General features: G+C 71.2%; 49 protein-coding genes, 1 tRNA gene and 1 pseudogene (1 of these 51 only partly in view). 25 read left to right on the forward strand and 26 right to left on the reverse strand.

All coding sequences use genetic code 11. The features are described 5' to 3' along the window. Positions 1-148 precede the first annotated feature (148 nt). Together AB0D59_RS20945 and AB0D59_RS20950 are read right to left on the reverse strand one after the other, a co-directional pair. Positions 149-383: pseudogene (locus AB0D59_RS20945) on the reverse strand (SAM-dependent methyltransferase); the annotation flags it as partial. Between the two features lie 45 nt (positions 384-428). After that, positions 429-1370, reverse strand: coding sequence for an acyltransferase domain-containing protein (locus AB0D59_RS20950; protein WP_362567234.1), 942 nt, complete (start codon positions 1368-1370; stop codon positions 429-431). A 66-nt stretch (positions 1371-1436) separates the two neighbouring features. On the opposite strand from AB0D59_RS20950, the gene AB0D59_RS20955 reads away from it, so the two are divergent. Then, positions 1437-1736, forward strand: coding sequence for a DUF6343 family protein (locus AB0D59_RS20955; RefSeq protein WP_362567236.1), 300 nt, complete (start codon positions 1437-1439; stop codon positions 1734-1736). 203 nt (positions 1737-1939) lie between these two features. Here the strand turns inward: AB0D59_RS20955 and AB0D59_RS20960 are convergent, their stop codons facing one another. The 5 genes from AB0D59_RS20960 to rpsA form a co-directional block, all read right to left on the reverse strand. After that, positions 1940-2326 (reverse strand): tetratricopeptide repeat protein, encoded by a 387-nt coding sequence (locus AB0D59_RS20960; protein WP_351695052.1) that lies wholly within the window; start codon positions 2324-2326, stop codon positions 1940-1942. Positions 2327-2398: 72 nt separating this feature from the next. Next, positions 2399-3010: a dephospho-CoA kinase gene (gene coaE, locus AB0D59_RS20965; protein WP_362567240.1), complete on the reverse strand. Its 612-nt coding sequence runs from the start codon at positions 3008-3010 to the stop codon at positions 2399-2401. Positions 3011-3133: 123 nt separating this feature from the next. Continuing rightward, positions 3134-4072 carry a PAC2 family protein gene (locus AB0D59_RS20970; protein ID WP_362567243.1) on the reverse strand — a complete coding sequence of 313 codons (939 nt, stop codon included), beginning with the start codon at positions 4070-4072 and terminating at the stop codon, positions 3134-3136. A gap of 178 nt (positions 4073-4250) precedes the next feature. Beyond that, entirely contained in the window at positions 4251-5858 is a 1608-nt protein-coding gene (locus AB0D59_RS20975) for a flavin monoamine oxidase family protein (RefSeq protein ID WP_362567246.1), read from the reverse strand. A gap of 283 nt (positions 5859-6141) precedes the next feature. Continuing rightward, positions 6142-7635, reverse strand: coding sequence for a 30S ribosomal protein S1 (rpsA, locus tag AB0D59_RS20980; RefSeq protein WP_189947373.1), 1494 nt, complete (start codon positions 7633-7635; stop codon positions 6142-6144). A 367-nt stretch (positions 7636-8002) separates the two neighbouring features. On the opposite strand from rpsA, the gene AB0D59_RS20985 reads away from it, so the two are divergent. Continuing rightward, a complete protein-coding gene (locus AB0D59_RS20985; protein ID WP_362567866.1) occupies positions 8003-8851 on the forward strand; it encodes a class I SAM-dependent methyltransferase in 849 nt (282 codons plus the stop codon). 79 nt (positions 8852-8930) lie between these two features. Beyond that, positions 8931-11411: an ATP-dependent helicase HrpB gene (gene hrpB, locus AB0D59_RS20990; protein WP_362567249.1), complete on the forward strand. Its 2481-nt coding sequence runs from the start codon at positions 8931-8933 to the stop codon at positions 11409-11411. Here hrpB and AB0D59_RS20995 read toward each other — a convergent pair. The 3 genes from AB0D59_RS20995 to AB0D59_RS21005 all read right to left on the reverse strand — a co-directional run bounded on the left by AB0D59_RS20995 (position 11401) and on the right by AB0D59_RS21005 (position 14483). Further along, positions 11401-12393 (reverse strand): DUF3068 domain-containing protein, encoded by a 993-nt coding sequence (locus AB0D59_RS20995; protein WP_362567252.1) that lies wholly within the window; start codon positions 12391-12393, stop codon positions 11401-11403. The genes hrpB and AB0D59_RS20995 overlap by 11 nt on opposite strands. Positions 12394-12414: 21 nt before the next feature. Continuing rightward, positions 12415-12549: an SPW_0924 family protein gene (locus tag AB0D59_RS21000; protein WP_351732728.1), complete on the reverse strand. Its 135-nt coding sequence runs from the start codon at positions 12547-12549 to the stop codon at positions 12415-12417. 164 nt (positions 12550-12713) lie between these two features. Continuing rightward, on the reverse strand, positions 12714-14483 hold the full coding sequence (locus AB0D59_RS21005; protein ID WP_362567255.1) for a lytic transglycosylase domain-containing protein: 1770 nt from the start codon (positions 14481-14483) through the stop codon (positions 12714-12716). Between the two features lie 312 nt (positions 14484-14795). Here AB0D59_RS21005 and AB0D59_RS21010 point away from each other — a divergent pair, with 312 nt between their 5' ends. Continuing rightward, positions 14796-15686 carry a DUF4184 family protein gene (locus tag AB0D59_RS21010; RefSeq protein ID WP_362567258.1) on the forward strand — a complete coding sequence of 297 codons (891 nt, stop codon included), beginning with the start codon at positions 14796-14798 and terminating at the stop codon, positions 15684-15686. Here AB0D59_RS21010 and AB0D59_RS21015 read toward each other — a convergent pair. Both AB0D59_RS21015 and polA read right to left on the reverse strand, forming a co-directional pair. Beyond that, a complete protein-coding gene (locus AB0D59_RS21015; protein WP_362567261.1) occupies positions 15622-15993 on the reverse strand; it encodes a hypothetical protein in 372 nt (123 codons plus the stop codon). The two genes, AB0D59_RS21010 and AB0D59_RS21015, sit on opposite strands and share 65 nt — an antisense overlap. 154 nt (positions 15994-16147) lie before the next feature. After that, positions 16148-18874: a DNA polymerase I gene (gene polA / locus AB0D59_RS21020; protein WP_362567264.1), complete on the reverse strand. Its 2727-nt coding sequence runs from the start codon at positions 18872-18874 to the stop codon at positions 16148-16150. A 259-nt stretch (positions 18875-19133) separates the two neighbouring features. Between polA and AB0D59_RS21025 the strand changes: the two genes are divergently transcribed. From AB0D59_RS21025 to AB0D59_RS21065, 9 genes are all read left to right on the forward strand, one after another. Then, positions 19134-21428, forward strand: a complete 2295-nt coding sequence (locus tag AB0D59_RS21025) for an FdhF/YdeP family oxidoreductase (RefSeq protein WP_362567267.1) — start codon at positions 19134-19136, stop codon at positions 21426-21428. Between the two features lie 88 nt (positions 21429-21516). After that, complete coding sequence (locus AB0D59_RS21030) at positions 21517-22002, forward strand: hotdog fold thioesterase (protein ID WP_362567270.1); 486 nt, start codon at positions 21517-21519, stop codon at positions 22000-22002. A gap of 197 nt (positions 22003-22199) precedes the next feature. After that, entirely contained in the window at positions 22200-22589 is a 390-nt protein-coding gene (locus AB0D59_RS21035) for a hypothetical protein (RefSeq protein ID WP_362567273.1), read from the forward strand. Beyond that, on the forward strand, positions 22586-23179 hold the full coding sequence (locus tag AB0D59_RS21040; RefSeq protein ID WP_362567276.1) for a Tat pathway signal sequence domain protein: 594 nt from the start codon (positions 22586-22588) through the stop codon (positions 23177-23179). Before AB0D59_RS21035 ends, AB0D59_RS21040 begins: the two co-directional genes overlap by 4 nt. Before the next feature lie 303 nt (positions 23180-23482). Next, complete coding sequence (locus AB0D59_RS21045; RefSeq protein ID WP_362567278.1) at positions 23483-24721, forward strand: branched-chain amino acid ABC transporter substrate-binding protein; 1239 nt, start codon at positions 23483-23485, stop codon at positions 24719-24721. Between the two features lie 113 nt (positions 24722-24834). Beyond that, positions 24835-25767 carry a branched-chain amino acid ABC transporter permease gene (locus AB0D59_RS21050; protein ID WP_362567280.1) on the forward strand — a complete coding sequence of 311 codons (933 nt, stop codon included), beginning with the start codon at positions 24835-24837 and terminating at the stop codon, positions 25765-25767. 5 nt (positions 25768-25772) lie between these two features. Next, positions 25773-27623 (forward strand): branched-chain amino acid ABC transporter permease, encoded by a 1851-nt coding sequence (locus AB0D59_RS21055; protein ID WP_362567283.1) that lies wholly within the window; start codon positions 25773-25775, stop codon positions 27621-27623. 5 nt (positions 27624-27628) lie between these two features. Next, on the forward strand, positions 27629-28540 hold the full coding sequence (locus tag AB0D59_RS21060; protein WP_362567286.1) for an ABC transporter ATP-binding protein: 912 nt from the start codon (positions 27629-27631) through the stop codon (positions 28538-28540). Beyond that, positions 28537-29253 (forward strand): ABC transporter ATP-binding protein, encoded by a 717-nt coding sequence (locus AB0D59_RS21065; RefSeq protein ID WP_362567289.1) that lies wholly within the window; start codon positions 28537-28539, stop codon positions 29251-29253. Before AB0D59_RS21060 ends, AB0D59_RS21065 begins: the two co-directional genes overlap by 4 nt. A gap of 76 nt (positions 29254-29329) precedes the next feature. On the opposite strand, the gene AB0D59_RS21070 is transcribed toward AB0D59_RS21065, so the two are convergent. Continuing rightward, the gene (locus tag AB0D59_RS21070) at positions 29330-29986 is read right to left on the reverse strand and encodes a response regulator (RefSeq protein ID WP_362567292.1); all 657 of its coding nucleotides are present in this window, start codon (positions 29984-29986) and stop codon (positions 29330-29332) included. Positions 29987-30085: 99 nt separating this feature from the next. Here AB0D59_RS21070 and AB0D59_RS21075 point away from each other — a divergent pair. Next, positions 30086-30161, forward strand: a tRNA-Leu gene (locus AB0D59_RS21075). A gap of 107 nt (positions 30162-30268) precedes the next feature. Beyond that, positions 30269-31027 carry a helix-turn-helix domain-containing protein gene (locus AB0D59_RS21080; RefSeq protein WP_362567295.1) on the forward strand — a complete coding sequence of 253 codons (759 nt, stop codon included), beginning with the start codon at positions 30269-30271 and terminating at the stop codon, positions 31025-31027. Between the two features lie 42 nt (positions 31028-31069). Here AB0D59_RS21080 and pyk read toward each other — a convergent pair whose 3' ends face one another. Continuing rightward, positions 31070-32506, reverse strand: coding sequence for a pyruvate kinase (pyk, locus tag AB0D59_RS21085; protein WP_362567298.1), 1437 nt, complete (start codon positions 32504-32506; stop codon positions 31070-31072). A gap of 187 nt (positions 32507-32693) precedes the next feature. Next, positions 32694-33395, reverse strand: coding sequence for an SIMPL domain-containing protein (locus AB0D59_RS21090; protein WP_362567301.1), 702 nt, complete (start codon positions 33393-33395; stop codon positions 32694-32696). Positions 33396-33545: 150 nt separating this feature from the next. Here AB0D59_RS21090 and AB0D59_RS21095 point away from each other — a divergent pair, with 150 nt between their 5' ends. Continuing rightward, on the forward strand, positions 33546-35351 hold the full coding sequence (locus AB0D59_RS21095) for a 5'-nucleotidase C-terminal domain-containing protein (protein WP_362567304.1): 1806 nt from the start codon (positions 33546-33548) through the stop codon (positions 35349-35351). Between the two features lie 45 nt (positions 35352-35396). On the opposite strand, the gene AB0D59_RS21100 is transcribed toward AB0D59_RS21095, so the two are convergent. Together AB0D59_RS21100 and AB0D59_RS21105 are read right to left on the reverse strand one after the other, a co-directional pair. Beyond that, entirely contained in the window at positions 35397-36818 is a 1422-nt protein-coding gene (locus tag AB0D59_RS21100) for a SidA/IucD/PvdA family monooxygenase (protein WP_362567307.1), read from the reverse strand. Beyond that, a complete protein-coding gene (locus AB0D59_RS21105) occupies positions 36815-38173 on the reverse strand; it encodes an aminotransferase class V-fold PLP-dependent enzyme (protein ID WP_362567310.1) in 1359 nt (452 codons plus the stop codon). Before AB0D59_RS21105 ends, AB0D59_RS21100 begins: the two co-directional genes overlap by 4 nt. A gap of 215 nt (positions 38174-38388) precedes the next feature. Here AB0D59_RS21105 and AB0D59_RS21110 point away from each other — a divergent pair, with 215 nt between their 5' ends. Then, positions 38389-38937: a GNAT family N-acetyltransferase gene (locus AB0D59_RS21110; protein WP_362567313.1), complete on the forward strand. Its 549-nt coding sequence runs from the start codon at positions 38389-38391 to the stop codon at positions 38935-38937. A 199-nt stretch (positions 38938-39136) separates the two neighbouring features. On the opposite strand, the gene AB0D59_RS21115 is transcribed toward AB0D59_RS21110, so the two are convergent. From AB0D59_RS21115 to AB0D59_RS21130, 4 genes are all read right to left on the reverse strand, one after another. Next, positions 39137-39970 (reverse strand): NAD(P)H-binding protein, encoded by an 834-nt coding sequence (locus tag AB0D59_RS21115; RefSeq protein WP_362567316.1) that lies wholly within the window; start codon positions 39968-39970, stop codon positions 39137-39139. A gap of 113 nt (positions 39971-40083) precedes the next feature. Further along, positions 40084-42567 (reverse strand): aminopeptidase N, encoded by a 2484-nt coding sequence (gene pepN, locus AB0D59_RS21120; protein ID WP_362567319.1) that lies wholly within the window; start codon positions 42565-42567, stop codon positions 40084-40086. Between the two features lie 210 nt (positions 42568-42777). Continuing rightward, entirely contained in the window at positions 42778-43128 is a 351-nt protein-coding gene (locus tag AB0D59_RS21125; protein ID WP_351732669.1) for a chorismate mutase, read from the reverse strand. A 95-nt stretch (positions 43129-43223) separates the two neighbouring features. Then, a complete protein-coding gene (locus AB0D59_RS21130; RefSeq protein WP_362567868.1) occupies positions 43224-44156 on the reverse strand; it encodes an AraC family transcriptional regulator in 933 nt (310 codons plus the stop codon). A gap of 107 nt (positions 44157-44263) precedes the next feature. Here AB0D59_RS21130 and AB0D59_RS21135 point away from each other — a divergent pair, with 107 nt between their 5' ends. Continuing rightward, positions 44264-46015 carry a beta-galactosidase family protein gene (locus tag AB0D59_RS21135; RefSeq protein ID WP_362567322.1) on the forward strand — a complete coding sequence of 584 codons (1752 nt, stop codon included), beginning with the start codon at positions 44264-44266 and terminating at the stop codon, positions 46013-46015. A gap of 154 nt (positions 46016-46169) precedes the next feature. Next, positions 46170-47060: a hypothetical protein gene (locus AB0D59_RS21140; RefSeq protein WP_362567325.1), complete on the forward strand. Its 891-nt coding sequence runs from the start codon at positions 46170-46172 to the stop codon at positions 47058-47060. A 13-nt stretch (positions 47061-47073) separates the two neighbouring features. On the opposite strand, the gene AB0D59_RS21145 is transcribed toward AB0D59_RS21140, so the two are convergent. After that, positions 47074-47979, reverse strand: a complete 906-nt coding sequence (locus AB0D59_RS21145; protein ID WP_362567328.1) for an SDR family oxidoreductase — start codon at positions 47977-47979, stop codon at positions 47074-47076. A gap of 1 nt (position 47980) precedes the next feature. Further along, positions 47981-48739, reverse strand: coding sequence for an SDR family oxidoreductase (locus AB0D59_RS21150; RefSeq protein WP_362567329.1), 759 nt, complete (start codon positions 48737-48739; stop codon positions 47981-47983). A 125-nt stretch (positions 48740-48864) separates the two neighbouring features. On the opposite strand from AB0D59_RS21150, the gene AB0D59_RS21155 reads away from it, so the two are divergent. Genes AB0D59_RS21155 through AB0D59_RS21170 form a run of 4 tightly spaced genes read left to right on the forward strand, consistent with a single transcriptional unit; the run spans position 48865 to position 52244 of the window. Next, positions 48865-49617: an enoyl-CoA hydratase family protein gene (locus AB0D59_RS21155; RefSeq protein ID WP_362567332.1), complete on the forward strand. Its 753-nt coding sequence runs from the start codon at positions 48865-48867 to the stop codon at positions 49615-49617. Further along, positions 49610-50458: a CoA-transferase gene (locus AB0D59_RS21160; RefSeq protein WP_362567334.1), complete on the forward strand. Its 849-nt coding sequence runs from the start codon at positions 49610-49612 to the stop codon at positions 50456-50458. Before AB0D59_RS21155 ends, AB0D59_RS21160 begins: the two co-directional genes overlap by 8 nt. Next, positions 50458-51186 (forward strand): CoA-transferase, encoded by a 729-nt coding sequence (locus tag AB0D59_RS21165; RefSeq protein ID WP_362567335.1) that lies wholly within the window; start codon positions 50458-50460, stop codon positions 51184-51186. The genes AB0D59_RS21160 and AB0D59_RS21165 overlap by 1 nt, the downstream gene beginning before the upstream one ends. Next, positions 51186-52244, forward strand: a complete 1059-nt coding sequence (locus tag AB0D59_RS21170) for a nitronate monooxygenase (protein WP_362567338.1) — start codon at positions 51186-51188, stop codon at positions 52242-52244. The genes AB0D59_RS21165 and AB0D59_RS21170 overlap by 1 nt, the downstream gene beginning before the upstream one ends. Here the strand turns inward: AB0D59_RS21170 and AB0D59_RS21175 are convergent. Genes AB0D59_RS21175 through AB0D59_RS21185 form a run of 3 tightly spaced genes read right to left on the reverse strand, consistent with a single transcriptional unit; the run spans position 52228 to position 54881 of the window. After that, entirely contained in the window at positions 52228-53385 is a 1158-nt protein-coding gene (locus AB0D59_RS21175) for an acetyl-CoA C-acetyltransferase (RefSeq protein WP_362567340.1), read from the reverse strand. The two genes, AB0D59_RS21170 and AB0D59_RS21175, sit on opposite strands and share 17 nt — an antisense overlap. 46 nt (positions 53386-53431) lie before the next feature. Beyond that, the gene (locus AB0D59_RS21180; protein ID WP_362567343.1) at positions 53432-54067 is read right to left on the reverse strand and encodes a TetR/AcrR family transcriptional regulator; all 636 of its coding nucleotides are present in this window, start codon (positions 54065-54067) and stop codon (positions 53432-53434) included. Between the two features lie 25 nt (positions 54068-54092). Beyond that, positions 54093-54881 (reverse strand): SDR family oxidoreductase, encoded by a 789-nt coding sequence (locus AB0D59_RS21185; RefSeq protein WP_362567345.1) that lies wholly within the window; start codon positions 54879-54881, stop codon positions 54093-54095. A gap of 53 nt (positions 54882-54934) precedes the next feature. On the opposite strand from AB0D59_RS21185, the gene AB0D59_RS21190 reads away from it, so the two are divergent. Then, positions 54935-56074: an acyl-CoA dehydrogenase family protein gene (locus AB0D59_RS21190; RefSeq protein WP_362567870.1), complete on the forward strand. Its 1140-nt coding sequence runs from the start codon at positions 54935-54937 to the stop codon at positions 56072-56074. Position 56075: 1 nt separating this feature from the next. Further along, on the forward strand, positions 56076-56895 hold the 5' portion of the coding sequence (locus AB0D59_RS21195; RefSeq protein ID WP_362567347.1) for an acyl-CoA dehydrogenase family protein. 143 nt of this gene lie beyond the right edge of the window; only the first 820 of its 963 coding nucleotides appear in the window; it begins with the start codon at positions 56076-56078; its stop codon lies beyond the right edge, outside the window.

Below are 56895 nucleotides of genomic sequence, written 5' to 3' on the forward strand. Positions count from 1 at the left end.
GCCAGCGTGCTGTGGGCGCTGCTGCGTGACGGACGGGTCTTCACCTCCGCCCCACCGGTCACGCAGGCGGCTTGACTTCGTCATTGAGACTCCTGGGGGAAGCGGTCCCTGTTGCTGTCACAGAGGTAGACCCGCCGCCGACGGGGAACTCATCGACTGCCGCCAGGATTTCCGGGCTGTTCCCGCGCTCCAGGAGCGGGTGGGTCATCCGCCCCCACGCCACTGCCCAGCTCCAGGATGTGGGCGCCGGCCGGGACCGCCGCCTCGAGGATGTCCGGCGCGTCCCCCACGGCCAGCCGCGAGCAGAGCTCCACCGCGCAGCCGTCCGGGGTGATCGCACCGGGCCCCGTCCCCTTGTGTCCCTCACGCATGGCAACCGCCATACCCGGACAACGGCCCACCTGCGCACGGTCGTTCCCGCGGTGACGTCACCCTCCCCACGGGAACCACCCGTGTCCGAGATACCAGTGGCCGCCCGCCCGCAGATGGTCGCCGACCGCCCGCTCCACCGACGTACGCCGGGGCAGGTCCCGTACCGACAGGTCCGGGGCGCCGAAGACGAACTGGACCGCGGTCGTGTCGGCCGGTTCCGTGTCCTGGTGGCCGGGCCGGAACCGGTCCTGGAAGCGGACGATGTTCGACTCCGCCCTCAGGTACCGCCTCAGCTGCGGGTCGAGCAGCCAGGAGTGGCAGGTGGCGACCGGGTAGTCCTCCTCGGGAAAGTGCCGGGGGAAGAACTCCCGTGCCAGGGCCAGCGAGCGGTCGCAGGCGGTGGGGGCCAGCGGCCCGCGGTAGTCGGGTATGTGCAGGTTCAGGCAGGGCTGCCCGGGAGCCACGGACTCGGCCGGGCCCGTTCCCGTCGCCGTGACCGCCCGCGCCGTGCGCTCGCCGAGCCGGGCCCGTTCGTACTGCAGCCGGCCCAGCTGGTACAGCTCGCCGCGGAAGTGGTGGACGAGCCAGGACGCCTGGAAGACCGACAGTCCTCCCCTGCCGTAGCGCCTGCGGTGCAGCGTCATGCCACGGCCCAGGTCGGCGAGCGTGTGCCGGGACACGTCGGCGGGGACGCCCCGCGCATGGTGGTACGCGCGCGCGTGGGGCAGCGCGGCGAGGAAGACGTAGACCAGGAAGTAGCCGTCCAGCGCGGCCGGAGCGGCGGCGGCCCGCTCACCCAGCCCGGAGGGGCCTGCGGCCCCCGCGGCGGCCGGGGCGGCTGCGGCGCCGGTGACCTCGTCGGCGCATTCGGCGAGCAGTCGCCGGATACCGGGATCGGCGGTCACCGTCCGGTGCAGGGCCACCACCTCGTTGATGTCCTCGTGCGGCACGGCGAGGTCGAGGAGCAGGTCGGGCAGGTCGTCGGCGTCCGGCAGCACGGCGGGGTCCCCCTTGGTGAACGTCCTGGTCGAAGAGTACGTTGCAAGGAGGAGTGGTGATCTGTGATGCGTACGGGCAGTGAACCGACGACCGCGCGCAGTGCGCTGCGGGCGCGGCTGTGGCTGAGTGTGTGGGGCGTGGCCTGGGCGATCTTCGGGACGGCGGCCTTCGTACTCGTCGGCCGTCCCGGCTGGGCGGCCGCCTGCGGGGTGCTGTGGCTGGTGGCCACCGCCGACATGACCATGATCCTCAGGCACATCAGGCAGGGCCCGCACTATCAGCCGGGCCGCGATGTGCCACCGTACCGGCCGGTGGACGGCGACCCACGGCGGCTGCGGCGCCCACCGCAGCACCGTCACCCGTGAACGGGTTTCCCCGCACGCGTCGGCGAACCGAGCGGCCCTGTCAACGCGCCGTCCGGACCGAGCGGCCCTGCTGAACTCCGCTCACGCGCCGGGAACCGGGCCGCCCCGGGGAGCGGGCCCCGGGCACGCGCCACCGATCCTGGCAGCCCAGCGGAACGCCCGGGCACGCGCCACCGATCCCGGCCGCCCAGCGGAGCGGCCGGTCACGCTCCGTTGTCGAAGCGGGCCGCCTTCAGGTACTCCGGGTTCGGGTCCAGGGCGGCCGCCAGCCGGAAGTGGCGTATCGCGAGGTCGGCGCGGCCCTGGCGTTGGTAGGTACGGGCGAGGGCGAAGTGCGCGAACGCGTTGTCCGGCTCGCGCTCCAGCACGATGGTGAACTCCAGCTCGGCAGGGCGCAGTTGCGCGGCCGCGAAGAAGGCACGGGCGCGCAGCAGCCGGGCGGCGGTGTTCTCGGGGTGCGCGGCGATCACTCCGTCGAGCAGTTTCACCGCGCCCCGCGGGTCCCGTGCGTTGAGCAGTTGCTCGGCGGCACGGAAGTCGATGACATGCGTCTCCGGAGTACGTCCGGTCGAACCGCTGGTCTCGGGCACGGCAAAGTCCTTCCCTCACTGAAGCGGTTCAACGCCCGGACGGGTGCCCGCTATTTCGAAGACGCACGGCCGCTATCTCTGACCGGACACCCGCGCCCGGCGCACGAGGTCGGTCCACACCTCCGCGACCCGCTGTTCGAGCACGTCCAGGGGCACGTCGTTGTCGATCACGATGTCGGCGATCTCCAGGCGCTTCTCGCGCGTCGCCTGCGCGGCCATGCGCGCGCGTGCGTCCGGCTCGGCCATCCCCCGCAGCCGTGTCAGCCGGTCGAGCTGGGTCTCGGGTGCCACGTCCACGACGACCACGACGTCGTAGAGCCCTGCGAGGCCGTTCTCCGCGAGCAGCGGTACGTCGTTGATCACCACCGCGTCGGCGGCGGCAGCGTTCTCCAGCTCGCGGGAGCGGGCCCCGACCAGGGGGTGCACGATCGAGTTCAGTACGGCGAGCTTCTCGGGGTCTGCGAAGACGACCGAGCCGAGCTTCGGCCGGTCCAGCGTGCCGTCGGCGGCGAGCACGTCCGCCCCGAAGGCCTCGACCACGGCCGCCAGGCCGGGGCTTCCCCGCTCGACGACCTCCCGCGCGATACGGTCCGCGTCGACCAGCACCGCGCCGTGCCCGACGAGCAGCCGCGACACCTCGCTCTTGCCGGCGCCGATCCCGCCGGTGAGGCCAACTTTCAGCATGCCCCGAAGCTTAGGCCCTGCCACCGACACCGGTCCGGACAGGCCCTGGTTCCAGCCGGGCCCGACCGGACAGCCCCTGTTTCGAGGCCCGGACCGGTCTGGTTCCGGGCCCCGCAGGGGGACTCAGCCGTCGCCCTCTCGCTCCGCGAGGAAACGCTCGAACTCCAGGCCGATCTCGTCCGCCGAGGGGATCTCCACCGGCTCGGCGAGCATGTTGCCCCGGGTCTCGGCGCCGGCGGCGGCGTCGTACTGGTGCTCAAGGCCCTGCACCAGGGCGGTGAGTTCCTCGTCGCCCTCCTGGATCTGGCGGTCGATCTCCGTCTGCGTACGGTGGGCGTCCGTGCGCAGGGCGTGGGCGATACCCGGGAGCACCAGGCCGGTGGCGCCCGTGATGGCCTCCAGAACGGTCAGGGCGGCGTCGGGGTAGGCGGAGCGCGCGATGTAGTGCGGGACGTGCGCGGCGACGCCCAGGACGTCGTGGCCGGACTCCATAAGACGGTATTCGAGCAGCGACGCGGCGCTGCCGGGCACCTGGGCCTCGTCGAAGGGGCTGCTGTGGCCCGGGACGAGGTCGGTGCGGTTGCCGTGCGGCGTGAGGCCGACGGGACGGGTGTGCGGAACGCCCATGGGAATGCCGTGGAAGTCCACGGACAGTCGGACACCGAGCCGCTCCACGATCTGCCGTACGGCCGCGGCGAAGCGCTCCCACTCGACGTCCGGCTCGGGGCCGGACAGCAGCAGGAACGGCGCGCCCGTGGCGTCCTGGACCAGCCGGACCTCGATGGTCGGCTCCTCGTACTCGGTCCAGCGGTCCCGCTTGAAGGTCAGCAGCGGGCGGCGGGCCCGGTAGTCCACGAGCCGGTCGTGGTCGAAGCGGGCGACGACCTGGTGGGGCAGCGAGTCGAGGAGCCGGTCGACGATCTGGTCGCCGGTCTCGCCCGCGTCGATGTATCCGTCGAAGTGGTAGAGCATGACAAGACCGGCCGACTCCTGGGCCAGCGCCATGTCCACCACGGCGAGGCCCTTCGGCTCCCATGCGTACAAACCCTGCGGATCAAGCACTGTGACCGCTCCTCCTCGTGTTCGTACGGGACAACATGGCCGGGGCGGCGAGCATTCCCGCCGCCGCTCCCCTCAACCGACCACTCACCGACTTCTCATGCCGCAGATGCGGGCACACGCGCGTGCCCGCACCCCGCCTGCCGTGCCCGCGCCCCGCCCTGTCGCGCCCGGTCGGGCCCTACGCGGACAGCACGCGCGCGTGCAGTGCGGTGACCGCCTTCCGCGCGGAGCTGAACGCGCCGTGCTGCCAGGCGTCCGTGTAGCTGAGCCAGTCGCCGGCGAAGTAGACCCGGCCGGTGGGCTCGTTGAGCGGCTTGTAGCGCACGTCGTCGGGGCCGCCGGGGGTGTCGTGCCAGGCGGCCTCCAGATGGGGGGTCTGGCGCCAGTGGTGGGAGAAGGAGGAGACCAGCTCGGTGCGGTACTTGTCGCCGTAGATCTTCATGCCGGCGGCCACCGCGCGCTTCTCGCGCTGGGCCGGGGTGAGCGCGGCGTAGGAGTCGGCGTCGGTATCGTAGTTGTAGTAGCCGATGAGGACGCCCCGTTCGCCGTGGAAGCCGTACGAGGGGTGCCAGATATGGGTGACGTCCTGGTCGGTCTCGGTGATGCCGCCGTAGATGCGGTGGTCCAGTTCCCACCAGCGGGAGCGGTATTCGAGGCCGATCTTGGCGGCGGACGACGGGGTGACGGCCGCGAGGGCGCTCTGGACGCCGGAACCCAGGTTGTGCGGCACCTTGGCGAGGATGTTGGGCGGCATGGCGGCCACGCAGTAGTCGGCGTCGACGGCCTTGGTACGGCCGCCCTGGGTGTAGGTCACGGTGACGCCGTCGCCCTTGTCGGTGATTCTGGAGACGACGGCTCCGGTGCGGATGCGGTGGGCGCCGATCGCCCGGGTGAGTGCCTTCGGTATCCGGTCCATGCCGCCGACCGGCTGGAACATCAGCATCGCCTGGTCGAAGCCGAACTCGAAGGAGAAGTAGCGGCCGACACCGCTCGCGAACACCTCGGAGGCGGCCGGGACATCGCCGAGGAGCACCCCGGGGGTGCCGGCGGCGGCCGGTACGGTCGTGTATCCGCGCCGTTCACCGCCCTCGTACGTCAGTTTGTCGCCGAGTGCGCCCCAGTCCTTGAGGAACTCGACGAGCCGCTCCTGGTCGGTGGCCGTCAACTCCTTGTCCAGGGCGCCCTTGTCGGTGGCCTTGGCGAGCAACTCCGAGACATAGCCGTACACATCGGCCTTGGCGGTGCGGTAGCGCTCGGGTTTGGTCATGCCGGCGGACTCGTTGTAGAGGTACGCGTCGGCGTTGACATTGGTGAACACCTCGATGGGGACGCCGAGTTCACGACAGTAGTCGAGGGTGATCATCCACTGCGGTATTCGGGCCGGCCCGGCGTTCATGTAGTGGCCGTCGGCGAACCTCGCGGTCTGCGTTTGGCCGTAGAGGTCCGTGGTCGTGTCGCCGCCGCGCACCGTGAAGTTGCGTCCGCCGGTACGGTCCCTGGCCTCCAGGATCGTACAGTCGTAGCCGGCCTTGCCCAGTTCGTACGCGGTCGCGAGGCCGGCGATGCCGCCGCCGAGGACGACGACCCGGGCCGCGGCGCGCCCGGTGAGGGTGAAGTCGCTTGCGCCCGGCGCCCGGAAGGCCTGTTCACGCTGGGCGGCCTGGGCGGTGGGAGCGAGGCCGAGGGCTCCCATCGTGGCGAGCATCGTGCCGGCGCCTCCGGTGAGACCGACGTTCCGCAGGAACGTCCGCCGGCTCGTCCCTGACCTGTACTGAGGTTGTGCCATGCCTGGGGTCCTCTCCCGATCTTGAACGAAGACCGGGGAAGCGTCCCAGCGCCGCGTTACGGCCCAGCGGTTACTCGTGTATCTCGCACGTTTCTGCGAACGGGAAGTGAAGCGTCCCGCAGGGGCGCGGGGAACTGCGCGATCAGCCACAGCGGGCCCGCGCATGCGCATGAACGCGCACCCCCGGAAAAACCATGAACGCGCATCCCCCAGAAAAACACCGAGGGGCCGCACCTCGAAAGGTACGGCCCCTCAGTCACCGGCTAAGCCCAGCGGCTAGCGTTCAGCTCTGGCCACCGGCCAGCTTCTCGCGCAGCGCGGCCAGCGCCTCGTCCGAGGCCAGCGCACCGGAGGTGTCCGCACCCTCGGAGGAGTACGAACCGCCACCCGAAGCGGCCGGAGCGGCAGCCTCGCCACCCTCGGCGGCAGCGGCAGCGTCGGCCTCGCGGCTCTTGATGACCTGCTGCTGGTGCTGCTCGAAGCGCTGCTGCGCCTCCGCGTACTGGTGCTCCCACGCCTCGCGCTGGGTCTCGTAGCCCTCGAGCCAGTCGTTGGTCTCGGGGTCGAAGCCCTCGGGGTAGATGTAGTTGCCCTGGTCGTCGTACGAGGCAGCCATGCCGTACAGCGTCGGGTCGAACTCGACCGAGGCCGGGTCGGCACCGAAGGACTCGTTGGCCTGCTTGAGGGACAGCGAGATCCGGCGACGCTCCAGGTCGATGTCGATGACCTTGACGAAGATCTCGTCGTTGACCTGGACGACCTGCTCCGGGATCTCCACGTGGCGCTCGGCCAGCTCGGAGATGTGGACCAGACCCTCGATGCCCTCGTCGACGCGGACGAACGCACCGAACGGAACCAACTTCGTGACCTTGCCGGGCACGACCTGGCCGATCTGGTGGGTGCGGGCGAACTGCTGCCACGGGTCTTCCTGGGTCGCCTTCAGCGACAGGGAGACGCGCTCGCGGTCCATGTCGACGTCGAGGACCTCGACGGTGACTTCCTGGCCGACCTCGACAACCTCGGACGGGTGGTCGATGTGCTTCCAGGACAGCTCGGAGACGTGGACCAGACCGTCGACGCCACCCAGGTCCACGAAGGCACCGAAGTTGACGATCGAGGAGACCACGCCGGAGCGGACCTGACCCTTCTGGAGGGTCGTGAGGAACGTCTGGCGGACCTCGGACTGGGTCTGCTCCAGCCAGGCACGGCGGGACAGGACCACGTTGTTGCGGTTCTTGTCCAGCTCGATGATCTTGGCCTCGAGCTCCTTGCCCACGTAGGGCTGGAGGTCGCGGACACGGCGCATCTCGACCAGGGAGGCCGGGAGGAAGCCGCGGAGGCCGATGTCGAGGATGAGACCACCCTTGACGACCTCGATGACGGTACCGGTGACGATCCCGTCCTCTTCCTTGATCTTCTCGATGGTGCCCCAGGCACGCTCGTACTGGGCGCGCTTCTTCGAGAGGATCAGGCGGCCTTCCTTGTCCTCCTTCTGGAGAACAAGGGCCTCGATCTCGTCACCGACGGCGACGACCTCGTTGGGGTCGACGTCGTGCTTGATCGAGAGCTCGCGGCTCGGGATTACACCTTCGGTCTTGTAACCGATGTCGAGCAGGACCTCGTCCCGGTCGACCTTCACGATGACGCCGTCGACGATGTCGCCGTCGTTGAAGTACTTGATCGTCTCGTCGATCGCGGCGAGGAAGGCTTCCTCGTTACCGATGTCGTTGACCGCTACCTGCGGGGTGGTGGCGGTGGTCTCGGTGCTGCTCGTCATGTGAGAAAGGGCTCCGGTACGGACATTGAAGTCGTAGGTACTGCTTACGCCGGGAGCCTGTTTCGCTCTGTAGAAGCCGGACAGCCTAGGAAGCGCCACCTGAACCACTGGTGACGCCTCGACAACCGAGGGGACATACAACAGATGCGAGCGCAGCCTGCTAGGTCTGAGGTGCGCAGGCCCGCAGCGCAACTTGTAGCATACGGGGGCAGCCGGACAGGGTCAATGCGCGAAGGCGCACACCCGGGGCGGATCGCCGCATACCCGGCACAAAAGCCGTCCCGCGAGGCCACGTAGGCCTGCCAGACCTCCTCCGTGACACCCCCCTGAACGGGTTGCACGGAAGAGTACGACGAGGGAGCCGATCATCCAAGAGCCCGATTCGTTCGACCTCGAAGAGGCCGGGTCACAGACCGGAACCGAGACCGAACCCGAAGCCACCCGGCGTGCCGCCGGTATCACGGAGAGCAGCCGGGCCAACCGCGGCTGGTGGGACCGCAACGCCGACGAGTACCAGGTCGAGCACGGCACGTTCCTGGGCGACGACCGTTTCGTGTGGGGCCCCGAGGGTCTCGACGAAGTGGAGGCGGAGCTGCTCGGCCCGCCGGAGGACCTCAAGGGCAAGGACGTCCTGGAGATCGGCGCGGGCGCGGCCCAGTGCTCGCGCTGGCTGGCCGCCCAGGGCGCCCGTCCGGTCGCCCTGGATCTCTCGCACCGCCAGCTCCAGCACGCGCTGCGCATCGGCGGATCGTTTCCCCTCGTCTGCGCCGACGCCGGCGCGCTGCCCTTCGCCGACGGCTCCTTCGACCTGGCCTGCTCGGCGTACGGCGCGCTCCCCTTCGTCGCCGACCCGCGCCTGGTGCTGCGCGAGGTGCGGCGGGTACTGCGCCCGGGAGGCCGCTTCGTCTTCTCCGTGACACACCCGATCCGCTGGGCGTTCCCGGACGAGCCGGGTCCCGAGGGCCTCTCGGTCTCCGCCTCCTACTTCGACCGCACGCCGTACGTGGAGCAGGACGACGACGGCCACGCGGTGTACGTCGAGCATCACCGCACGCTCGGCGACCGGGTCCGGGACATCGTCTCGGCGGACCTGCGGCTGGTCGACCTGGTGGAGCCGGAGTGGCCGGCCTGGAACACCGCCGAATGGGGCGGCTGGTCGCCGCTGCGGGGCAGTCTCGTCCCCGGGACGGCGATCTTCGTGTGCGAGCGGGACTGAGCGGCCGGCGAGTCGGAAGGCGACTCGGAAAGGGCACGCGCGCGTAGGGGCGCTTCGGCGGCCGTAAGACACTGGGGCCGTGATCCGTTACGACGCCCTGGACGCGCTGCCCGTACGGCAGGCACTGCCCAGTCTGGACGACGCCCTGGAAGAGCACGGCACCGCCGTCCTCGTGGCACCGCCCGGCACCGGCAAGACGACGCTGGTGCCACTGGCGCTGGCCGGGCTGCTGGACGAGGGGCGGCCCGCGCGGCGGGTGGTCGTGGCCGAGCCCCGCCGGATCGCGGCTCGCGCGGCGGCCCGCCGGATGGCCTGGCTGCTCGGTGAGCAGGTGGGGCAGAGCGTCGGCTACACCGTGCGCGGCGAACGGGTGGTGGGCCGGCACGCGCGCGTGGAGGTCGTCACGACCGGTGTGCTGTTGCAGCGACTGCAACGCGACCAGGAGCTGTCGGGCGTGGACGTCGTCATCCTCGACGAGTGCCACGAGCGGCATCTGGACGCCGACACGGTGGCGGCCTTCCTCTGGGACGTACGGGAGACGCTCCGCCCGGAGCTGCGTCTGGTGGCCGCCTCGGCGACCACGGACGCGCAGGGGTGGGCGCGGCTGCTGGGCGGTGCGCCGGTGGTCGAGGCGGACGGCGTGTCGTACCCCGTGGAGGTGGTGTGGGCACCGCCGGTGCGGCCGGTGCGGCCGCCGCACGGGATGCGCGTGGATCCGGCGCTGCTGACCCATGTGGCGTCGGTGGTGCGGCGGGCCCTGGCCGAGCGGCCGGGGGACGTGCTGTGCTTCCTGCCGGGCGTGGGCGAGATCGCGCGGGTGGCGGGCCAGTTGGGTGATCCGGGGGACGTGGAGGTGCTCCAGGTCCATGGCCGGGCGCCCGCGTCCGTCCAGGACGCGGTGCTGGCGCCCGCCAGGCGGCGCCGGGTGGTCCTGGCCACGGCGGTGGCCGAGTCGTCGCTCACCGTCCCCGGGGTCCGCGTGGTCGTCGACTCCGGGCTGGCGCGGGAGCCGCGGGTCGACCACGCGCGCGGGCTGAGCGCGCTGGCGACGGTACGGGCGTCACGGGCGGCCGGGCGGCAGCGGGCGGGCCGCGCCGGGCGGGAGGCTCCGGGGACGGTGTACCGCTGCTGGTCCGAGGCCGAGGACGGCCGGCTGACGCCTTTTCCGGCACCGGAGATCAAGGTGGCCGACCTGACGGCGTTCGCACTCCAGACAGCCTGCTGGGGCGATCCCGGGGCGGCCGGGCTGGCGCTGCTGGATCCCCCGCCGGGCGGGGCGATGGCGGCGGCGCGGGAGGTGCTGACGGCGATCGGGGCGGTCGACTCCGCCGGACGGGCCACGGAACGGGGGCTGCGGCTGGCCCGGCTGGGGGTGCATCCGCGGCTGGGGCGGGCGTTGCTGGACGGCCCCGGCGGGAGCGCCGAGGTGGTCGCGCTGCTGAGCGAGGAGCCGCCGCGGGAGTACGGGGACGACCTGGCGGGCGCGCTGCGGAACGCCCGGCGCGGCGGCGACGCCTACGCCGGCCGGTGGCTGGCGGAGGTACGCCGGCTCCGGGCGGGCGACCAGGGCACGCCGGCCGGCACGGTGGACGAACGCACCGTGGGACTCGTCGCCGCTCTCGCCTTCCCCGAGCGCGTCGCCAAGGCCGACGGCGGGTCGTATCTCATGGCCTCCGGCACCCGGGCGGAGCTCGCTGACGGCAGCCCGCTGCGCGGTGCCCCGTGGCTCGCCGTGGCCGTCGCGGACCGTCCGGTCGGCCGAGGGCACGCGCGCGTGCGGCTCGCCGCGGTGGTGGACGAGGGCACGGCCAGGTCGGCGGCGGCGTCGCTGTACTCCGAGGACCAGGAGGTCCGCTGGGCCGACGGGGACGTCGTCGCGCGGCGCGTGGAGCGGCTCGGCGCGATCGAGCTCGTGGTGCGGCCGCTGCGGGACGCCGACCCCGCCCTCGTCCGCGCCGCGCTCCTCGACGGGCTGCGGCAGGAGGGGCTCGGCCTGTTGCGGTGGACGCCCGACGCGGCCGTGCTGCGGCAGCGGCTCGCGTTTTTGCGCCTGCGCCTCGGGGAACCCTGGCCCGACGTCTGCGAGGACGCGCTGCACGCGCGCGTGGACGAGTGGCTGGAACCGGAGCTCGGGCGGGCCCGGCGCCGGGCCGATCTCGGGCGGATCGACGCCGGGGAGGCGCTGCGGCGGCTGCTGCCGTGGGCGAGCGGGGAGGCGGGGCGGCTCGACGAGCTGGCGCCGGAGCGGATCGTCGTACCCAGTGGGTCGCGGATCCGGGTCGACTACGAGAACCCCGAGCAGCCCGTCCTCGCCGTGAAGTTGCAGGAGATGTTCGGGGCCGAGGAGTCACCGGCCGTGGCCGGGGTGCCGGTGCTCGTGCATCTGCTGTCGCCCGCCGGGCGCCCCGCGGCCGTCACCGCCGACCTCGCCTCCTTCTGGAAGGGCGGGTACAAGGGCGTACGGGCCGAACTGCGCGGTCGCTATCCGAAGCACCCGTGGCCCGAGGATCCCGCCGCCGCCGAGCCCACCCGGCACACCAACGCGCGGCTCAGGCGCTGACCGGTTCCGGAACCGCGGGCGTTGCCGGTTCCGGATCGGCCGGGCGGCGGCCGAGGGCTTCCAGGCAGAGGGAGAGGGCGAGCAGCGCGACGCCGAGGGACAGGAAGCCCCACGGGAGGTAGGAGGTCAGCATCAGGACGAGCGTGCGGTTCTGCTTGACCAGGGCGACGGTGTGCTCGATGTAGTCCTCGCGCATCTTCACGTCGCCGGCGAAGGCCGTCACCTTGGCGCGGCCGCCCAGGAGGGTGCCGCCGCGCAGCTCCTCCTTGTGGATCTCCTCGCCGTAGACGGGCGCGCCCGTGACGGGCTCCACCCAGAACTTGCGGACCGTCGTGTACCAGCGGGTGGTGCCGGTCTTGGCGACCGTCTCGGGGGTGATGCCCTGCACCGGCATCTTCTTGGGCATGGGGACCTTGGTCCAGGGGATGGTCTGCTCGAAGTAGTAGACCTCGACGCCCCGGAAGGTCTGCGTCCCCTTGTAGTGGATGGGGTTGGTGGTGCGGGTCTGCGCGTCGAAGTACTCGTAGTCCCGTTTCTCGGTCAGGAACGGCCACTTGAACTCGATGCCGTCCCGTTTCACCGGGTCCCCGTCGACCATCTCGCCGGTGGCGTGGACGGGTTCCTGGCTGTGGGCGTCGAAGATGTAGCGCTCGGGGATCTCGGAGACCATCTTGCCGTCGGGTCCCTGGACGTAGGACAGGCCGTCCCAGACGACGACGTCCCGTCCCGCCGTCTTCTCGATCTTCTTCGCGGCCGCCACATCGCCCTTGAGGGTCTGCACGATAGTGACCTTCGGGACCTTCTTCGCCTTCATGGTGCCGTAGTCGAGAAGCGTGGCGCCCTTCGCCTCCAGGACCATGTCCTGGTACTGGTTCGCGGGGATCTTGGCCAGGCGCGGGAAGGCGTACCAGCGCAGCAGCGGGGACAGCGCCGTGAAGAACACGGCACAGGCGAGCAGGACCAGACTGGCCTTGCGGCGCATCTCGGCCTCCCGGGGCGGCGGTTACGGATGTGAAGGCACCGTCGTGAGCAGCGGCTTGGGGGACGTCTTGCCGGCCGGCGACCCCAGGGCGCTGATCGTGACGACCAGGACCAGCGCGAGGGCGAGACCGGTCGCGGCGGCGATCAGGGCACGCATGCGGGGCCTCCCGACGGACGACTGTTTCCCGACGATCTTCCTGATGGATCGTCAGGTCCGGGCACCGTAGCAACGGGAGGGTGAGATGAGAACAGGTCGTACGACGGCGAAGGGCGCCGTCCCGCGTCGGCGGGAGGGCGCCCTCGTCGTCGTACGACCGTGGATCAGGGGGTGGCGGAAGCGCTCGGGGAGGCGGAGGCCGATGCGGACTCGGAGGCGGACGGGCTCGGCGACGGGCTCGGCGAGGTGTCGGCCGCGGCGACCGTCAGTTCCACGGTGAGGGACGCGCCGCCGGTGGTGGTGATGCGGAGCAGGAACGTGCCGGTGGTGTCGTCCGCGTACAGCTTGGGCAGCTTGAGCAGGCCGTTCGCGTCCGTCTGGAGGTCCGTGAGGGTCCGGACGGGGTTGCCGTTCGCGTCCTTGAAGTACGGGCCCTTGTCGTTCTCGCCGGTGTCGTCCGCCGACTTGACGAGCATGGCGGTGGCGGCGACCTGGTCGGCGACGGCGCCCTGGTACGTGGCCTTCGCCTGCACCTGGTCGGCGAACTCGGCGCCCGGGGTGCAGGTCAGCGCGGTGGTGTTGACGAGGGCGAGGGTGTCGGCGGCACGCGCGGTGACCGTCGCGTCGTACTCGACCGGGGTGACCGTACGGCCGACGACGGTGGCACGGACCGTGAAGTCACCGGTCTTCTCGCCCGCCTGGAGCGCCGGTGCGACCGCGACGCCCTTGCTGTCGGTGGTGACCGTGGCGACGCTCTCGCCGCCGGTGAAGGTCGCGTCGGTGTCCCCGACGATGGTGAAGCGGACGCGGACCTTGGCGACGATCCGGTCCGCCTTGGTCTCGGCGCGCGTGCTGATCTTCTTGGTGAACGCGTCACCGGCCATCGCCGTGAGCTTGGCGGTGCCCGCGTCCTCCAGGTGGTCCACGGTGTCGGTGGCCGTGGGCGGCAGGGTCGGGGGCGTGCTCGGCGTGCCCGGCTTCGGCTCGTCGGGCTTGGGCGTGCTCGTGCCCGGCGTGCTCGTGCCCGGCGTACTGGGCGTCGGGGAGCCGTCGGAACCCGAACCGCTGCCGGACCCGCCGTCGCTGCGGTGGCTGGGCACACTGCCGGTGCCGTTCGGGATCGAGTGGGTGCCCTTGCGGTAGAACTCGTACCAGGACAGCACCAGGTTGAGGTAGTCCTGCGAGTTGTTGTAGCTGAGGATCGCGCTGTTCACGTCGGCCTGGACGGACAGGTCCCAGCCGTTGCGGCACAGGTAGTGGCCGGCGGCGAGCGCCGCGTCGTAGACGTTGTTGGGGTCCTTGACGCCGTCGCCGTTGCCGTCGCGGCCCGCCCACGCCCAGGTCGAGGGGATGAACTGCAGGGGGCCGACGGCCTGGTCGTACTGGCTGTTGCCGTCGTACTGGCCGCCGTCGGTGTCCTTGATGAGCGCGAAGCCGTTGCCGTCGAGCTCCGGGCCCAGGATCCGGTGCAGGGTGTTGCCCTCGGCGTCGACGTCGCCGCCGCGGGCCTGCCCGGACTCCACCTTGCCGATGGCGGCGAGCAGTTGCCAGGGCAGGTTGCAGCCCGGCTTGGAGCCGCGCAGCTCCGCCTCGGCCTTCTTGTAGGCGTCCAGGACGGTGGCGGGTATGCCGGCCTCGGCCGCGCCCCGGGAGACGGGGGTGCCGATGCTCGACGAGGGGGCGGTGGGACTGGCGCTGGGGTTCGGGCTGTTGAGCGGCGGCAGGTCCGTGTAGTACGGCGAGTTGCCGGTGGCGCCGTCGGCCGCGCCGGCTTCGTCGGATGCGGAGGTGCTGGCGCCGGTGTTCGTCTGCCGGCCAGGGTCGCCGCCCGTCGCGCCGGGTGCCTGGGACGCGGACAGAGCCGCTACCGCCAACGCGGCCACGGCGGTCGTCGCCGCTCCCTTGCGCAGCCGCCTGCCGAATTGCGCCGCCATAAGGTGAACCCCTCCCGTGGGCGCCTTCTGAGCGCCCGTCTCCGTCTGTCTGCTCGCCCCTGGTGTGACGGTCGACCTGGTGCTGTGGTTGCCCCCTGTTACCTCTTTCGAGTCGTGAGGTAGCACGTCCGCGGTGCACGCCGAGGCGGCGACCCAGGCGACCCTACGACAACTTCCATTCCGCGGACACCCGGCGGTGCCCGATTTTCACCAGTTGGCCATTCCCCGTTGAACGAAGGTGGTGTCGCGGATACTTGTCGTACGCGATCACTTGTTCGGCGCTCCGGCCGACGACTGCTCCAGGGAGACCGGGTGCCGTTCACTCTCAGCCACGCCGCCGCCGTCCTGCCCGCCGTGCGCGGTGACGGGACCGGGCGCGGGCGGCTGGTGCCGACGGTGCTCGTCGCGGGGTCCTTCTCCCCCGACCTCACCTACTACGCGGCGAGCGCGGTGCCGGACGCGATGGAGTTCGGCGAGTTCACGCACTCCTTCATCGGCGTCCTCACCGTGGACGTGCTCATCTCCTGGGCGCTGGTGGCGCTGTGGGTGCTGGTACGGGAGCCGCTCGTGGCCCTCGTGCCCCGGGCCCGGCAGGGACGCCCGGCGACCCTGCTGCGCTGCGGGGCGCCACGCGCGCGTGCCGGCCTTTCCAGCGCAACCCGTTGGTACGTCTCCGCCGTCCTCGGCGCGCTCACGCATGTCGTCTGGGACGCGTTCACGCACCACGACCGCTGGGGGACCCGACTGATCCCCGCGATCGGCCGGAACGTCGCGGGCGTGCCGCTCTACACCCTGCTCCAGTACGGGACTTCGGCGGTGGCCGCGGCCGTGCTCGCCGTGTTCGTGCTCCGTGCGCTACGGCGGGCGCCGGCCGGGGAGCCGGTGGGAGTGCCGCTGCTGTCCGCCGGGGACCGGTGGTGGGCCGGGGTCGGGATCGGCGGCTGCGCCCTGGTCGCCGCGGTGCAGCGGGCAACGCGGTTTACGGAACTGCGCCGCATAGCGGCTCCTGCGAGGGTGGTGGCGGGCGACGGGCGGGCCTACTGGGGGTCGACGGCGAAGCCCTGGGAGCTGTTGCCCACGGTGCTCTTCGGAGCGGGCGCGGGGCTGCTGCTCGGGGTACTCGGGTACGCCGTGGCGGTCAGGGTGTGGCGTCCGGCGCCGGTGGCCGACGGCGTGCCCCGGCGCCCTTCTGCCGTTCGGTGAGGGTCGCCACGAAGACGGTCATGGTGCGGGGGCGGCGGGGGCCGGGGAGCGCGCTGAGGAGCAGCGCGAGATAGCTGCGGGCGACATCGAGCCACTGCCGCGGGGCGGGGCGGGTGCGCAGTCTCCGCCGGAGGCGGGCGATCGCCTTGCGCACGGTGACGGCCAGGTCGGTGGGGATGCGGGCGGAGCTGGCGCCGGGTGCCATGGCCGGGGCCGACGAAGCCTCCGTGACCTGCGCCGCGGCGGAGCGGGCTTTGGCCGGGGGCCTGGTCTGGGGCGTCCGGCCGTGAAGCATGCGTATACCCATGCCCCGCATCCTTGCCGCTGCCGGGGGCGGGGGCGTTCTGACGGGGTCCAGCTGAGTGACGACGGCGCCCCGAGAGCCGGCAGCGGGCGCCGCTCCACCGGTGTCGTGGAGTGGCGCCCGCTGCCGGCTCTCGCCGGAGGCCAGTGCCGCGGTACTAGTGCGCCGCTGATTCCCAGTCCGGGCCGACGCCGACCGAGACATCCAGGGGCGCCCTGAGCTGGACCGCGTCGGGCATTTCGCGGCGGAGGATCGCCTCGGCCTCGGCGCGCTCGCCGGGGGCGATCTCCAGGACGATTTCGTCGTGCACCTGGAGGAGCATCCGGGACTTCAGGTCCGCCTCGCGCAGCGCCCCGTCCACCTTCAGCATGGCCATCTTGACGATGTCCGCCGCGGTGCCCTGGATGGGGGCGTTGAGCGCCATCCGCTCGGCCGCCTCACGGCGCTGGCGATTGTCGCTGTTGAGGTCGGGGAGGTAGCGGCGGCGGCCGAAGAGGGTCGCGGTGTACCCCGTGGCGCGTGCCTCGTCGACCACCCGGCGCAGATAGTCACGGACCCCGCCGAACCGCTCGAAGTAGGTGTCCATCAGGGCCCGGGCCTCGCCCGCGTCGATGTTCAGCTGCTGGGAGAGGCCGAACGCCGACAGTCCGTACGCGAGGCCGTACGACATCGCCTTGATCTTGCGGCGCATCTCCGCGTCGACGGCCGAGCGGCCGACGGAGAACACCTGCGAGGCGACCGTGGTGTGCAGGTCCTCGCCGGAGGTGAACGCCTCGATCAGGCCCGCGTCCTCGGAGAGGTGGGCCATCACCCGCAGCTCGATCTGGCTGTAGTCGGCCGTCATCAGCGACTCGAAGCCCTCGCCCACCACGAAGCCCCGGCGGATCGCCCGGCCCTCGTCGGTGCGGACCGGGATGTTCTGGAGGTTCGGGTCGGTGGAGGAGAGCCGGCCGGTCGCGGCGACCGTCTGGTTGAACGTGGTGTGGATACGGCCGTCCGCCGCCACCGTCTTGATCAGGCCCTCGACCGTCACCCGCAGCTTGGCCTGCTCACGGTGCCGGAGCATGATCACCGGCAGTTCGTTCTCGGTCTGGCCGGCCAGCCAGGCCAGCGCGTCGGCGTCGGTGGTGTAGCCGGTCTTGGTCTTCTTGGTCTTGGGCAGGGCCAGCTCGCCGAAGAGGACCTCCTGGAGCTGCTTGGGCGAGCCCAGGTTGAACTCGTGGCCGGCCGCCGCGTGCGCCTCCTTCACCGCCTGTTGGACGGCGCCCGCGAACATCTGCTCCATCGCTTCGAGATGCGCCCGGTCGGCCGCGATGCCGTGCCGCTCCATGCGGGCAAGGAGGACGGAGGTCGGCAGCTCCATGTCACGGAGCAGGTCCGCCGCGCCGACCTCCTGGAGCCGCTCCTCGAAGGCCTCGCCGAGGTCGAGGATGGCGCGGGCCTGGATCATCAGGGCTTCGGCCTCGGCACCGTCGTCCGCGCCGAAGGCCAGCTGGCCGTCGGCCGCGGCGGCCGGGGCCAGCTCACGGTGCAGGTACTCCAGGGACAGCGCGTCCAGGTCGAAGGAGCGGCGGCCGGGCTTGACCAGATAGGCGGCGAGCGCGGTGTCCATGGTGACGCCGTCGATGCTCCAGCCGTGCTCGGCGAAGACCCGCATGGCGCCCTTGGCGTTGTGGAAGACCTTGGGCCGCCCGGCGTCGGCCAGCCACGCCACCCACGCGTTCTCGTCGGCCTCGTCGAGCTCCGCCGGGTCGAACCAGGCCGCCGCTCCCGTGGCCGCGGCCAGCGCGACCTCGGCGACCGAGCCGGTGCCGAGCGCCCAGGTGCCGACGGTGGCGATGCCCAGCGCCTGCGTGCCGTGCTCGGCGAGCCAGCCGGCCAGTTCGCCGGTGCCGAGGACGGTGCCGTCCACCGCCACGCCCGCCTCGGCGACCGGCGTGGCCTCGGCCTCCTCGGCGCCGGGGTCGACGGCGTAGAGCCGCTCGCGCAGCGACGGATTGCGGATCTCCAGGGTGTCCAGGATCATCGCGACGCTCTTGCGGTCGTACGGCGCGCGCTCCAGGTCGGCGACCGTCTTCGGCAGCTCGACCCGGCGCTCCAGTTCGGTGAGCCGGCGGTTGAGCTTCACCGAGTCCAGGTGGTCGCGGAGGTTCTGGCCGGCCTTGCCCTTCACCTCGTCCGCGCGCTCCACCAGCTCGGCGAAGGAACCGAACTGGTTGATCCACTTCGCGGCGGTCTTCTCACCGACGCCGGGGATGCCGGGGAGGTTGTCGGACGGGTCGCCGCGCAGGGCCGCGAAGTCGGGGTACTGGGCGGGCGTCAAGCCGTACTTCTCGACAACCTTCTCCGGGGTGAACCGGGTCAGCTCGGAGACGCCCTTCGTCGGGTAGAGGACCGTGGTGTGCTCGGTGACCAGTTGGAAGGAGTCGCGGTCACCGGTGACGATCAGGACCTCGAAGCCCTCGGCCTCGGCCTCGGTGGCGAGGGTGGCGATGATGTCGTCGGCCTCGAAGCCCGCGACGGCGAAGCGCTGCGCGTGCATCGCGTCGAGCAGCTCGCCGATCAGCTCCACCTGGCCCTTGAACTCGTCCGGGGTCTTGGAGCGGTTCGCCTTGTACTCGGTGAACTCCTCGGAGCGCCAGGTCTTGCGGGAGACGTCGAAGGCCACCGCGAAGTGCGTGGGCGCCTCGTCACGCAGGGTGTTGGCCAGCATCGACGCGAAACCGTAGATCGCGTTCGTCGGCTGGCCCGTCGCGGTGGTGAAGTTCTCCGCGGGCAGCGCGAAGAACGCGCGGTAGGCCAGCGAGTGCCCGTCCATGAGCATCAGCCGGGGACGGTCTGCGCCGGAGGTCTTGTCGGTCTTCTTCGATGCTGTTTCTGCCACGCCCCCGATCCTGCCACGCCCCACTGACAGCGAGGGCCGACGGTTCGGGTCGAGGTGGGGCCGGCACCGCCGGACAGCACCCGTCGTGGCTGATCGCCGTTGCGGCGGAAAAACTCAGGAGCGGGGGTGGGCTGGGAGGCGCGGTTCTGTCAAGCATTGGTTCCGTTGCGCTCGGCCGACCGCCCTCGATCGTTGTCGGCGGCGCGTGCGAGTATCGGATGTCCAAGGCACAGGTGCCGGCGTAGAGGGAGATCGTGCGATGGCGACGAAGCCGCCCAAGGGTGATCCGGTTCAGGACGCGCCGCAGGTCGCCGGGCCGAAGCACGCGGCCGCGGGGCTGCCGGCCATCGGGCACACCCTGCGCATCGCCCAACAGCAGATGGGGGTGAAGCGCACCGCCCTGACGCTGCTCCGGGTCAACCAGAAGGACGGCTTCGACTGCCCCGGCTGCGCCTGGCCGGAACCCGATCACCGGCACGCCGCCGAATTCTGCGAGAACGGCGCCAAGGCCGTGGCCGAGGAGGCCACCCTGCGCCGGGTGACGCCCGAGTTCTTCGCCGAGCACTCCGTCGCCGATCTGCACCACCGCAGCGGCTACTGGCTCGGCCAGCAGGGCCGGCTCACCCACCCCATGTATCTCGCCGAGGGCGCCGAGCACTACGAGCCGGTCGGCTGGGAGCGTGCCTTCGACATCATCGGTGAGGAGATCACCGCTCTCGGCTCCCCCGACGAGGCCGTCTTCTACACCTCGGGCCGGACCAGCAACGAGGCCGCGTTCCTGTACCAGCTGTTCGCGCGCGAGCTGGGCACCAACAACCTGCCGGACTGCTCCAACATGTGCCACGAGTCCTCGGGCTCGGCGCTCAGCGAGACCATCGGCATCGGCAAGGGCAGCGTCCTGCTCGAGGACCTGTACAAGGCGGATCTGATCATCGTCGCCGGGCAGAACCCGGGCACCAACCACCCCCGGATGCTCTCCGCCCTGGAGAAGGCCAAGGCCAACGGCGCGAAGATCATCAGCGTCAATCCGCTCCCGGAAGCCGGCCTGGAGCGGTTCAAGAACCCGCAGACCCCCCAGGGCATGCTCAAGGGCGCCGCGCTCACCGACCTCTTCCTGCAGATCCGCATCGGCGGCGACCAGGCCCTGTTCCGGCTCCTCAACAAGCTCGTCCTTCAGACGCAGGGCGCGGTCGACGAGGAGTTCGTGCGCGAACACACGCACGGGTACGAGGAGTTCGCCAGGGCCGCCGGCGCCGCCGACTGGGACGAGACGCTCGCCGCCACCGGCCTCACCCGCGCGGAGATCGAGAAGGCCCTCGGCATGGTGCTCGCCTCGGAGCGCACGATCGTCTGCTGGGCCATGGGGCTCACCCAGCACAAGCACTCGGTCCCGACGATCCGCGAGGTCGTCAACTTCCTTCTGCTGCGCGGCAACATCGGCCGTACCGGCGCGGGCGTGTGCCCGGTCCGCGGCCATTCGAACGTGCAGGGCGACCGCACGATGGGCATTTTCGAGCGCCCGGCCCCGGCCTTCCTGGACGCCCTGGAGAAGGAGTTCGGCTTCGCGCCCCCACGCGAGCACGGCTTCGACGTCGTCCGGGCCATCCGCGCGCTGCGCGACGGGGAGGCGAAGGTCTTCTTCGCGATGGGCGGCAACTTCGTCTCCGCGACCCCCGACACGGAGGTCACCGAGGCGGCCATGCGCCGGGCGCGGCTGACCGTGCACGTGTCGACGAAGCTCAACCGCTCGCACGTCGTGACGGGCGCGCGGGCGCTGATCCTGCCGACGCTCGGCCGGACCGAGCGCGATCTCCAAGGCAGCGGGGAGCAGTTCGTCACCGTGGAGGACTCGATGGGCATGGTGCACGCCTCGCGCGGCCGCCTGGAGCCCGCGAGCACGCATCTGCTGTCGGAGCCGGCGATCGTGTGCCGGCTCGCGCGCCGAGTGCTCGGTGAGGACAGCGCCACTCCCTGGGAGGAGTTCGAGAAGGACTACGCGACGGTCCGCGACCGCATCGCGCGCGTGATCCCCGGCTTCGAGGACTTCAACGCGCGCGTGGCGCACCCGGGCGGCTTCGCACTGCCGCACGGCCCGCGCGACGAGCGCCGCTTCCCGACCGCCACCGGCAAGGCGAACTTCACGGCGGCGGCCGTCGAGTACCCCGAACTGCCCGAGGGACGGCTGCTGTTGCAGACGTTGCGCTCGCACGACCAGTACAACACCACGATCTACGGCCTGGACGACCGCTACCGGGGTATCACGAACGGCCGCCGGGTGGTCCTGGTGAACCCGGAGGACGCGCGGGCGCTGGGTGCAGCCGACGGGTCGTACGTCGACCTGGTGAGCGAGTGGAAGGACGGCGTGGAGCGCCGCGCGCCGGGCTTCCGGGTGGTGCACTATCCGACGGCCCGTGGCTGCGCGGCCGCGTACTACCCGGAGACCAACGTGCTGGTGCCGCTCGACGCCACCGCCGACACCAGCAACACCCCGGCCAGCAAGTCCGTCGTGATCCGCCTGGAGAGCGGCACACCGCAGCCGGCTCCCGCCGTCTGAGCAGACGCTCAGTCCGTCTGGAAGAATCGACGGCCGACTGAGCGTTTGCTCAGTGGAGAGACAGCGGTACGACGATCGGAGCCGGCCCATGGGCGAGCAGCAGCGTGTGAAGTTCCCGCAGGAGGTCATCGACGAGTACGCCGCGCTCGGTGTCGACCTGCCGGCCCTGTTCTCGGCGGGCCACCTCGGCAACCGCATGGGCGTACAGATCGTGGAGGCCTCGGCGGACCGGGTCGTCGGCACCATGCCGGTGGAGGGCAACACCCAGCCGTACGGGCTGCTGCACGGCGGGGCCAGCGCGGTGCTGGCCGAGACCCTGGGGTCGGTCGGGTCGATGCTGCACGGCGGCAGTTCGAAGATCGCGGTCGGCGTCGACCTGAACTGCACCCATCACCGCGGGGTCCGCTCCGGCCTGGTCACCGGTGTGGCCACGCCCGTCCACCGGGGGCGGTCCACCGCGACGTACGAGATCGTGATCAGCGACGAGGAGGGCCGGCGGGTGTGCACGGCCCGGCTGACCTGTCTGCTGCGTGACCTGAAGAGCGAGTCGCTCCCCTCAGCGGCCCAGGGCTGAGCGCCCTCGGTTCCGCACGGCTGAGCACCCCCGGCCCCGCACGGCTGAGCACCCCCGGCCCCGCACGGCTGCGAGCCCCCGCTCCGCAGGGCTGAGCCCCGCCCGCCCGCAGGGCTTAGCCCCCCCGCCACCCGAGGCCGAGACCCGTCGCCGACGGGCCCATTGCTCCCCGCCGTCCCCGCCTTTAACGTCGGCGCATGGGACGGCGAGGAGGCACCCTGCCGGGTGGAGCGACCGCACTGGGTCTCGGACTCGCGCTGCTGGCCGGCTGCGGAACCACGGGCACCCCCGCTCACACCACCGCGGGCTCCACGTCACCTTCGGCGACCTCCGACGCCGCACTGTGCGCCGCGATCGTCGCGCACTGGTCACGCGAGGTGCTCGACAGCCGCACCTACGGCGACTACCAGTCGATGGGGCTGTCCAACGGACAGTACGAGATCCTCCGGGACGTCGTGGACGCCGCGCGGGCCGTGAAGCGCCGTCAAAGGGCTGCTGCCGCCGACCAGTTGATCGAACGGCGGTCGCGTGCCGCCTGCACCGAGCGATACCGCGACGGCGCACCGACGGGAGGCCCCTGGCAGTGAGCGGAACGACCGGCATCGGCCCCGTCGAGCCGGGCGAGGGCACCCATGGCGGAGACCTGCCCGAGCCGGAAGCCGCCCCTACCCCGCGTCCCGGCCGCCGTCGCGCCGCCCTCGCCCTGGCCGTGACCGCCGCCCTCCTCGCCGCCGGCGGCTACCTCTACGCGACCCGGCCGCACGAGCCGCCGCCGCCCGAAGTCCCGTACCCCGCGCAGACGGTGGCGTTCGCCTTCCTGGGCGACCGGGTCCCTCCGACCGACGCCCCGCCCCGCAGCTTCAGCTTCGCGGTGCGGATGAGCGTGCTGGAGGGGCCGCCGGTCACCGTGCCGCGGATCGGCCAGCCCTACTCCGGCCTCTCACTCACCGAGACGCCACCCGTACCCTTCGGGACAAAAGCGGGCTCACCGCGCGAGATCACGATAACCATGCATGTGACCGACTGCGCGACGGTTCCGAAGGACGCCGGGCTCCCTTTCCTGGACGTAACTCTGCGTAATACGCGCGCAATACAAGTACAGAGTTTCATCTTGGGGTCCCGCTATGCACAACACCTCTCACACTCCCTGAAAGTCGCCTGCAGCAACGACGGGTAAGCGCTTTCTTGTAATCACCAAAAGTCCCGAGACGCCTGATCCGATTACGGCGGGTCCTGCGGGTTCTCAGCATGCGGACGGTGCGAATCGGCCTGAATTCCGCTCTTCTCCACACCATGTACCGCTCTGCATTACCTCGTGTCATAACAAGAGCGTCACAGCATGGGTCAGACCCTCCTCCCCGTTCCCTCCGCCCGCCTAGAGTCACGGCCAGTCACGGCGCCGTCGGATTCTTCACTTCGAGGGGGCGCGCGGCTCGACCGTTTCCACGGGGATGCGGTTGTTCAGGGGAAAGGACTGATCGTGCGTCAACGTTCGCTCATCGCCATCACCGCAGCTCTGGCAGCGGGAGCACTCACCCTCACCGCCTGCGGCTCGCGCGACAGCGGCGACAAGGGCTCCGACTCCGGCAGTGGTGGCACCACGGTCACCATCGGCGTCGACGCCCCGCTGACCGGCGACCTGTCCGCGCTCGGCCTGGGCATCAAGAACTCGGTGGACCTGGCGGTCAACCAGGCCAACAAGAAGAAGTACGTCGACGGCGTCACCTTCAAGATCGCGGCCAAGGACGACCAGGCGCAGCCCTCCTCCGGCCAGGCCAACGCCACCGCCTTCGTCGGCGACAGCAGCGTCTACGGCGTGGTCGGCCCGCTGAACTCCTCGGTCGCCCAGTCGATGCAGAAGGTCTTCGACGACGCCAAGCTGGTCGAGGTCTCCCCGGCCAACACCAGCCCCGACCTGACCCAGGGCGCCAACTGGCAGACGTCGAAGTCGCGACCCTACAAGTCGTACTTCCGCACTGCGACCACGGACGCGATCCAGGGCCCGTTCGCCGCGCAGTACGTCTACAACACGGCCAAGCTCACCAAGGCCTTCATCATCGACGACAAGAAGACCTACGGCGCCGGCCTCGCCGCGACCTTCACCGACGAGTTCAAGAAGCTCGGCGGCAAGGTGGTCGGCACCGAGCACATCAACCCCGACTCCAAGGACTACTCCGCGGTCGTCACCAAGGTGAAGAACTCGGGCGCCACCGTGGTCTACTACGGCGGTGAGTACCCGCAGGCCGGTCCGCTGAGCAAGCAGCTCAAGGCCGCGGGTGCCAAGATCCCGCTGGTCGGCGGTGACGGCATCTACGCCGACGACTACATCAAGCTGGCCGGCACCGCCGCCACCGGCGACATGGCCACCTCGGTCGGCGCCCCGGTCGAGACCCTCGACTCCGCCAAGGACTTCATCAACAACTACAAGGCGGGCGGCTACAAGGAGGCGTACGGCGCCTACGGCGGCTACTCCTACGACTCGGCCTGGGCGATCATCGAGGCCGTGAAGAAGGTCGTCGACGACAACGGCGGCAAGCTGCCGTCCGACGCCCGCGCGAAGATCACCGCCGCGGTGCAGAACGTCTCCTTCGACGGTGTGACCGGCAAGGTCTCCTTCGACGAGTACGGTGACGCGACCAACAAGCAGCTCACCGTCTACAAGGTCACGGGCGGGGCCTGGAAGGCCGCTACCTCCGGCACATACACGCCGAGCAGCTGACCCACACCCGCACGAACACCGAGCCGCGCGGGGCGCTGTTCCACTGGCGCCCCGCGCGGACTCGCATCCGGCCTCATCCGTCGAACTTTCCGAACCGTCTCGGAGGACATGCGGTGAACGAACTGCCGCAGCAGCTGGTCAACGGCCTGCTACTGGGATCCATGTACGGGCTGGTCGCCATCGGCTACACGATGGTCTATGGCATCGTCCAGCTCATCAACTTCGCCCACGGCGAGATCTTCATGACCGGCGCCTTCGGTGCGCTCACGGTCTACGCGTACGTGCTGCCAGGCGGCACCTCGATGTGGATTGCGCTGCCGCTGATGCTGGTGGGCGCGATCATCGTCGCCACCCTGGTCGCCGTGGGAGCGGAACGGTTCGCCTACCGCCCGCTGCGCACCGCCCCGCGTCTCGCCCCCCTCATCACCGCCATCGGCCTCTCCCTGGCCCTCCAGCAGGCGGTGTGGGCCTGGTACCCCGAGGCGAAGTCCGCCCGGACCTTCCCGACCATCCCGGGCGGCCCCTTCAACATCGGCAACGTCACGATCCAGACCGGTGACATCTTCCTGGTGGTCGTGGCCCCGCTCAGCATGGCCTTCCTCGCCTACTTCGTGATGCGCACCCGGACCGGCCGTGGCATGCAGGCCACCGCCCAGGATCCGGACACCGCGAAGCTGATGGGCGTCAACACCGACCGCATCATCGTGATCGCGTTCGCCCTCGGTGCCGCCTTCGCCGCCGTCGGCGGTGTGGCCTACGGCCTCAAGTACGGCCAGATCGACTTCAAGATGGGCTTCCTGCTCGGCCTGAAGGCGTTCACCGCGGCCGTCCTCGGCGGTATCGGCAACATCTACGGCGCCATGCTCGGCGGCCTCGTCCTCGGTGTCGCCGAGGCCCTGTCGACCGCATACATCTCGGACATCCCCGGCATGGGCCAGTTCGGCAGCCAGTCCTGGGCCGACGTCTGGGCGTTCGTACTTCTCATCCTCGTACTGCTGTTCAGGCCACAGGGCCTGCTCGGCGAACGCGTCGCGGACAGGGCGTGACACCGATGACCACAGAGACCACCGCATCCGAGACCCCCGAGACCCCGGGGACCCCGACCACCGAGAGCGACCCCGCGCCCGCCGCGTCCGGCCTCATCGGCCTCCCCGCCCCGCTGGGCCGAGCCCTCGCCACCGGCGGCGGCGCCCTCGCCGTCGTCTCCGCGTTCATGTCCTGGACCTGGACCTCCGAGTTCCCCGGTGACCTCACGGTCTACGGCTACCCGGGCGGCCTGCAGGTCCTCGTCCTGATCGGCGGGATCCTCACCACCCTGTTCGGCCTCGCCTCCTACGGCGTGAAGGGCCTGGGCGCACTGACGCCGGGCAGCGCCGAGAGCGCCCTGAAGATGGCCGCACTCGGCACCTTCGGCACCGCCTGGTACACCGTCATCGCCATCAGCGACGAACTCGGCGGTGTGGTGAACCTGGACCCGGGCGGCTTCGTCGTCGCGATCGCCACGCTCGCCTCCGTGGTCGGCGCGCTGGCGCTGCCGTTCGAGCGGCCGGAGCCCGACCCGGTCGACCCGGACGACACCGGCTGGGAACTGTTCAGGCACAACTCCCGGCAGAAGTGGAACACCTTCCGCGCGGCCTTCGCCACCAAGGCACCGGCCCCGGCGCGCCCACTGGCCTCCTGGATCGAGATCCTGGTGATCGTGGCGGCCATGGCCATCGGCCTGTTCGTCTTCAGCTACGGCATCGGCACCTCGTACGACGAACTGTTCATCGGCTTCCTGATCACCGCCGGCTTCGGCTTCGCCGCCGTCTCCAAGGCCGGGCTCGTGGCCCGCGTCTCGGCGATCACCGCGAAGCACCGGAACATCACCATGGCCGGCGCCTTCCTCGCCGCCGCGGCCTTCCCGTTCACCCAGTCCAACGACCAGTACGCGACCATCGGCGTCTACATCCTGATCTTCGCGACCGTCGCGCTCGGCCTCAACATCGTCGTCGGCCTCGCCGGCCTGCTCGACCTCGGTTACGTCGCCTTCCTCGGTGTCGGCGCCTACACCGCCGCCCTGGTCTCCGGCTCACCGTCCTCCCCGCTGCACGTGCATTGGCCGTTCTGGGCGTCGGCGCTGCTCGGCGCGGTCGTCGCGATGATCTTCGGTGTCCTCATCGGCGCACCGACGCTGCGGCTGCGCGGCGACTACCTGGCCATCGTGACGCTCGGCTTCGGTGAGATCTTCCGGATCACCGTCCTCAACCTCGACGGCACCTCGGGCCCGGACGTGACCAACGGCTCCAACGGCATCTCCTCGATCCCGAACCTGAACATCCTCGGCTTCGACTTCGGCGCCGAGCACCAGATCCTCGGCTCCACCATCGGCCGGTTCGCCAACTACCTGCTGCTCATGCTGATCATCACGCTCATCGTGGTCATCGTGTTCCGGCGCAGCAGCGACTCCCGTATCGGCCGTGCCTGGGTCGCCATCCGCGAGGACGAGACCGCCGCGCTCGCCATGGGCATCAACGGCTTCCGGGTCAAGCTGATCGCCTTCGCCCTGGGTGCCTGCCTCGCCGGCCTGTCCGGCTCGGTGCAGGCACACGTCACCTACACGGTGACCCCGGAGCAGTACCAGTTCGCCTACGTCGTCCCGCCCAACTCGGCCTTCCTGCTGGCCGCGGTGGTGCTCGGCGGCATGGGCACCATCTCCGGCCCGCTGGTCGGTGCGTCCCTGCTCTACCTGATCCCGGCCAAGCTCCAGTTCCTCGGCGACTACCAGCTCTTCGCCTTCGGCGTCACGCTCATCCTGCTGATGCGCTTCCGCCCGGAGGGCCTCATCCCCAACCGGCGCCGCCAGCTCGAGTTCCACGAAGATGCCGAAGCGCCCGCCGTCCTCACCAAGGCAGGGGCCTGACCACCATGACCACCGACACCACCGTCCAGGACGCCGCGTCCGGCGCCACCGCACCCGGCGAGACCGTGCTCGACGCACGCGGCGTGACCATGCGCTTCGGCGGCCTGACCGCCGTACGCAATGTGAACCTCACCGTCAACAGCGGCGAGATCGTCGGTCTGATCGGCCCCAACGGCGCCGGCAAGACCACCTTCTTCAACTGCCTCACCGGCCTGTACATCCCCACCGAGGGCGAGGTCCGCTACAAGGGCCAGGTGCTGCCGCCGAAGTCCTTCAAGGTCACGGCGGCCGGCATCGCCCGCACCTTCCAGAACATCCGGCTGTTCGCCAACATGACGGTCCTGGAGAACGTACTGGTCGGCCGGCACACCCGCACCAAGGAGGGCCTCTGGTCGGCCCTGCTGCGCGGCCCCGGCTTCCACCGCGCCGAGGCGGCCTCCCGGGCCCGAGCCATGGAACTCCTGGAGTTCGTCGGCCTGGAACGCAAAGCCGAGCACCTGGCCCGCAACCTGCCCTACGGCGAGCAGCGCAAGCTGGAGATCGCGCGCGCCCTCGCCAGCGAGCCGGGGCTGCTGCTCCTCGACGAGCCGACGGCCGGCATGAACCCGCAGGAGACCCGGACCACCGAGGAACTGGTCTTCAAGATCCGCGACAAGGGCATCGCCGTCCTCGTCATCGAGCACGACATGCGCTTCATCTTCAACCTCTGCGACCGGGTCGCGGTCCTGGTACAGGGCGAGAAGCTCATCGAGGGCGACAGCGCGACCGTGCAGGGCGACGACCGGGTCATCGCCGCTTACCTCGGCGAGCCGTTCGAGAACGAGCCCGGCGAAGAGGAGGCCGCCGAGGTCGAGGCGGCCGAGGCGAACGCCGAGTCCCCGACCGACGCCGTGCCCGGCAAGGAGAACGACCGATGACCGCACTGCTCGAAGTAGAGGACCTGCGGGTCGCCTACGGCAAGATCGAGGCCGTCAAAGGCATCTCCTTCAAGGTCGAGGCCGGCCAGGTCGTCACCCTCATCGGCACCAACGGCGCCGGCAAGACGACGACCCTGCGCACCCTGTCCGGGCTGCTCAAGCCCGTCGGCGGACAGATCCGGTTCAACGGCAAGTCGCTGAAGAAGATCCCGGCGCACAACATCGTCTCGCTGGGCCTCGCCCACTCCCCCGAGGGCCGGCACATCTTCCCGCGCATGACCATCGAGGACAACCTGCGCCTCGGCGCGTTCCTGCGCAACGACAAGCCGGGCATCGAGAAGGACATCCAGCGGTCGTACGACCTGTTCCCCATCCTCGGCGAACGGCGCAAGCAGGCCGCCGGCACCCTCTCCGGCGGCGAACAGCAGATGCTCGCGATGGGGCGGGCGCTGATGTCCCAGCCGAAGCTGCTGATGCTGGACGAGCCGTCCATGGGCCTGTCGCCGATCATGATGCAGAAGATCATGGCGACGATCGCCGAGCTGAAGTCCGAGGGCACGACGATTCTGCTCGTCGAGCAGAACGCCCAGGCCGCGCTCTCCCTGGCCGACCAGGGGCACGTGATGGAGGTCGGCAACATCGTGCTGTCGGGAACCGGCCAGGACCTGCTGCACGACGAGTCGGTCCGCAAGGCCTACCTGGGCGAGGACTGACACCCCGGTTCGATACGACGAGGCCCGCGCTCCCTCTTCTCCGGAGCGCGGGCCTCGTCGTATGTACGGAGGTCGGTCAGCCCTTGCCGGACTTCTTCTCGTCGCTGTCCGCGATGACCGCCTCCGCGACCTGCTGCATCGACATCCGGCGGTCCATCGACGTCTTCTGGATCCAGCGGAACGCGGCCGGCTCGCTCAGGCCGTACTCGGTCTGCAGGATGGACTTCGCACGGTCGACCAGCTTGCGGGTCTCCAGGCGCAGGGTGAGGTCGGCGACCTCCTTCTCCAACTGCTTCAGCTCGGTGAAGCGGGAGACGGCCATCTCGATCGCCGGGACCACGTCACTCTTGCTGAACGGCTTGACGAGGTACGCCATCGCGCCGGCGTCCCGGGCCCGCTCCACCAGGTCGCGCTGCGAGAACGCGGTGAGCATCAGGACCGGGGCGATGGACTCCGCGGCGATCTTCTCGGCCGCCGAGATGCCGTCCAGCTTGGGCATCTTGACGTCCAGGATGACCAGGTCGGGGCGGTGCTCGCGGGCCAGCTCGACGGCCTGCTCACCGTCGCCGGCCTCGCCGACGACGGTGTACCCCTCCTCCTCCAGCATCTCTTTCAGGTCCAGCCGGATCAGGGCCTCGTCCTCGGCGATGACGACACGGGTCGTCAGCGGAGGCACATGCGACTTGTCGTCGTCGGGTACGTCGACTGGCTTGGGCGACTCGGCGGCGGTCACGGGGGCTCCTCGTTCAGGGCAGGGGTACTGCTGACAAGAGCCTACCTAGCTGCGGTAAGGTGGGGTCACGGCGGGTCGAGAGAAACCTTCGATTCATTAGCCCCGGTAGCCCAATTTGGCAGCAGGCAGCGGATTCAAAACCCGCACAGTGTGGGTTCGAGTCCCACCCGGGGCACTTTTTCCTTCACTTCGAAGGTAGACTCCCATAAGCGGATGTTCCCGTTCTCGTGAACATCCGCTTTCTGCTGCATGTCGCGACGATCGCTCTCCCAGAGTGTTCACATGCACGACGTCAGCACACGCAAGCGAGCTCTCGCCTTAGTTGCACAGGGGCGAAGCCTGAACTCGGTGAGCCGAGAAACGGGCATCTCCAGAGCCGCTATCCGCTCTTGGCAAAGCCGCATCGAGCCCCTGCCGCGCATGGCGTCGGCAGATCCCGGGCCGCCTGCCGATGAACGCGCGTACGCCTACCTACTGGGCCTCTATCTCGGCGACGGCTGCATCAGCCCCCATCCGCGCGGCACTGGTTACTACCTGCGGATCGCCTGCGCTGACGCCTGGCCAGGGCTCATCGAGCTGTGTCGCGACGCCATCAAGATGGTGCGGCCTGCCACGGGTGTCTACCTCATGCCGAAGGAGGGCTGCACGATGGTCACGAGCTACAGCCGACATTGGCCCGCGCTCTTCCCCCAACACGGCCCCGGCAAGAAACACGAGCGCCCCATCGTCCTCGAACCCTGGCAGCAGGCGATCGTCGATGCCCACCCCTGGGAATTCGTCCGCGGCCTCATCCACTCCGACGGCTGCCGTATCACCAACTGGACGACCCGCGTGGTCGCCGGTGAGCGCAAGCGCTACGAATACCCGCGCTACTTCTTCACCAACAAGTCCGACGACATCCGGACCCTCTACACCGACGCCCTCGACAAGCTCGGCGTCGAGTGGACGCACTGCCGTCGCGACGGCATCCCGTACAACACCTCCGTCGCCAAGAAGGCCTCCGTAGCCCTCATGGACACCCACGTAGGCCCCAAACACTGAACGCAAAGGGCCCCTCCGCCGGACAGAGGGGCCCCGCACCCGTCACTTAGGGCTGTCGTCCTCGCCGATGTGGTGGACGCGCACCATGTTCGTCGAGCCGGACACCCCCGGAGGCGACCCCGCCGTGATGACCACGACATCGCCCTTCTGGCAGCGGCCGTACTTCAGCAGCAGTTCGTCGACCTGGTCGACCATCTTGTCCGTCGAGTCGACGTGCGGGCCGAGGAAGGTCTCGACGCCCCAGGTGAGGTTGAGCTGGGAGCGGGTGGCCGGTTCCGGGGTGAAGGCGAGCAGCGGGATCGGCGAGCGGTAGCGGGAGAGCCGGCGGACGGTGTCTCCCGACTCGGTGAAGGCGACCAGGAACTTCGCGTTCAGGAAGTCGCCCATCTCGGCGGCGGCCCGGGCGACCGCGCCGCCCTGGGTGCGGGGCTTGTTGCTCTCGGTCAGCGGCGGCAGCCCCTTGGCGAGGATGTCCTCCTCGGCCGCCTCGACGATCTTCGCCATCGTCCGGACGGTCTCGATGGGGTACTTGCCGACGCTGGTCTCGCCGGAGAGCATCACCGCGTCCGTGCCGTCGATCACCGCGTTGGCGACGTCGGAGGCCTCGGCACGGGTGGGCCGGGAGTTGTCGATCATGGAGTCGAGCATCTGGGTGGCGACGATGACCGGCTTGGCGTTGCGCTTGGCCAGCTTGACGGCGCGTTTCTGGACGATCGGCACCTGTTCCAGCGGCATCTCCACGCCCAGGTCGCCGCGGGCGACCATGATGCCGTCGAAGGCGGCCACGATGGAGTCGATGTTCTCGACGGCCTGCGGCTTCTCCACTTTGGCGATCACCGGGAGGCGGCGGCCCTCCTCGGCCATGATGCGGTGGACGTCCTCGACGTCCCGGCCGCTGCGTACGAAGGAGAGGGCGATCACGTCGAAGCCGGTGCGCAGCGCCCACCGCAGGTCGGCCTCGTCCTTGTCGGAGAGGGCCGGGACGGAGACGGCGACGCCGGGGAGGTTGAGGCCCTTGTGGTCGGAGATCATGCCGCCCTCGACGACCGTGGTGTGCACCCGGGGGCCGTCGACATGGGTGACCTCTAGGCAGACCTTGCCGTCGTCGACGAGGACGCGCTCACCGGGGGTGACGTCGTCGGCCAGGCCGGCGTAGGTCGTCCCGCACTGCCGGCGGTCGCCCTCGGCGCCTTCCTCCACCGTGATGACGAAGGTGTCACCGCGTTCGAGGAGTACCGGTCCCTCGGTGAAGCTGCCGAGGCGAATCTTCGGACCTTGAAGGTCGGCGAGCATCCCGACGCTGCGACCGGTCTCGTCGGAGGCCTTGCGGACACGCTGGTAGCGCTCCTCGTGCTCGGCGTAGTCGCCGTGGCTGAGGTTGAATCGGGCGACGTCCATTCCGGCCTCGACCAGGGCCTTGATCTGGTCGTAGGAGTCGGTGGCGGGCCCCAGAGTACAAACGATCTTTGCTCGGCGCATGCTTCGAGCCTAGGCCTTACCGGCGGGTAGAGAATTGGCCGTACATGACGACCCAACAACCTTTGCGTGAAGGCCTATTGACAAGTGTTGAATTGTGCGGCGACCCGCTCTGATGAGCATCTCACATATGTTGAACGCGGGAATGCGGGCGCTCATCCATTCGAAATACCGAACATCGCTTCCCGGGTCACAGCTTCGGCGGCGCCATCGTGAATCGCGCGCTGACCTGAGCGGTCACGCGCAGTTGCGGAGGTTCGAGATCGAGAGGTTCGGCGGGCTCGGCGATTTCGGCGGCGGCCGCCATCCGGCGGACCCCGCCGCCGAAAGCCGGCCGGCGCGGCTGAGGACCGTCGACTCCCGTGTCGGCAAGCTCGACCAGGGAGGCCAGGGAGGTGCCGAGGGCGCTCGCGTACTCCCGGGCGCGCTGCACCGCCTCGGCGACCGCCTGCCGCCGGGCCTCGCCGTGCACGGGTGAGTCGGAGCGCAGCGACCACCAGGGGCCGTCGACCCGGGTCAGCTCCAAGTCGGCGAGGCGGGTGGTGAGTTCGCCGAGGACGGTGAAGTCGGTGAACTCGGTGGTGAGCTGGACCCGGCCCTGATAGCTGCGGACCCGCTCGCCCCGGCCGCGTTCGGCGAATTCGGGGGCGATGGAGAACGTCCCGGTCGACAGCCGTTCCACCGCGTCACCGTACGACTTGATCAGGTCGAGGGCGGCGGTGTTGCGGCGGGTGAGGTCGTCCAGGGTCGAGCGGCGGTCGCGGCCGCGGGCGCTCACGGTGACGGCGATCCGGGCCAGCTCGGGCTCGACCTCGAGCTCGGCCTCGCCGCGCACGACGAGAAGGGGGGCGTCGGGCGTGCCGGCCGGCCGGTGTTCCTCAGGTGAGGTCATACGCCCCACTCTGTCATGTCATCCCCGCTTGTGTGTCCCGCAGTTCACCGTCCAGGTCACCGGATCGAAACCTCCGGGACCTGTTGCCGTCGGCCATGCCCAGGACAGAATCTACGCGCGTCGTTGACCATTTCCCGAGGAGATCGAGACATGCCCTTGAACCGCCGGAAGTTCCTGAAGAAGTCCGCCGCCACCGGGGCGGGAGTGGCGGTCGCCGGAGCGGCGGCGGCTCCGGCGCAGGCCGCCCAGGCCTCTCCGAGGCCCGCCAAGCACCCCAAGCGGTACTCCCTGACCGTCATGGGCACCACCGACCTGCACGGAAACGTCTTCAACTGGGACTACTTCAAGGACGCGGCGTACACGGACACCAAAGGCAACGCGCTCGGCCTGGCGCGCATCTCGACCCTGGTGAACCAGGTGCGCGAGGAGAAGGGCCGCCACAACACCCTGCTGCTGGACGCCGGTGACACCATCCAGGGCACCCCGCTGACGTACTACTACGCCAAGGTCGACCCGATCACCGCCAAGGGCGGCCCGGTGCACCCGATGGCGCAGGCCATGAACGCGATCGGGTACGACGCGGCGGCGCTCGGCAACCACGAGTTCAACTACGGCATCGAGACCCTGCGCATGTTCGAGGACCAGCTGCGCTTCCCGCTGCTCGGCGCCAACGCGGTCGACGCGAAGACCCTCAGGCCCGCCTTCCCGCCGTACTTCATGAAGAAGTTCCACGTCCCGGGCGCCCCGCCGGTCAAGGTCGCCGTGCTCGGTCTGACCAACCCGGGCATCGCGATCTGGGACAAGGCCTACGTCCAGGGCAAGCTGGCCTTCCCGGGTCTTGAGGAGCAGGCCGCGAAGTGGGTGCCCAGGCTGCGGGCGATGGGCGCGGACGTGGTCGTGGTCTCGGCCCACTCCGGCACCTCGGGCACCTCGTCCTACGGCGATCAGGTGCCGTACGTGGAGAACGCGGCCGCGAACGTCGCCAAGCAGGTGCCGGGCATCGACGCGATCCTGGTCGGCCACGCGCACGTGGAGATCCCGGAGCTGAGGGTCACCAACGAGGCCACCGGCAGGACGGTCGTCCTCTCCGAGCCGCTGTGCTACGCCGAGCGTCTCACCCTCTTCGACATCGAGCTGGTGTTCGACAAGGGGAGCTGGGAGGTGGAGTCGGTCGCCGCGTCGCTGCGCAACTCCAACACGGTCGCCGACGACCCGAAGATCACCCGCCTGCTGAAGGACGAGCACGCCAAGGTGGTGGCGTACGTCAACCAGGTCGTCGGCACCGCCACCGAGACCCTCACCACCGTGGCGGCCCGCTACCAGGACGCCCCGATCATCGACCTGATCACCAAGGTCCAGGAGGACGTGGTCAAGGCGGCCCTGGCGAGCACCGCGTACGCCGCGCTCCCGGTGCTGGCCCAGGCCTCGCCGTTCTCCCGGACCTCTCAGATCCCGGCCGGCGAGGTCACCATCCGGGACCTGTCGAGCCTCTACGTCTACGACAACACGCTGGTCGCCAAGCTGATGACGGGTGCTCAGATCCGGGCGTACCTGGAGTACTCGGCGCAGTACTTCGTGCAGACGGCCGCGGGCGCCGTCGTCGACGTGGACAAGCTGACCAACGCGGACAACCGTCCGGACTACAACTACGACTATGTCTCGGGCCTGCGGTACGAGATCGACATCGCGCAGCCGGCCGGGTCCCGGATCAGGAACCTGACCTACGACGGTGCCGCCCTGGACGACACTCAGCAGTTCGTGCTCGCGGTGAACAACTACCGTGCCAACGGCGGTGGCGCGTTCCCGCACGTCGCCTCGGCGAAGGAGCTGTGGTCGGAGTCGACGGAGATCCGCACCCGGATCGCGGAGTGGGTGACCGCCAAGGGCGTCCTGGACCCGAAGGACTTCGCGTCGGCGGACTGGAAGCTGACCCGCGACGGCACGCCGGTGTTCTGACAGGGTCGGCGGGCGCCGGTCCTGGCTGGGACCGGCGCCCGTCGCTCAGTCGGCCAGGGGGGTGAGCTGCCTTGGCCGCTGCCCGTTCTGCGTCGGAACCCTCTCCTCCGACCGCTCCAGGCCGAAGCTGGTGAAGGCCGTGCGGGCGGGCAGCGGGTAAGGCTCCTTGCCGGTGAGGGAGTTGAGGATGGTGGCGCTGCGCCAGGCGGCGAGGCCCAGGTCGGGCGCGCCGACGCCGTGGGTGTGGAGTTCGGCGTTCTGCACATACGCCGATCCGGTCACCGACGGGTCGAGGACGAGCCGGAACCGCTCGTCCACGCGCGGGCGTTCGCTGTTGTCCCGGCGCAGATAGGGGTCGAGTCCGGCGAGCAGCCGGCCCAGGGGGCGCTCGCGGTAGCCGGTGGCCAGCACCACGGCGTCGGTGGCGAGCCGGGAGCGGCTGCCCTGCTGGATGTGTTCCAGGTGGAGTTCGAGCTTGGTGGTGGCGATGCGTCCGGCCGTACGGACCTGGACCCCGGGCGTGAGGACGGCGTCGGGCCAGCCTCCGTGCAGGGTGCGGCGATAGAGCTCCTCGTGGATGGCGGCGATGGTGTCGGCGTCGATGCCGCGGTGCAGCCGCCACTGGGAGGTGACCAGCCGGTCCCGGACGGGCTCGGCGAGGGCGTGGAAGTAGCGGGTGTGGTCGGGCGTGAAGTGCTCCAGGCCGAGCTTGGAGTACTCCATGGGCGCGAAGGCCTCGCTGCGGCCGATCCAGTGCAGTTTCTCGCGGCCTGCCGGGCGGTGCCGCAGCAGGTCGAGGAAGACCTCGGCGCCGGACTGTCCGGAGCCGACGACGGTGACGTGCTCGGCGGCGAGGAAGGCCTCGCGGTGCTCTAGGTAGTCGGCCGCGTGCACGACGGGCACGCCCGGTGCCTCCACCAGGGGCTTGAGCGGGTCGGGTACATGGGGAACCGTGCCGACCCCGAGTACGACGTTCTTCGTGTACGTACGGCCCAGGGACTCGGCCTCCCCCTCGGCGTCGAGCTGGGTGAAGTCGACCTCGAACAGGTCCCGTTCGGAGTTCCAGCGGACCGCGTCCACCTGGTGCGAGAATCGCAGGCCGGGCAGGCTCTCGGCGACCCAGCGGCAGTACGCGTCGTACTCGGCGCGCTGGATGTGGAAGCGCTCGGCGAAGTAGAACGGGTAGAGCCGGTCGCGGGACTTGAGGTAGTTGAGGAACGACCAGGGGCTGGCAGGGTCGGCGAGGGTCACGAGGTCGGCGAGGAACGGGACCTGGATGGTGGCGCCGTCGATCAGCAGCCCGGGGTGCCAGTCGAAGCCGGGGCGCTGCTCGTAGAAGACGGCGTCCAGTTCGGCGAGCGGGTGGGCGAGGGCGGCCAGGGAGAGGTTGAACGGTCCGACGCCGATGCCGACCAGGTCGCGGGGTGCTTCCGTCTCCTGGTGTGGGGGGTTGGGCAGCGAGCTCATTGGGGCGTCGTTCCTTCCACGAGTTTGAGGAGGAGGGCCAGTTCGTCCGGCCGGGTGTGGGGGTTGAGGAGGGTGGCCTTGAGCCAGAGCCGGCCGTCGAGCCGGGCCCGGCCGAGGACGGCCCGTCCGTCGTGCAGCAGCCTGCGACGTATGCCGGCGACGTCGTCGTCGGTGGCTTTGGCGGGGCGGAACAGCACCGTGCTGATGTTCGGCCGGTCGTAGAGTTCGAAACCGGGGTGCTCCCGGACCAGGGCCGCGAACTCCCGGGCCCGTGCGCACACCTGGTCGATCAGCGTGCCGAGTCCGGAGCGGCCCAGGGTCCTGAGGGTGACCGCGATCTTGAGGACGTCGGGGCGCCGGGTGGTGCGCAGGGAGCGGCCGAGCAGGTCGGGGTAGCCGGCCTCGGTGTCGTCGTCGGCGTTGAGGTAGTCGGCGCGGTGGTGGAGTACGCCGAGCTCGGCCGGGCGGGCGACGGCGAGGAGGCCGGCGGCGACCGGCTGCCAGCCGAGTTTGTGCAGGTCGAGGGTGACGGTGTGGGCGCGCTCCAGGCCGGCGAGTTTGTCCCGGTGCCGGTCGCTGAAGGCGAGAGCGCCTCCGTAGGCGGCGTCGATGTGCAGCCGGGCGCCGTGGGCCGCGCACAGGCCCGCGATCTCGGGGAGCGGGTCGATGAGACCGGCGTCGGTGGTGCCGGCGGTCGCGGCCACGACGAACGGTTTCGGCAGGTGGGTGAGGGCGGCGTGCAGGGCGGCCGGGTCGAGGGTGCCGTTCGGCGCCGGGACCACGACCGGGTCGGGCAGGCCCAGCAGCCAGGCGGCCCGGGGCAGCGAGTGGTGGGCGTTGGCGCCGCAGATCAGCCGGAGGCCGCCGCCGAGGGCCTCGCGGGCGAGGAGCAGGGCGAGCTGATTGGACTCGGTGCCGCCGCTGGTGACCACGGCGTCGGAGAGGCCGATGGCATGGGCGAGGGCGCGGGTGACCATGGCTTCCAGGGCGGAGGCCGCCGGGGCCTGGTCCCAGGAGTCCAGCGAGGGGTTGAGGGCGCTCGCGGCGAGGTCGGCGGCGGTGGCGACGGCGAGCGGCGGGCAGTGCAGATGCGCCGCGCACATCGGGTCGGCGGGGTCGGCCGCGCCCGCCGCGAGGGCGGTCACCAAGGTGCGCAGGGCGTCGGGGTCGCCGTCGTCCGGGAGTACGTCCCCGACGGCGTCCGCGACCTGCTCGGCCACCGCCTCCGGACCGCCCGCCGGCAGCGGTCCGCCGCGGGTCCGGCCGCCGTCGCGCAGCGCGTCGAGCACGGTGTCGAGCAGGGGCCGCAGGGCGTCGGGGCCCTGGGGTCCGGATGCGAGAGGCGGCGTGCTCATGGGTCTCCTCGGGGCGCCGGCCGAAAGGGGTTGTCCGCGGGGGAGTTCCAGCTTGTACGGGATTGGTCTGCGCGTCCCCAAAGCTCAACGATCGGAACCCGAAAGTGGGTACTGCCGTGCGGGGAAAACGTGTCGGGGGCGGTGTGCCCAGGCGTGTCGGAGCAGGCCGTGACAGGGCGTTGAGACCGGGGCTGACCGGGGTTAACGTCGGTCGGGTGGTTGACGCGTGGATGATCGACGTGCCCGGTGAGCGGGTGTTGGTGCGGGAGCCGCTGCCCTCGGACGAGGGGCCGCTGCTCGACCTGTTCGAGGCGTGCGAGGACTGGTTCGTGGCGGCGACGGGACTGCCGTCGGGGCCGGGCGATGTACAGAGCCTCTTCTACGGGCTGCCCGAGGGCGCCGACCCGGACGACAAGGTGCTGCTCGTGCTGGAGCGGGACGGGGTCGTCTCGGGCCTGGTGGACGCGGTACGCAACCATCCGGTGCCGGGCACGGTCGCGGTGGGCCTGTTCCTGGTGGCGCCCTGGGCGCGGGGCCGGTGCCTCGGGCGGGCGCTGGCCGAGTCGCTGCTCGCGCATGCCGAGGGGGTCTCCCTGGTGACGGCGAGCGTGCCGCCGGGCTGGCGGTCCGGGGAGCGCTTCCTGGAGCGCCTGGGCTTCACGCTGGGTGCGGAGGTGCCCAGGGCGGCCGAGGTGGGCAACCGGCGCGCGGGGCCCTGGGAAGGAGGCGTGCGCCGGGCGGAGCTACGGCTGGCGGCGGGCTGACGTCCCCGGCCGGGGACGTCAGAAACTCAAGGCATCCAGGGCCTCAGGGCCTCCAGCGCCTCCAAGGCCTCACGGCCTCACGGCCTCACGGCCTCACGGCCTCACGGCCTCACAGCCTCACGGCCTCACCGCCTCACCGCCTCACCGCCTCACCGCCTCACCGCCTCACCGCCTCACCGCCTCACCGCCTCCAGGAGCATCAGGGCTGGAAGTCGGTCGTGTGGTCCTCGGCCCACTGCTCGAAGGTGCGGGCCGGGCTGCCGGTGATCTCCTCGACCGTGGTGGTGATCTCGGGAGCGACCCCGACGGTGTCCGCGAAGGTCTTCAGGAGGCCCCTCACCAGCTCCGGCGGTGTCTGCGGGAAGAGCAGCGGGCCCGCCTCCGCCGGCCCCACCTCGACGAAGGCCAGGTCCCGGCCGACGGCTCGCCCGATCGCCGCGATCTGGTCGGTGTTGGTGGTGGCGGCGGGGCCGGTGAGGCGGTGGACGGCACCCTCGTGGCCGTCGTCGAGGAGGGCGCGTTCCGCGACGGCGGCGATGTCGTCCTCGTGGATGGGTGCCGTGAGCATGTCGGCGAAGACACCGCGGACGGTGTGGCCGGCCCGGATCTGCGGCGCCCACTGGAGGGCGTTGGTGGCGAACGCGTTGGGGCGCAGGAACGTCCAGGCGAGGCCGCTGTCGCGGATCTGCCGCTCGGCGGTGGCGTGCATGGCGTGGATCGGGTGGGTCTCGTCGGCGCCCTCCCGGATGATCCCGGAGGAGAGCAGGACGACCTGCCGCACCCCGGCCGCGCGAGCCGCCTCCAGCAGCTCGGGCATCCGGCCACCGGCGCCCTGGACGTACAGGAAGACCTTGTCCGCGCCCTCGAACAGGGCGCCCTGGTCGTCCGGCCGGAACTCCACCACCTCGGCCTTGTCGGGCAGTCCGGCCCGCTCCGGGGCACGGGTGAGCGCCCGCACGGGCCGCCCGGCGGCGACGAGACGGCCGACGAGGGCACGGCCGACGTTGCCGGTGGCACCGGTGACTACGATCACGGGTCTCTCCCTGGGTCTCTGATGCATCTTCGGCACCGAGCCTAGGAGCGGCGGCCGATCCCCGCATCGTCATCGGGGACCAGCCGCGCTCGTGTCGTCCTACGTCCGCCGCCCTACGCCTCGCGGACCCGCAGTGCCCGCTCCAGGTCGTCGAGTTCGTCGGTCAGGCGGCGCCGCAGGGCCGTGACCGGGTCGGCGTCGCGCAGACAGGCCCGGCCCAGGGCGAGGTTCTCGGCGTCGACGGCGTGGGCGGGGAAGGCCTCGCGGCCGGCGACGGCGGCGATGGCGGGGCCGCGCCGGGCGGCGACGGCGGCCGCGTCCTGGTAGTAGCGCGGCACGTACTCCCGGACCAGGTCGGCCTGTTCGGGGTGCCAGAAGCCCTGGGCGGTGGCGGTGAACAGGTAGTTGGACAGGTCGTCGCCGGTGAACATCGCCTCCCAGGCCCTGCGCTTGGCCTCGGGGTCGGGCAGCGCGGCCCGGCAGCGGGCGGCGCCCTCCTGGCCGCTGGCGCTGGGGTCGCGGGCCAGTTCGGCGGCGATCTGCGCCTCGTCGGTGGCGCCGAGGACGGCGAGCCGGCTCAGGATGCGCCAGCGCAGCTCGGGGTCGAGCTCGGGGCCGCCCGGCACGGTGCCCTCGGCGAGCCAGGCGGCGATGGCGTCGGGATGGGCGGCCGCGCGGATGAAGTGCCGTACGGCGATCAGGCGCAGGCCGGGGTTGTCGCCGTCCTCGGTGCGCCGGATGAAGTCGCGGCACAGGGCGGAGACGGTGGCGAGGGCGGCCGGGCGGTCCTCCGGCCTGAGGTACCGGTCGACGACGTGGACCGCGGTGAAGGCCAGCACGCCCTGGACGAGGGCGAGGTCCCTCTCGCGCGGGAGATGGGCGCGGGCGGCCTCCAGGTAGTCGGCGGGCGGGAGTTCGCCGTCGCGGACGGCGTCCCGCAGGGCGTTCCACACCACCGCGCGGGTGAGCGGGTCGGGCAGGCCCGACAGGTCGGTGCGGACGGTCCTGGCGGACTCGGCGTCGAAGCGGACCTTGGCGTAGGTCAGGTCGCCGTCGTTGAGCAGAACCAGCGCGGGGCGCTTGCCGAGGGCCTGTGGGGCGTTCTGCGGGATGTCGAGGTCGATGCGCTCGCGCAGGGTGAGCCGGCCCTCGTCGGCGAGGTCCCGGTCGTAGACGCCGACGCAGACGCGGTGCGGGCGGCTGCCGGTGCGCTCGACGGTCAGGGTGCGGGTGCCGTCGGGGGCGGCGGCGAGGACCGGGGTGAGGGTGTCGACGCCGGTGGTGCGCAGCCAGGCGTCGGCCCAGGCGTGCACGTCGCGTTCGGTGGCGGTGGCGAGGGAGTCGATGAAGTCGGCGAGGGTGGCGTTGCCGAACCGGTGCCGCCGGAAGTGGATGTTGATGCCGGCGAGGAAGTCCTTCTCGCCCATCCAGGCGACCAGTTGGCGCAGCGCGGAGGCGCCCTTGGCATAGGAGATGCCGTCGAAGTTGAGCAGGGCGGCTGCGGTGTCGTCGACGGCGTCGGGGGCGACCGGGTGGGTGGAGGGGCGCTGGTCGGCGTCGTAGCCCCAGGCCTTGCGGGACACGCCGAAGTCGACCCAGGTCTCCGTGAAGCGAGTGGCCTCGGTGAGGGTCTGGTAGCCCATGTACTCGGCGAACGACTCGTTCAGCCAGATGTCGTCCCACCACTTCAGGGTGACGAGGTCGCCGAACCACATGTGGGCCATCTCGTGGGCGATGACCATCGCACGGGTCTGCCGCTGGGTGTCGGTGACGGCGGAGCGGTAGACGAACTCGTCGCGGAAGGTGACCAGGCCGGGGTTCTCCATGGCGCCGGCGTTGAACTCGGGGACGAACGCCTGGTCGTAGGAGTCGAAGGGGTAGGGCTCCTCGAACTTCTCGTGGTAGCGGTCGTAGCACGCGCGCGTGATGTCGAGGATCTCCTCGGCGTCGGCGTCGAGGTGCGGTGCGAGCGAGCGGCGGCAGTGGATGCCGAAGGGCAGGCCGCGGTGCTCGGTGCGCACCGAGTGCCAGGGGCCGGCGGCGACGGCGACCAGGTAGGTGGAGATCAGCGGGGTGGCGGCGGCCCGCCAGTGGCCCTCGCCGAGGTGCTCGGTGACCCCGTTGGCCAGCACGGTCCAGTCCTCGGGGGCCTTGACGGACAGCTCGAAGACGGCCTTCAGGTCGGGCTGGTCGAAGGCGGCGAAGACGCGCTGTATGTCGTCCAGGAAGACCTGCGTGTAGACGTACGTCTCGTCGTCCGTGGGGTCGGTGAAGCGGTGCATGCCCTCGCCGGTGCGGGAGTAGCGCATCGTGGCGTCGACGCGCAGCTCGTGCTCCCCGGCGGTGAGGTTCTTCAGGGGCAGCCGGTCCTGGTCCAGCGCCCCGGGGTCGAGGGGCTGTCCGTCGAGGCTGACGGCGCGCACTTCGACGGGCTTCATCTCGACGAAGGTGTCGCCGTCGGACCGGGCCGTGAACCTGATCACTGTTCGGGAGTCGAAGGTCTCGTCCCCGGTGGTCAGGTCGAGGTCGATCGTGTAGCGGTGGACGTCGAGGAGCTCGGCGCGGCTCTGCGCTTCGTCGCGAGTCAGTACGGACATGCGGGCCATGCTGCCCGATGACACCGACAACGCACAGAGGCGGGAGCGGTACGCGGCTTATGTCCGCTCTCTGGTCGTGCGGCGGGACGGGACGGCGCCGGTGGACGCGGTGCGGCCGGCGGCCGGCCCGGCCGGTGAGCACCTGTTCGAGCGCCTCGTCACCGCCGGTGGCCCGGCGGGGCCGGACGCTCTGCGGGGCGTGCGGTCGGGTCAGTGCGCGTCCGCCGGCCGGCCGCCGACGGTGTCCTCGGCGATGGACTCGTGGTGTCTGATCACCTCGGCGATGATGAAGGTCAGGAACTTCTCGGCGAAGGCCGGGTCTAGCTTGGCGTTCTCGGCGAGGGCGCGCAGCCGGGCGATCTGGCGGGCCTCGCGGGCCGGGTCCGCCGGGGGCAGCCGGTGGACCGCCTTGAGGCGGCCGACCTGCTGGGTGGCCTTGAAGCGTTCGGCGAGCATGTGGACGACGGCCGCGTCGATGTTGTCGATGCTGTCGCGCAGCCGGCCGAGCTCGGCGCGGACGGCGGGGTCGACGTCACCGGTACCGGTGTTGCTGGTGGTCATGGGCGTCAACCCTAAGGGGACGACCCCGTGATCACTAAGGGCCGTCCCCTCCAGGCCGCCGTCCTCCAGGCCGCCGTCGCCGAGGCCGCCGCCGTTCAGCCGCCGCCGCTGAGCCCGTCCTCGCTGAGCCCGTCCTCGCTGAGCCCGTCGGCGCCGAGGCCGTCGGCGCCGAGGCCGTCGGCGCCGAGGCCGTCGTTCCAGTCGTCGGGGACGGCTCGGCTCTGCTGGGCACGGAAGCGTACGGGGGCCATGCCGACGCGGCGGGTGAACAGGCGGGAGAAGTAGGCCGGGTCGTCGTAGCCGACGCGGCGGGCGACGGCGGCGACGGAGAGTTCGGTGGTGGCGAGGAGTTCCTGGGCGCGGCCGAGCCGGATGCCGATCAGATAGTCCTTGGGGCTGCACCCGGCGATCCGGCGGACGGCGGTGCGCAGCTCGGCCGGGGTCATGCCGTGCCGGGCCGCGTGGTCGGCGACGGTCATGTCCGTGCAGGCGTCCCGGGCGAGCGCCGGCAGCACCGGATCCCCGTCGGGGGCGAGGTCGGCACGCGCGCGACGCAGGGCGACCAGCAGTTCGTGCACGGCGGCACCGGTCTCGACCTCCAGGAGGGGGTTGCCGCGGCGGGCGGCCCTGGCGATACGGGCGATGACGTCCCGGGGTCCGGCGGCGTCCGCCAGGGGCACCACGGGCCGCTCGGGCTCGATGTAGCCGAGCTCCGTGTAGGTGGCGGTGTCGGGTCCGGTGAAGGTCACGAAGGCCTCGTCCCAGCCGCTGTCCGGGTCGGGCCCGTAGTGGTGCGGGACGCCCGGCGTCAGCCACACCAGCGCGGGCGCGCTGACCGGCGTACGGCGCCCGTCGGGCGTGCGGTACCAGCCCCGGCCGGAGCTGATCACCACGGCGACGTGCCCGTCGAGCACGCGCGGGCCGACGGCGGGCACCGCGCCGTACTGGAGGCCGACGCCCTGGCAGACCAGGCCGAGGCGGTGGTGGACGGGGCCGGGTGTGAAGAACCGCATCCAGGTGCGGAAGATCGGCGCCCCTCCCGGCACTGCGCGCTCCTTCTTCTCGGCCCTTCAGTCCAACTGCTGCCGATCTTTGTCCATGGTCTCGGCGCCCGCCAGGGGGCCAAGGTGAGCCTATGAGCGACTTCACGGTGGGCGAAACGGATTTCCTGCTCGACGGCCGCCCGGTACGGCTGCTGTCCGGCGCGCTGCACTACTTCCGGGTGCACGAGGAGCAGTGGGACCACAGGCTGGCGCTGCTGCGGGCCATGGGGCTGAACTGCGTGGAGACGTACGTCCCGTGGAACCTGCACGAGCCGCGCCCGGGCTCCTTCCAGGACGTCCGGGCCCTCGGCCGCTTCCTGGACGCGGCGCGGGACGCGGGCCTGTGGGCGATCGTGCGCCCGGGGCCGTACATCTGCGCGGAGTGGGAGAACGGCGGTCTGCCGCACTGGGTGACGGGCGAGCTCGGCGCACGGGCACGCACGCGTGACGAGCGTTTCCTCCAGTACGTGGACCGCTGGTTCCACCGGCTGCTGTCCGAGGTCGTGCCCCGGCAGCTGGACCGGGGCGGCCCGGTGATCATGGTCCAGGTCGAGAACGAGTACGGCAGCTACGGCTCCGACGCCGACTACCTGGCCCATCTCACCGAGCTGCTGCGAGCGGAGGGCGTCACCGTGCCGCTGTTCACCTCGGACGGCCCCGAGGACCACATGCTCACCGGCGGTTCGGTCCCGGGGCTGCTCGCGACGGTGAACTTCGGCTCCCACGCGCGCGTGGCCTTCGAGACCCTGCGCCGGCACCAGCCGCGGGGCCCGCTGATGTGCATGGAGTTCTGGTGCGGCTGGTTCGACCACTGGGGCGGCGAGCACGTCGTACGGGACGCCGGGGACGCGACGGCGGCACTGCGCGAGATCCTCGACCGCGGGGCCTCCGTGAACGTCTACATGGCACACGGCGGCACCAACTTCGCCGGCTGGGCGGGCGCCAACCGGCCCGGCGGCGACCTGCACGAGGGCCCGCTGGAGGCGGACGTGACGTCGTACGACTACGACGCGCCGATCGACCAGTACGGCCGCCCCACGGAGAAGTTCTGGCGCTTCCGGGAGGTACTGGCCGGGTACCACGCCGAGCCGCTGCCCGAACCGCCGCCCGCGCCCGCCGGGTTGGTCTCCGCGGCCGACGTCACGGTCACCGGCTGGGCATCCCTGGCCGGTGTCCTGGAAGCACTCGGCGGCCCGGAACGCGTCCACGCCGTCCCGCCCACCTTCGAGGAGCTGGGCATCGGCCGGGGCCTGGTCCGCTACGCGGCGGACGTGCCGGGACCCCGCCGGCCGTATCCGCTCACCGCGCGGGGGCTGCGCGACCTGGCCGTCGTGTACGTCGACGGGGAGCGGGCCGGCGTGCTCACCGAGGAGGAACCCCAGCTCAAGGAGCCGATCGCCGGCCCCGCGCGCGTGGAGCTCTGGGTGGAGTCCCTGGGCCGTGTCAACTACGGCCCCCGCTCGGGCGAGACGAAGGGCATCACCGGCGGCCTCCTGCACGAGCGCCAGTTCCTGCACGGGGTACGCGCGCGGGGGCTGGATCTTGATGCGTTCGAGGGGGGTGTCGGGGCGGTTGCCTTCGACTCGCTCCCGGAGGACGGCACGCCCGGGCTCTACCGGGGCACGGTGACGGTCCACGGCGCCGGGGACGCCCGCCTGGAACTCCCCGGCTGGACCCGGGGCTTCGTGTGGATCAACGGCTTCAACCTGGGCCGCTACTGGTCGGCGGGCCCGCAGGAGTCGCTGTACGTGCCGGGTCCGGTCCTGAGGGAGGGCGAGAACGAGGTGTGGATCCTGGAACTCCAGGAGACAGACCAGCGAACAGTGCGGCTGGCGCCCCTCTAGGGGCGCGGGGCTGTATGGATGTGCGGCTATTCGCCGCGTGGGCGCGATCAGCCACCGCGAGCCCGCAGACATCGACCAACCTTCCGCCCCTATTTCCCCCGTCCCCCGCATACTGTGGAAGACAGCTCCAGCAGCGTCTGTGGGGGTAAGGGACGTGGCGAACGGCGGCCCGGTAGAACACGGCTACCCGCACCTGGACACCGTGCGGGCCGCCATCACGGCGTTGTACCGGCGCCTGTCCTACGACACCGTCCAGACCTTCGCCACCAGCGTGCTCCCCGCCGACGTCGCGTTCTGCGACACCGACGACCTCCACCTCGGCGCCCAGCGGGTCGCCCACGAGATGGTCCGGCACTTCCGGCTGCCGGACGCCCGGATGATCGTCGGCTTCCGGGAGATGACCCACGCGGCGAACGTCGAACTCACCGCGGGCCCCGAGTACTTCGTCGAGCTGAACGACCGTTTCCGCACCCACCGCGGGGACATCGGCGCGGCCCTCGCCCACGAGGTGATGCACGTCTATCTGCATCGGCTGGACCTGTCCTTCCCGAGCATCCCGGAGAACGAGATCCTCACGGACACCGCGACCACCTACCTGGGCGCGGGCTGGCTGCTGCTCGACGCCTACCGGGAGCACGGGGAGGCGTCCCAGAAGCTCGGCTATCTCACCCCGGAGGAGTTCGGCTACGTCCTGGCGAAGCGAGCCCTGGTCTTCCATGAGGACCCGTCCGTCTGGTTCACCAGCCCGCAGGCCTATACGGCGTACGAGAAGGGCATGGCCCGGGCCCGCCAGGACGAGGAGCAGCCGCCGCTGACCGCGGCGGGCTGGGCGGGCCGCCGCCGCTACGCCCGGGACCGCCGGCACGCCCCCGCGGCCCCGGCTCCGCACTCCGGCACCCCCTACACCTTCACCCCCGACGGGGGCGGTCAACTGCGGGTCTCGTTCCCGTGCCCGACCTGCCACCAGCGGATCAGGGTTCCGGTACGGGGCCGGGTCCGGGCCCGGTGCTCGCTGTGCCGGACGGTACTGGAGTGCGACACCTAGGCCGATCCGCCGGTCAGGCCCCGTACACCGCCCCCGGCGCCGCCGCCTCCGCCAGTAGTTTCAGTGCCGTCTCCCCCGCCTCGGCCGGGGTCCGGCGGGCGCCCTTGTCGGCGGTCGGTCCCGCTCGCCAGCCCTCCATGACGGTGATCCGGCCGCCCTCGGTCTCGAACACCCGCCCGGTGACTCCGGCGCTCGCGGCGGAGCCCAGCCAGACCACGAGCGGGGAGACGTTCTCCGGGGCCATGGCGTCGAAGCCGGAGTCGGGGGCGGCCATGGTCGCCGCGAACGCGCGCTCGGTCATCCGGGTGCGGGCGGCCGGGGCGACGGCGTTGACCTGGACGCCGTAGCGGGCCAGTTCGGCGGCCGCGACCAGGGTGAGGCCGACGATGCCGGCCTTGGCGGCGCTGTAGTTGCCCTGCCCGACCGAGCCCAGCAGGCCGGCTCCGCTGCTGGTGTTGACGATCCGGGCCACCGGGGTGCGGCCCGCCCTGGCCTCGGCCCGCCAGTGCCCGGCCGCGTGCCGCAGTGGCAGGAAGTGGCCCTTGAGGTGCACCCGCATGACCGCGTCCCAGTCGTCCTCGCCGAGGTTGACGAGCATACGGTCGCGCAGGAAGCCGGCGTTGTTCACGAGGGTGTCGAGCCGGCCGTAGGTCTCGACGGCCGTGCCGATCAGCGAGGCGGCCCCGGCGGTGGTCGCGATGTCACCGCCGTGCGCGACCGCCTCGCCGCCGGCCGCGCGGATCTCGTCCACGACGGCCCCGGCGGGATGGTCCGGCCCCGGCACGCCGTCGAGGCCGACACCGAGGTCGTTGACGACGACCCGGGCGCCCTCGGCGGCGAAGGCCAGCGCGTGGGCCCGGCCGAGCCCGCGCCCGGCGCCGGTGACGACCACGACCCGGCCCGTGCAGATTCCGCTCATCTCAGTCCTCCTGGTCGGACGGCTTGTTGGCAGTCGCGGCATCGAGAAAGGGGGGCCGTTCCCCGCCGCCGTGCACGAGCAGGCTCGCCCCGCTGATGTAGGCGGCCGCGTCGGAGGCGAGGAAGACGGCGGCGGCCCCGATGTCGGACGGGGCGGCGAGGCGGCCCAGCGGGACGGTGCGGGAGACGGCGTCGACGCCGTCCCGGCCGCCGTAGTGGAGGTGGGCCAGCTCGGTGCGGACCATGCCGACGACCAGCGTGTTGACCCGGACCTCCGGTGCCCACTCCACTGCCATGGACCGGGCGAGGTTCTCCAGTCCCGCCTTGGCCGCGCCGTAGGCGGCGGAGCCCGGCGAGGGGCGGCCGCCGCTGACGCTGCCGATCATCACCACGGCTCCGCGGGCCCGCCGCAGGTGCTCGTACGCGGCGAGGGAAGCGGTCAGCGGGGTGAGGAGGTTCAGCTCGATCACCCGGGCGTGCCGCTCCGCGTCCGCTTCGGCGAGCCGCCGGTAGGGGGTGCCGCCCGCGTTGTTGACGAGCACGTCGACCCGGGGCAGGGCGTCGAAAAAGGCGCGCACGGCGGGCGGGTCGCGCAGGTCGAGGGGGGTGAACTCGACGCCGTCGAGGGGTTGTCCGGGCGGTCGGCGGGCACAGGTCAGAACGTGTGCGCCGGCCTCGGCGAAGGCCCGGGCGATCCCGGCGCCCACGCCCCTGGTTCCGCCGGTGACCACGACGGTCCGGCCGCGCAACGAGTCGTCCACAGGGCCTCGTTCCGGGTTTTCCACAGGGCCTCCCGCTTGCTCGCAGCGGCTGCTAGCTTCGAAGCCTCACACCTAACAAATGTTTGGTGGAAAGGTAGCTGAGTGCGAAGGTAGCTGATGCGTCCATGGGTGTCTCCACCTCGTTTCCGGAAAAGGGCGTCGCGCTGGTCACGGTCGATCACCCCCCGGTGAACGCGCTGCCGGTGCGCGGCTGGTTCGCGCTGGCGGAGGCGGTGCGCGCGGCGGGCCGCGACCCCGGGACCCGGTGCGTGGTGCTCGCCGCGCAGGGCCGCGGATTCAACGCGGGCGTGGACATCAAGGAGATACAGGCGGACGGGAACGAGGCATTGCTCGGCGCCAACCGGGGCTGCGCTGAGGCCTTCGCGGCGGTGTACGAGTGCGAGACCCCGGTGGTGGCGGCCGTGCACGGCTTCTGTCTGGGCGGCGGGATAGGCCTGGTGGGCAACGCGGACGCGATCGTGGCGAGCGAGGACGCCGTCTTCGGGCTGCCCGAGCTGGACCGGGGCGCGCTGGGCGCGGCCACGCATCTGGCCCGGCTGGTCCCGCCGCATCTGATGCGGACGCTGTACTACACCTCGCGCACGGCGACGGCGGCCCAACTGCACGCCCATGGCTCGGTGTGGCGGGTGGTACCGCGCGGGGAACTGTTCTCGGCGGCACTGGAGCTGGCCCGGGAGATAGCCGCCAAGGACGGCCGGCTGCTGCGCCTGGCCAAGGCCGCCCTCAACGGCATCGACCCCGTCGACGTGCGGCGCAGCTACCGATGGGAACAGGGCTTCACCTTCGAGGCCGCCCTCAGCGGGGTGGCCGACCGGGTCCGTGACACCTTCGGGAAGGAGGGTGCGGGGAGTGACTGACAAGACGATGACCGCGGACGAGGCCGTCGCCCGGCTGACCAGCGGCATGACCCTCGGCATCGGCGGCTGGGGTTCCCGACGCAAGCCGATGTCCCTGGTCAGAGCCGTGCTCCGGAGCGGCATCGACGACCTCACCGTGGTCTCCTACGGCGGCCCGGACGTCGGGATGCTGGTCGCGGCGGGCCGGGTGCGCAAGCTGGTGACGGCCTTCGTCACCCTCGACTCCATCCCGCTGGAACCGCACTACCGGGCGGCGCGCGAGCGCGGGGCGTTCGAGCTGACGGAGGTCGACGAGGGCATGTTCATGTGGGGCCTGCGCGCGGCCGCGCACCGGCTGCCCTTCCTGCCGGTGCGCGCGGGCCTCGGCTCGGACGTCATGCGGGTCAACCCCGGCCTGCGGACGGTGACGTCGCCGTACGACGACGGGGAGACGTTCGTGGCGATGCCCGCCCTGCGCCTGGACGCGGCCCTGGTCCACGTCAACCGTGCCGACCGGCTGGGCAACGGGCAGTATCTGGGCCCGGACCCGTACTTCGACGACCTGTTCTGCGAGGCGGCGGACACCGCCTATGTCTCCTGCGAACAGATCGTGGACACGGCCGAGTTGACGAAGACGGCGGCAGCACAGTCGCTGCTGGTCAAGCGGCTGAACGTGACGGGGGTGGTGGAGGCCCCGGGCGGCGCGCACTTCACCTCCTGCGCCCCCGACTACGGGCGGGACGAGGACTTCCAGCGGCTGTACGCGGCGACCCCGTGGGCGGAGTTCTCCGGGCGGTTCCTGGCCGGGGACGAGCAGGCCTACCTCTCGGCGGTGCGGAACTGGCAGGAGGAGCAGGGCTGATGGACGTACTGCGCGCCGACTACTGCGTCATCGCCTGCGCCGAGGCCTGGCGCGGCTCCGGTGAGATCCTGGCGAGCCCGATGGGCCTGATCCCCTCCCTGGGCGCCCGGCTGGCCCGGCTCACCTTCGCCCCTGACCTGCTGCTGACCGACGGCGAGGCCCTGCTGGTCCGTCCGGACGGCACCCCCGAGGGCTGGCTGCCGTACCGGCAGCACCTCGCCCTGGTGGCCGGTGGCCGCCGGCACGTGATGATGGGCGCGAGCCAGCTCGACCGGTACGGCAACCAGAACATCTCGGCCATCGGCGACTGGTCCCGGCCCCGCCGCCAGCTGCTCGGCGTGCGCGGGGCGCCCCTCAACACATTGAACAACCCGACGAGTTACTGGGTCCCGAAGCACTCCCGGCGGGTGTTCGTGGCGAAGGTCGACATGGTGTGCGGGGTGGGGTACGACCGGGTGGCCGAGCATCCCGGCATCGGCCGTTTCCACCGCATCCCGAGGGTCGTCACCGACCTCGGCGTCTTCGACTTCGAGACCCCGGACCGCTCGATGCGGCTGGCCGCACTGCATCCGGGGGTGAGCGTCGGCCAGGTGCGGGAGGCCACGGACTTCGAGCTCGCCGTCCCGGACGAGGTGCCGTACACCCGCGAACCGGGCCCGGAGGAGTTGCGGCTGCTCCGTGAGGTGCTGGATCCCGGCGGCGCGCGGACGAAGGAGGTCGCGGGCTGATGGAGACCGCGCTCACCCGGCTGGTCGGGGTCCGGTATCCGATCGTGCAGACGGGGATGGGCTGGGTTGCGGGCCCCCGTCTGGTCTCGGCGACTGCCAATGCCGGGGCCCTCGGCATCCTGGCCTCCGCGACGATGACCCTCGACCAGCTGCGGGCCGCGATAGCCGAGGTGCGGTGCCGTACGGACGCTCCGTTCGGGGTGAATCTGCGGGCGGACGCGGCCGACGCCGGTGACCGGGTGCGGCTGATCGTCGACGGGGGTGTGCGCGTGGCGTCCTTCGCACTCGCCCCCTCCCCCGAGCTGATCGCCGAGCTGAAGGAGGCGGGCGTGGTGGTGATCCCCTCGGTCGGGGCGCGGCGGCACGCCGAGAAGGTCGCGGCCTGGGGTGCGGACGCGGTGATCGTGCAGGGCGGTGAGGGCGGCGGGCACACCGGGGAGGTGGCGACGAGCGTGCTGCTGCCGCAGGTGGTGGACGCGGTGCGGATACCGGTGGTGGCCGCCGGGGGGTTCTTCGACGGGCGTGGGCTGGTGGCGGCGCTGGCGTACGGGGCGGCGGGGGTCGCGATGGGGACCCGTTTCCTGCTCACCTCGGACTCGACGGTGCCGGACGCGGTGAAGGCTAGATATCTGGGGGCGACGGTCAAGGACGTCACGGTGACCAGGGCGGTGGACGGGCTGCCGCACCGGATGCTGCGGACCTCGCTGGTCGACTCCCTGGAGAACACCGGCCGGACGCGACGGCTGCTGCGGGCCGTGCGCCATGCGGCCGCCTTCCGCAGACTCTCCGGGCTGAGCTGGCGGCAGATGGTCCGGGACGGTCTGTCCCTACGGCACGGCAAGGACCTGTCCTGGAGCCAGGTGCTGCTCGCCGCCAACACCCCGATGCTGCTCAGGTCGGCGATGGTGGACGGCCGCACGGATCTCGGGGTGATGGCGTCCGGGCAGGTCGCCGGGGTGATCGACGACCTGCCCTCGTGCGCGGAGCTGGTGGCCCGCGTCATGAAGGAGGCGGACGAGGTGGTGCGGGGGCTGGAGGGGCTCAGAGCCGCTCGATGATCGTCACGTTGGCCTGGCCGCCGCCCTCGCACATGGTTTGGAGGCCGAAGCGGCCGCCGGTGCGCTCCAGTTCGTGCAGGAGGGTGGTCATCAGCTTGACGCCGGTGGCGCCGAGCGGGTGGCCGAGGGCGATCGCGCCGCCGTTGACGTTGACCTTGGCGGGGTCGGCGCCGGTCTCCTTGAGCCAGGCCAGGACGACCGGGGCGAAGGCCTCGTTGATCTCGACGAGGTCGATGGCGTCGATGGTCAGGCCGGTCTTCTTCAGGGCGTGCGCGGTGGCCGGGATGGGGGCGGAGAGCATCCGGATGGGGTCCTCGCCGCGGACCGAGAGGTGGTGGACGCGGGCGCGGGGGCGCAACCCGTTTTCGCGGACGGCCCGTTCGGAGGCGAGCAGCATCGCGGCGGCGCCGTCGGAGACCTGGGAGGAGCAGGCGGCGGTGATGGTGCCGCCGTCGACGACCGGCTTGAGGGCGGCCATCTTCTCCAGGGAGGTGTCCCGGCGCGGCCCCTCGTCCACGGCGACCGGGCCGTAGGGCACGGTCTCGCGCTCGAAGCGGCCCTCGTCGATGGCGCGCAGCGCCCTGCGGTGGGAGTTCAGGGCGAACTCCTCCTGGTCCCGGCGGCTGATGCCCCACTTGGCGGCGATCATCTCGGCGCCGGCGAACTGGTTGACGGGCTGTCGGCCGTACCGGGCCCGCCAGCCCTCGCTGCCCAGGAAGGGGCCCTCGGTCAGCCCCAGCGGCTCGGCGGCCTGCCGGGAGGCGAAGGCGATCGGGATCTGGGACATGTTCTGGACGCCGCCGGCGACCACCAGGTCCTGGGTGCCGGAGAGCACAGCCTGCGCGGCGAAGTGCACGGCCTGCTGGGAGGAGCCGCACTGCCGGTCGACGGTCACGCCCGGCACCTCCTCGGGCAGCCCGGCCGCCAGCCAGGCGGTCCGGGCGATGTCACCGGCCTGTGGTCCGACCGCGTCGAGGCAGCCGAAGACGACGTCCTCGACGGCCGCCGGGTCCACGCCCGACCGCTGGACCAGGGCGGTCAGCACATGGGCGCCCAGATCGGCCGGGTGGACCCCGCTCAGTCCGCCCCCGCGCCGCCCGACGGGCGTACGCACCGCTTCGACTATGTAGGCCTCGGCCATGTCAGCAACTCCCTGACCAGAAAGGGGTTTTCAGCGAATGGGTGAGCTACTCACGGACGGCGATCCCGTCCAGCACCATCGACAGGTACTGCCGGGCGATCTCCTCCGGGCTGTGCTGTCCGCCGGGCCGGTACCAGGAGGCGGCGACCCACACGGTGTCGCGCACGAACCGGTAGGTGAGGCGGACGTCGAGGTCGGCGCGGAAGACGTGCGCGGCGACCCCGCGCTCCAGCGTGGCCAGCCACGCCTTCTCGAACTTGCGCTGCGAATCGGCGAGGAAGGCGAACCTCTCCTGCGCGACCAGTTGCTTGCTCTCCTTCTGGTAGATCGCGACGGCGGCGCGGTGCCGGTCGATCTCCCGGAAGGACTCGGTGACCAGGGCTTCGAGGGTCTCGCGTGGACCGAGTCCGGCGTCCAGGACGATGTCGTAGCCGCCCCAGAGCTCGTCGAGGAAGGTCCGCAGGATCTCCTCCAGCATCGATTCCTTGGAGTCGAAGTGGTAGTAGAGGCTGCCCGCGAGCATGCCCGCGTGGTCCGCGATCTTTCGTACGGTGGTGGCGTTGTAGCCCTGCTCGGCGAAGACCTCGGCGGCGGTTTCGAGGAGTTCGCGGCGTCGAGCGGGAGCGGCGGCGGCCGCGCGCCTGTTCGTGGCGGTCACCTGGGGCTTCTTCTTGGTCGGCACGGGTCCATTGTGAGCACTCCGGTGGTCAGGGATGCTGACTGCTGACGGAGACGACCTCTCCCGTGAGGTAGGAGGAGTAGCCGGACGCCAGGAAGACGATCGCGTTGGCCACTTCCCAGGGCTCGGCGTACCGGCCGAAGGCCTCGCGTGCGGTCAGCTCCTCCAGCAGTTCGGCGGAGGTCACCTTCACCAGGTGCGGATGCATGGCGAGGCTCGGCGCCACGGCGTTGACCCGCACCCCGTACTCGGCCGCCTCGATCGCCGCGCACCGGGTCAGCGCCATCACGCCGGCCTTGGCGGCGGCGTAGTGCGCCTGGCCGGCCTGGGCGCGCCAGCCGACGACGGAGGAGTTGTTGACGACGACCCCGCCCCGTCCGCTCTCGCGGAAGAGCCGCAGTGCGGCGCGCAGGCATCGGAAGGTGCCGTTGAGAGTGACGTCCAGGACCCGCGCCCACTGCTCGTCGTCCATGTCGACCAGAGCCGAAGTCCCGCCCAGACCTGCGTTGTTGACGACGATGTCCAGCCGCCCGTGGTCCCGTACGGCGGCGTCGAACAGGGTCCGCACCTGGGCTTCGTCGGTCACATCGCACGGGAGCGCGGTCACGGCGCCCGGATGCGCACCCGCCAGCTCGGCCTCGTACTCCTTCAGCCGTCGCGTGTGCGCGTCGCTGATCAGTACGCGCGCGCCCTCCTCCAGGAAGCGGCGTGCGGTGGCACCGCCGATCCCCGCCCCGGCCGCGGCGGTGACGACGGCCGTGCGTCCTGCCAGCAGCCCGTGCCCGGGCACGTACTCCGGACTCTCGACGCCTGTCATACGACCACGCTAACCTACCAAACACTTGTTAGGGAAGGATGGTGACGGCGACCGTGGACCTCACCCACACCCCGGCCGACGAGGAGTTCCGCGCCGAGGCCCGCGCCTGGCTCACGGAGCACGTACCCGACCCCCCGCTCCCCTCCCTGGAGACCGCGGAGGGCTTCGCTGCGCACCGCGCGTGGGAGGCCGAACTGGCCGCGGACCGCTGGTCGGTGGTGTCCTGGCCCGAGCGGTACGGCGGCCGCGACGCGGGGCTGATCCGCTGGCTGGTCTTCGAGGAGGAGTACCACGCGGCGGGCGCGCCGGGCCGGGTCGGCCAGAACGGCATCAGCCTGCTCGCGCCGACCCTCTTCGACCACGGCACGGAGGAACAACGCGCGCGGGTACTGCCGCCGATGGCCACCGGCGAGGTGGTCTGGGCGCAGGCCTGGTCCGAGCCCGGGGCCGGTTCCGATCTGGCCTCCCTCACCTCCAGGGCGGTACGGACGGACGGCGGCTGGCTGCTCGGCGGCCAGAAGACCTGGTCGTCACGGGCCGCGTTCGCCGACCGCGCGTTCGGCCTGTTCCGCAGCGATCCAGACGCGCCCAAGCCGCACCAGGGGCTCACCTATCTGATGTTCGACCTGCGCGCCCCGGGGGTCACGGTCCGCCCGATCGGCCGCCTCGACGGCAAGCCGGCCTTCGCGGAACTCTTCCTGGACGAGGTGTTCGTACCCGACGAGGACGTGATCGGCGAGCCGGGCCAGGGCTGGCGGACAGCGATGTCGACGGCGGCGAACGAACGGGGGCTGACGCTGCGGTCGCCGGGCCGGTTCCTGGCCGCCGCCGACCGGTTGCTGCACCTGTGGCGGACACGGGGCGCCCCGGAGTCCGCCGCGGGCCGGGTGGCCGACGCCGTCATCGGCGCCCGCGCCTACCAGCTCTTCACCTACGCGGCCGCCTCCCGCTTCCTGGACGGCGAGTCGCTCGGCCCCGAGTCCAGCCTGAACAAGGTGTTCTGGTCCGAACTGGACCTGGCGCTGCACGAGACGGCACTCGATCTGCTGGGCACCCAGGGCGAGATGGCGGACACCTCATGGTCCGAGGGATACGTGTTCTCGCTCGCCGGGCCCCTCTACGCGGGCACCAACGAGATCCAGCGCGACATCATCGCCGAGCGCCTGCTCGGCCTGCCGAAGGGACGCCGCTGACATGCGTTTCCTCCTCGACACCGAACAGCGTGACTTCGCGGACTCCCTGCGGGCACTGCTGGCGGCGGCGGACACACCGGCGGTGGTCCGGGAGTGGAGCCGCGGGGAGCATACGAGCGGGCGGGCGCTGTGGCGGCGTATCGGCGCGGCGGGGGTGTTCGGTCTCGCGGTGCCCGAGGAGTACGGAGGGGAAGGGCGCCGAGCCGTCGAACTCGCCCTCGCTTTCGTGGAGTTGGGGCGGTATGCGGTGCCCGGGCCGCTGGTGGAGACGGTGGCCGCGGCGGTGCTGCTCGGTGAGCGGACCGACCTCGCGAAGCGGTTTCTGCCGGGGATCGCCTCGGGAGAGAACCTGGCGACGGTGACGGTCGCCGAGCACGGGTACGGGTACGCGCTGGACGGGGACGCGGCGGACCTGCGGCTCGCCGCGACGCCGGAGGGTGTGCGGCTCTCCCCCGGCGCCGGTGCGGTACGCCGGTCCCTGGACCCCGCGCGCCGGCTCACCCCGCTCGCCCCGGTCGGCGAGCTGATCAGCGCGGAGCCTGCGTGGGCGGATGTGCTGACCTGGGCCCGGCTGGCGGTGGCCGCGCAGGCGCTGGGGGTCGGGCTGGCACTGCTCGACAGCACGGTGGCGTACGTGAAGCAGCGGAGTCAGTTCGGAGTGCCCGTCGGCTCGTTCCAGGCGGTCAAGCACCGGCTGGCCGACGTGAAGATCGCGCTGGAGTTCGCCCGGCCGGTTGTCTTCGGGGCGGCGGTGACGATGACTCCGTCGGATGTGGCCGCGGCGAAGCTCAGCGCGTGCGGGGCGGCATACGCCGGGGCGC

This window comes from Streptomyces sp. NPDC048417, from assembly GCF_040651615.1.
Lineage (GTDB): Bacteria > Actinomycetota > Actinomycetes > Streptomycetales > Streptomycetaceae > Streptomyces.

Bases quoted from the DNA above. Each gene is read 5' to 3' on its own strand.
- AB0D59_RS21145 (WP_362567328.1), bottom strand. From the start codon at position 47,979: ATGAGCGGAATCTGCACGGGCCGGGTCGTGGTCGTCACCGGCGCCGGG.
- AB0D59_RS21055 (WP_362567283.1), top strand. From the start codon at position 25,773: ATGACCACAGAGACCACCGCATCCGAGACCCCCGAGACCCCGGGGACC.
- AB0D59_RS21135 (WP_362567322.1), top strand. From the start codon at position 44,264: ATGAGCGACTTCACGGTGGGCGAAACGGATTTCCTGCTCGACGGCCGC.
- AB0D59_RS21015 (WP_362567261.1), bottom strand. From the start codon at position 15,993: ATGGGTATACGCATGCTTCACGGCCGGACGCCCCAGACCAGGCCCCCG.
- AB0D59_RS21080 (WP_362567295.1), top strand. From the start codon at position 30,269: ATGCACGACGTCAGCACACGCAAGCGAGCTCTCGCCTTAGTTGCACAG.
- AB0D59_RS21025 (WP_362567267.1), top strand. From the start codon at position 19,134: ATGGCGACGAAGCCGCCCAAGGGTGATCCGGTTCAGGACGCGCCGCAG.
- AB0D59_RS21060 (WP_362567286.1), top strand. From the start codon at position 27,629: ATGACCACCGACACCACCGTCCAGGACGCCGCGTCCGGCGCCACCGCA.
- AB0D59_RS21170 (WP_362567338.1), top strand. From the start codon at position 51,186: ATGGAGACCGCGCTCACCCGGCTGGTCGGGGTCCGGTATCCGATCGTG.
- coaE (WP_362567240.1), bottom strand. From the start codon at position 3,010: ATGCTGAAAGTTGGCCTCACCGGCGGGATCGGCGCCGGCAAGAGCGAG.
- pyk (WP_362567298.1), bottom strand. From the start codon at position 32,506: ATGCGCCGAGCAAAGATCGTTTGTACTCTGGGGCCCGCCACCGACTCC.
- AB0D59_RS21125 (WP_351732669.1), bottom strand. From the start codon at position 43,128: ATGACCACCAGCAACACCGGTACCGGTGACGTCGACCCCGCCGTCCGC.
- AB0D59_RS21005 (WP_362567255.1), bottom strand. From the start codon at position 14,483: ATGGCGGCGCAATTCGGCAGGCGGCTGCGCAAGGGAGCGGCGACGACC.
- AB0D59_RS21185 (WP_362567345.1), bottom strand. From the start codon at position 54,881: ATGACAGGCGTCGAGAGTCCGGAGTACGTGCCCGGGCACGGGCTGCTG.
- rpsA (WP_189947373.1), bottom strand. From the start codon at position 7,635: ATGACGAGCAGCACCGAGACCACCGCCACCACCCCGCAGGTAGCGGTC.
- AB0D59_RS21065 (WP_362567289.1), top strand. From the start codon at position 28,537: ATGACCGCACTGCTCGAAGTAGAGGACCTGCGGGTCGCCTACGGCAAG.
- AB0D59_RS21100 (WP_362567307.1), bottom strand. From the start codon at position 36,818: ATGAGCTCGCTGCCCAACCCCCCACACCAGGAGACGGAAGCACCCCGC.
- AB0D59_RS21035 (WP_362567273.1), top strand. From the start codon at position 22,200: ATGGGACGGCGAGGAGGCACCCTGCCGGGTGGAGCGACCGCACTGGGT.
- AB0D59_RS21000 (WP_351732728.1), bottom strand. From the start codon at position 12,549: ATGCGTGCCCTGATCGCCGCCGCGACCGGTCTCGCCCTCGCGCTGGTC.
- AB0D59_RS21105 (WP_362567310.1), bottom strand. From the start codon at position 38,173: ATGAGCACGCCGCCTCTCGCATCCGGACCCCAGGGCCCCGACGCCCTG.
- pepN (WP_362567319.1), bottom strand. From the start codon at position 42,567: ATGTCCGTACTGACTCGCGACGAAGCGCAGAGCCGCGCCGAGCTCCTC.
- AB0D59_RS21030 (WP_362567270.1), top strand. From the start codon at position 21,517: ATGGGCGAGCAGCAGCGTGTGAAGTTCCCGCAGGAGGTCATCGACGAG.
- AB0D59_RS21095 (WP_362567304.1), top strand. From the start codon at position 33,546: ATGCCCTTGAACCGCCGGAAGTTCCTGAAGAAGTCCGCCGCCACCGGG.
- AB0D59_RS21155 (WP_362567332.1), top strand. From the start codon at position 48,865: ATGGGTGTCTCCACCTCGTTTCCGGAAAAGGGCGTCGCGCTGGTCACG.
- AB0D59_RS20995 (WP_362567252.1), bottom strand. From the start codon at position 12,393: ATGCGCCGCAAGGCCAGTCTGGTCCTGCTCGCCTGTGCCGTGTTCTTC.
- AB0D59_RS21090 (WP_362567301.1), bottom strand. From the start codon at position 33,395: ATGACCTCACCTGAGGAACACCGGCCGGCCGGCACGCCCGACGCCCCC.
- AB0D59_RS20955 (WP_362567236.1), top strand. From the start codon at position 1,437: ATGCGTACGGGCAGTGAACCGACGACCGCGCGCAGTGCGCTGCGGGCG.
- AB0D59_RS21165 (WP_362567335.1), top strand. From the start codon at position 50,458: ATGGACGTACTGCGCGCCGACTACTGCGTCATCGCCTGCGCCGAGGCC.
- AB0D59_RS21175 (WP_362567340.1), bottom strand. From the start codon at position 53,385: ATGGCCGAGGCCTACATAGTCGAAGCGGTGCGTACGCCCGTCGGGCGG.
- AB0D59_RS20975 (WP_362567246.1), bottom strand. From the start codon at position 5,858: ATGGCACAACCTCAGTACAGGTCAGGGACGAGCCGGCGGACGTTCCTG.